Source organism: Priestia sp. AB (assembly GCF_028369225.1).
In the GTDB taxonomy this organism is placed as follows: domain Bacteria; phylum Bacillota; class Bacilli; order Bacillales; family Bacillaceae_H; genus Priestia; species Priestia megaterium.
The window spans coordinates 1-49,377 of record NZ_JAQMYN010000020.1 but is presented as its reverse complement, the minus strand read 5'-3'; the positions used below and the strand labels follow the sequence as shown (position 1 = coordinate 49,377).

The 49,377-nt window shown below is 37.8% G+C and carries 52 protein-coding genes and 2 tRNA genes; 51 read left to right on the top strand and 3 right to left on the bottom strand.

All coding sequences use genetic code 11. From position 1 onward, the window contains the following. Window positions 1–101: 101 nt before the first annotated feature. The 10 genes from POF52_RS28390 (at window position 102) to rsmI (ending at window position 7,087) form a co-directional block, all read left to right on the top strand. Window positions 102–284 carry a sigma factor G inhibitor Gin gene (locus POF52_RS28390; RefSeq protein WP_013081329.1) on the top strand — a complete coding sequence of 61 codons (183 nt, stop codon included), beginning with the start codon at window positions 102–104 and terminating at the stop codon, window positions 282–284. A gap of 153 nt (window positions 285–437) precedes the next feature. Beyond that, the gene (locus POF52_RS28385) at window positions 438–1,862 is read left to right on the top strand and encodes an aminotransferase class I/II-fold pyridoxal phosphate-dependent enzyme (RefSeq protein ID WP_271997122.1); all 1,425 of its coding nucleotides are present in this window, start codon (window positions 438–440) and stop codon (window positions 1,860–1,862) included. Window positions 1,863–1,880: 18 nt separating this feature from the next. Next, the gene (gene tmk, locus POF52_RS28380) at window positions 1,881–2,507 is read left to right on the top strand and encodes a dTMP kinase (protein WP_271997119.1); all 627 of its coding nucleotides are present in this window, start codon (window positions 1,881–1,883) and stop codon (window positions 2,505–2,507) included. A 63-nt stretch (window positions 2,508–2,570) separates the two neighbouring features. Beyond that, window positions 2,571–2,900 carry a cyclic-di-AMP receptor gene (locus POF52_RS28375; protein ID WP_013054845.1) on the top strand — a complete coding sequence of 110 codons (330 nt, stop codon included), beginning with the start codon at window positions 2,571–2,573 and terminating at the stop codon, window positions 2,898–2,900. 33 nt (window positions 2,901–2,933) lie between these two features. Beyond that, window positions 2,934–3,926 (top strand): DNA polymerase III subunit delta', encoded by a 993-nt coding sequence (gene holB / locus POF52_RS28370; protein ID WP_074897815.1) that lies wholly within the window; start codon window positions 2,934–2,936, stop codon window positions 3,924–3,926. 4 nt (window positions 3,927–3,930) lie between these two features. Next, window positions 3,931–4,758: a PSP1 domain-containing protein gene (locus POF52_RS28365; protein WP_013054847.1), complete on the top strand. Its 828-nt coding sequence runs from the start codon at window positions 3,931–3,933 to the stop codon at window positions 4,756–4,758. 14 nt (window positions 4,759–4,772) lie between these two features. After that, on the top strand, window positions 4,773–5,138 hold the full coding sequence (yabA, locus tag POF52_RS28360; protein WP_013054848.1) for a DNA replication initiation control protein YabA: 366 nt from the start codon (window positions 4,773–4,775) through the stop codon (window positions 5,136–5,138). 78 nt (window positions 5,139–5,216) lie between these two features. Continuing rightward, on the top strand, window positions 5,217–5,963 hold the full coding sequence (locus POF52_RS28355) for a tRNA1(Val) (adenine(37)-N6)-methyltransferase (RefSeq protein ID WP_271997115.1): 747 nt from the start codon (window positions 5,217–5,219) through the stop codon (window positions 5,961–5,963). Next, entirely contained in the window at window positions 5,950–6,237 is a 288-nt protein-coding gene (locus POF52_RS28350; protein WP_013054850.1) for a GIY-YIG nuclease family protein, read from the top strand. Before POF52_RS28355 ends, POF52_RS28350 begins: the two co-directional genes overlap by 14 nt. After that, entirely contained in the window at window positions 6,215–7,087 is an 873-nt protein-coding gene (rsmI, locus tag POF52_RS28345; protein ID WP_016762698.1) for a 16S rRNA (cytidine(1402)-2'-O)-methyltransferase, read from the top strand. Before POF52_RS28350 ends, rsmI begins: the two co-directional genes overlap by 23 nt. A gap of 32 nt (window positions 7,088–7,119) precedes the next feature. Here rsmI and POF52_RS28340 read toward each other — a convergent pair whose 3' ends face one another. Continuing rightward, window positions 7,120–7,410: an AbrB/MazE/SpoVT family DNA-binding domain-containing protein gene (locus POF52_RS28340; protein WP_170836841.1), complete on the bottom strand. Its 291-nt coding sequence runs from the start codon at window positions 7,408–7,410 to the stop codon at window positions 7,120–7,122. A gap of 566 nt (window positions 7,411–7,976) precedes the next feature. On the opposite strand from POF52_RS28340, the gene metG reads away from it, so the two are divergent. From metG to POF52_RS28210, 26 genes are all read left to right on the top strand, one after another. Continuing rightward, window positions 7,977–9,959 (top strand): methionine--tRNA ligase, encoded by a 1,983-nt coding sequence (metG, locus tag POF52_RS28335; RefSeq protein WP_271997112.1) that lies wholly within the window; start codon window positions 7,977–7,979, stop codon window positions 9,957–9,959. 71 nt (window positions 9,960–10,030) lie between these two features. After that, the gene (locus tag POF52_RS28330; protein ID WP_013081336.1) at window positions 10,031–10,801 is read left to right on the top strand and encodes a TatD family hydrolase; all 771 of its coding nucleotides are present in this window, start codon (window positions 10,031–10,033) and stop codon (window positions 10,799–10,801) included. A 223-nt stretch (window positions 10,802–11,024) separates the two neighbouring features. Beyond that, window positions 11,025–11,588, top strand: a complete 564-nt coding sequence (gene rnmV, locus POF52_RS28325) for a ribonuclease M5 (protein WP_271997110.1) — start codon at window positions 11,025–11,027, stop codon at window positions 11,586–11,588. Then, window positions 11,582–12,460 (top strand): 16S rRNA (adenine(1518)-N(6)/adenine(1519)-N(6))-dimethyltransferase RsmA, encoded by an 879-nt coding sequence (gene rsmA, locus POF52_RS28320; protein ID WP_176586369.1) that lies wholly within the window; start codon window positions 11,582–11,584, stop codon window positions 12,458–12,460. The genes rnmV and rsmA overlap by 7 nt, the downstream gene beginning before the upstream one ends. Before the next feature lie 77 nt (window positions 12,461–12,537). Next, on the top strand, window positions 12,538–13,410 hold the full coding sequence (gene yabG / locus POF52_RS28315) for a sporulation peptidase YabG (RefSeq protein WP_013081339.1): 873 nt from the start codon (window positions 12,538–12,540) through the stop codon (window positions 13,408–13,410). A gap of 273 nt (window positions 13,411–13,683) precedes the next feature. After that, window positions 13,684–13,917, top strand: coding sequence for a biofilm formation stimulator Veg (gene veg, locus POF52_RS28310; RefSeq protein WP_013054859.1), 234 nt, complete (start codon window positions 13,684–13,686; stop codon window positions 13,915–13,917). A 194-nt stretch (window positions 13,918–14,111) separates the two neighbouring features. Next, window positions 14,112–14,282 (top strand): small, acid-soluble spore protein, alpha/beta type, encoded by a 171-nt coding sequence (locus POF52_RS28305; RefSeq protein ID WP_013054860.1) that lies wholly within the window; start codon window positions 14,112–14,114, stop codon window positions 14,280–14,282. A 198-nt stretch (window positions 14,283–14,480) separates the two neighbouring features. After that, window positions 14,481–15,350, top strand: a complete 870-nt coding sequence (gene ispE, locus POF52_RS28300) for a 4-(cytidine 5'-diphospho)-2-C-methyl-D-erythritol kinase (protein ID WP_013054861.1) — start codon at window positions 14,481–14,483, stop codon at window positions 15,348–15,350. Between the two features lie 56 nt (window positions 15,351–15,406). After that, complete coding sequence (purR, locus tag POF52_RS28295) at window positions 15,407–16,228, top strand: pur operon repressor (RefSeq protein WP_013054862.1); 822 nt, start codon at window positions 15,407–15,409, stop codon at window positions 16,226–16,228. Between the two features lie 21 nt (window positions 16,229–16,249). Continuing rightward, entirely contained in the window at window positions 16,250–16,627 is a 378-nt protein-coding gene (locus tag POF52_RS28290) for a RidA family protein (protein WP_271997104.1), read from the top strand. A 155-nt stretch (window positions 16,628–16,782) separates the two neighbouring features. Then, window positions 16,783–17,073 (top strand): septation regulator SpoVG, encoded by a 291-nt coding sequence (spoVG, locus tag POF52_RS28285; RefSeq protein WP_013054864.1) that lies wholly within the window; start codon window positions 16,783–16,785, stop codon window positions 17,071–17,073. Window positions 17,074–17,267: 194 nt separating this feature from the next. After that, window positions 17,268–18,647, top strand: coding sequence for a bifunctional UDP-N-acetylglucosamine diphosphorylase/glucosamine-1-phosphate N-acetyltransferase GlmU (gene glmU / locus POF52_RS28280; RefSeq protein ID WP_013081340.1), 1,380 nt, complete (start codon window positions 17,268–17,270; stop codon window positions 18,645–18,647). Window positions 18,648–18,665: 18 nt separating this feature from the next. Continuing rightward, window positions 18,666–19,619, top strand: coding sequence for a ribose-phosphate diphosphokinase (locus POF52_RS28275; RefSeq protein ID WP_013054866.1), 954 nt, complete (start codon window positions 18,666–18,668; stop codon window positions 19,617–19,619). Between the two features lie 187 nt (window positions 19,620–19,806). Continuing rightward, on the top strand, window positions 19,807–20,436 hold the full coding sequence (locus tag POF52_RS28270) for a 50S ribosomal protein L25/general stress protein Ctc (protein ID WP_074897828.1): 630 nt from the start codon (window positions 19,807–19,809) through the stop codon (window positions 20,434–20,436). 139 nt (window positions 20,437–20,575) lie between these two features. Beyond that, the gene (gene pth / locus POF52_RS28265) at window positions 20,576–21,133 is read left to right on the top strand and encodes an aminoacyl-tRNA hydrolase (RefSeq protein ID WP_016762703.1); all 558 of its coding nucleotides are present in this window, start codon (window positions 20,576–20,578) and stop codon (window positions 21,131–21,133) included. A 59-nt stretch (window positions 21,134–21,192) separates the two neighbouring features. Continuing rightward, window positions 21,193–21,423 (top strand): anti-sigma-F factor Fin family protein, encoded by a 231-nt coding sequence (locus tag POF52_RS28260; protein WP_013054869.1) that lies wholly within the window; start codon window positions 21,193–21,195, stop codon window positions 21,421–21,423. A 69-nt stretch (window positions 21,424–21,492) separates the two neighbouring features. After that, a complete protein-coding gene (mfd, locus tag POF52_RS28255; protein WP_176586367.1) occupies window positions 21,493–25,023 on the top strand; it encodes a transcription-repair coupling factor in 3,531 nt (1,176 codons plus the stop codon). 136 nt (window positions 25,024–25,159) lie between these two features. After that, window positions 25,160–25,417: a hypothetical protein gene (locus POF52_RS28250; protein WP_176586366.1), complete on the top strand. Its 258-nt coding sequence runs from the start codon at window positions 25,160–25,162 to the stop codon at window positions 25,415–25,417. Between the two features lie 116 nt (window positions 25,418–25,533). Then, window positions 25,534–26,070, top strand: a complete 537-nt coding sequence (gene spoVT / locus POF52_RS28245; protein WP_013054872.1) for a stage V sporulation protein T — start codon at window positions 25,534–25,536, stop codon at window positions 26,068–26,070. A gap of 229 nt (window positions 26,071–26,299) precedes the next feature. After that, the gene (locus tag POF52_RS28240) at window positions 26,300–27,904 is read left to right on the top strand and encodes a putative polysaccharide biosynthesis protein (RefSeq protein WP_016762706.1); all 1,605 of its coding nucleotides are present in this window, start codon (window positions 26,300–26,302) and stop codon (window positions 27,902–27,904) included. Window positions 27,905–27,916: 12 nt separating this feature from the next. Further along, window positions 27,917–29,377: a nucleoside triphosphate pyrophosphohydrolase gene (gene mazG / locus POF52_RS28235; RefSeq protein WP_271997096.1), complete on the top strand. Its 1,461-nt coding sequence runs from the start codon at window positions 27,917–27,919 to the stop codon at window positions 29,375–29,377. Between the two features lie 20 nt (window positions 29,378–29,397). Next, the gene (locus POF52_RS28230; protein ID WP_013054875.1) at window positions 29,398–29,664 is read left to right on the top strand and encodes an RNA-binding S4 domain-containing protein; all 267 of its coding nucleotides are present in this window, start codon (window positions 29,398–29,400) and stop codon (window positions 29,662–29,664) included. A gap of 99 nt (window positions 29,665–29,763) precedes the next feature. Then, window positions 29,764–30,069: a sporulation protein YabP gene (yabP, locus tag POF52_RS28225; protein WP_013054876.1), complete on the top strand. Its 306-nt coding sequence runs from the start codon at window positions 29,764–29,766 to the stop codon at window positions 30,067–30,069. Then, complete coding sequence (yabQ, locus tag POF52_RS28220; RefSeq protein WP_025753169.1) at window positions 30,066–30,689, top strand: spore cortex biosynthesis protein YabQ; 624 nt, start codon at window positions 30,066–30,068, stop codon at window positions 30,687–30,689. Before yabP ends, yabQ begins: the two co-directional genes overlap by 4 nt. Window positions 30,690–30,693: 4 nt before the next feature. Beyond that, entirely contained in the window at window positions 30,694–31,065 is a 372-nt protein-coding gene (locus tag POF52_RS28215; protein ID WP_176586363.1) for an FtsB family cell division protein, read from the top strand. An 88-nt stretch (window positions 31,066–31,153) separates the two neighbouring features. Next, window positions 31,154–31,621: a S1 domain-containing RNA-binding protein gene (locus POF52_RS28210; RefSeq protein WP_013054879.1), complete on the top strand. Its 468-nt coding sequence runs from the start codon at window positions 31,154–31,156 to the stop codon at window positions 31,619–31,621. A gap of 120 nt (window positions 31,622–31,741) precedes the next feature. Here the strand turns inward: POF52_RS28210 and POF52_RS28205 are convergent. Then, window positions 31,742–31,813: transfer RNA gene (locus tag POF52_RS28205), tRNA-Glu, on the bottom strand. Between the two features lie 10 nt (window positions 31,814–31,823). Next, window positions 31,824–31,897, bottom strand: a tRNA-Met gene (locus tag POF52_RS28200). 312 nt (window positions 31,898–32,209) lie between these two features. On the opposite strand from POF52_RS28200, the gene spoIIE reads away from it, so the two are divergent. From spoIIE to lysS, 15 genes are all read left to right on the top strand, one after another. Then, window positions 32,210–34,687, top strand: coding sequence for a stage II sporulation protein E (spoIIE, locus tag POF52_RS28195; RefSeq protein WP_271997088.1), 2,478 nt, complete (start codon window positions 32,210–32,212; stop codon window positions 34,685–34,687). A gap of 69 nt (window positions 34,688–34,756) precedes the next feature. Next, window positions 34,757–35,500, top strand: a complete 744-nt coding sequence (locus POF52_RS28190; protein ID WP_334314421.1) for a VWA domain-containing protein — start codon at window positions 34,757–34,759, stop codon at window positions 35,498–35,500. Then, entirely contained in the window at window positions 35,469–36,434 is a 966-nt protein-coding gene (locus tag POF52_RS28185; RefSeq protein WP_034654932.1) for a protein kinase domain-containing protein, read from the top strand. Before POF52_RS28190 ends, POF52_RS28185 begins: the two co-directional genes overlap by 32 nt. A gap of 96 nt (window positions 36,435–36,530) precedes the next feature. Beyond that, window positions 36,531–37,907 (top strand): tRNA lysidine(34) synthetase TilS, encoded by a 1,377-nt coding sequence (gene tilS / locus POF52_RS28180; protein WP_271997084.1) that lies wholly within the window; start codon window positions 36,531–36,533, stop codon window positions 37,905–37,907. Between the two features lie 27 nt (window positions 37,908–37,934). Then, the gene (gene hpt / locus POF52_RS28175) at window positions 37,935–38,474 is read left to right on the top strand and encodes a hypoxanthine phosphoribosyltransferase (protein ID WP_013054884.1); all 540 of its coding nucleotides are present in this window, start codon (window positions 37,935–37,937) and stop codon (window positions 38,472–38,474) included. A gap of 93 nt (window positions 38,475–38,567) precedes the next feature. Further along, on the top strand, window positions 38,568–40,478 hold the full coding sequence (gene ftsH / locus POF52_RS28170) for an ATP-dependent zinc metalloprotease FtsH (protein WP_013054885.1): 1,911 nt from the start codon (window positions 38,568–38,570) through the stop codon (window positions 40,476–40,478). 217 nt (window positions 40,479–40,695) lie between these two features. Beyond that, a complete protein-coding gene (locus tag POF52_RS28165) occupies window positions 40,696–41,463 on the top strand; it encodes a type III pantothenate kinase (protein WP_013054886.1) in 768 nt (255 codons plus the stop codon). A gap of 12 nt (window positions 41,464–41,475) precedes the next feature. After that, on the top strand, window positions 41,476–42,354 hold the full coding sequence (gene hslO, locus POF52_RS28160) for an Hsp33 family molecular chaperone HslO (RefSeq protein ID WP_013054887.1): 879 nt from the start codon (window positions 41,476–41,478) through the stop codon (window positions 42,352–42,354). Between the two features lie 201 nt (window positions 42,355–42,555). Then, window positions 42,556–43,494: a cysteine synthase A gene (cysK, locus tag POF52_RS28155; protein WP_013054888.1), complete on the top strand. Its 939-nt coding sequence runs from the start codon at window positions 42,556–42,558 to the stop codon at window positions 43,492–43,494. Window positions 43,495–43,591: 97 nt separating this feature from the next. Next, on the top strand, window positions 43,592–45,007 hold the full coding sequence (gene pabB, locus POF52_RS28150; protein WP_271997077.1) for an aminodeoxychorismate synthase component I: 1,416 nt from the start codon (window positions 43,592–43,594) through the stop codon (window positions 45,005–45,007). A 2-nt stretch (window positions 45,008–45,009) separates the two neighbouring features. Then, the gene (pabA, locus tag POF52_RS28145) at window positions 45,010–45,591 is read left to right on the top strand and encodes an aminodeoxychorismate/anthranilate synthase component II (protein ID WP_271997075.1); all 582 of its coding nucleotides are present in this window, start codon (window positions 45,010–45,012) and stop codon (window positions 45,589–45,591) included. 4 nt (window positions 45,592–45,595) lie between these two features. Continuing rightward, window positions 45,596–46,459, top strand: coding sequence for an aminodeoxychorismate lyase (pabC, locus tag POF52_RS28140; RefSeq protein WP_271997072.1), 864 nt, complete (start codon window positions 45,596–45,598; stop codon window positions 46,457–46,459). 21 nt (window positions 46,460–46,480) lie between these two features. Then, window positions 46,481–46,840 carry a dihydroneopterin aldolase gene (gene folB, locus POF52_RS28135; RefSeq protein WP_013054892.1) on the top strand — a complete coding sequence of 120 codons (360 nt, stop codon included), beginning with the start codon at window positions 46,481–46,483 and terminating at the stop codon, window positions 46,838–46,840. Then, window positions 46,841–47,386, top strand: a complete 546-nt coding sequence (gene folK, locus POF52_RS28130; RefSeq protein WP_271997069.1) for a 2-amino-4-hydroxy-6-hydroxymethyldihydropteridine diphosphokinase — start codon at window positions 46,841–46,843, stop codon at window positions 47,384–47,386. Between the two features lie 272 nt (window positions 47,387–47,658). Further along, window positions 47,659–49,143 carry a lysine--tRNA ligase gene (lysS, locus tag POF52_RS28125; RefSeq protein WP_013054894.1) on the top strand — a complete coding sequence of 495 codons (1,485 nt, stop codon included), beginning with the start codon at window positions 47,659–47,661 and terminating at the stop codon, window positions 49,141–49,143. Window positions 49,144–49,377: the final 234 nt, after the last annotated feature.

Here is a 49,377-nt window from a genome sequence, read left to right as displayed (position 1 = left end):
GTATTATTCACAGAGTATAAGCTATCTACATAAAATGGGGTAAATGAAGTGCATAAAGAAGTTACATCTTGTCGATACTTATTTAGTGGAGGTGGAGAGTAATGGAAAAACAAATTAAAACATGTTCCGTTTGTCATGAACAGCATACAAAGGGTATTGAGGTGTTTTCCAGCTTTATATGCCAACACTGCGAGGTAGAGATTGTAGAGGTGGATTCATCTCATTTTCGTTATCAATTGTTAGTAAATCAATTAAAGAGAATATCAGGAGCGTTTTCTTACTAAAAGCCCTTTTTTATAAGGGCTTCTTTATATGGCTCAAAAAAATCATCTAAGTTTGTTATAATGAAAGAAAAATGAATTTTGATAGGAAAAATACTTACATATTCTTTTATCAAGTTAGCAATGTTATATTTACAAAAAGTAAGGAATGGATGTATGGATACATATTTACCTTTATATAACCGTTTGGTAAGGCACAGCGAAAAGAGGTCACTCTCTTATCACGTGCCCGGCCATAAAAATGGTCAAATTCTACCTTCACATATTCAGTCTTCTTACGCAGACTTTTTGCAATACGATCTAACGGAAATTAGCGGATTAGATGATTTACATGAAGCAGAATCTGTTATTAAAGAAGCACAAGAGTTAACGGCAAAGTTGTATGGAGTAGATGAAAGCTTTTTTTTAGTTAATGGTTCTACTGTAGGCAATCTCGCCGCGATTTTATCTCTTTGTCATGAAGGAGATAAAATTGCTGTTCAAAGAGATTCTCATAAATCTATTTTTAATGCTATTGCTTTATCAAAGGCATCACCTATTTTTTTAGCTCCTGAAATAGATTCCAAAACACATCTTAGTACAGGTGTATCCATTAAAACAATTAAAGCAGCTTTAGAGGGTTCTCAGGATATAAAAGCATTTGTATTAACAAATCCTACTTATTACGGGGTGGCGCGAGATCTAAAGGAGATCATTGACTTTATTCATGGCTACAATATTCCTATAATTATTGATGAAGCTCATGGAGCCCACTTTATTTTAGGTAATCCTTTTCCGTCGTCAGCTGTTACGTATGGAGCGGATCTTGTTGTTCAGTCAGCACATAAAACGCTACCAGCTATGACTATGGGTTCTTATTTACATATGCAGGGGACGTTGATAAATAAGCAAAGCGTTCGGCATTACCTACAAGTACTGCAGTCAAGCAGTCCCTCATACCCTATTATGGCTTCTCTCGATTTAGCACGGTATTATCTGCAGCAGTTTACTCAGTATGATATTGATAGAATGACTGAAAATATTCATTCGTTTGTTGAAAAGATTAATGAGATTGATACACTTTCAACTATTGATGTGGAAACAGATCAAACTGCTACCGACCTTTTGAAAATGACGTTGACTTGTTCGGCTGCAACAGGATATCATTTGCAAAAGGAACTGGAAAAGCAAGATATTTATACAGAACTAGCTGACGTTAACTATGTATTGTTTGTGCTACCTTTAAGCAGCAGTTGGGATTTTAATGATACAATTAAGCGGGTTAGACAAGCAGTAGAGAATATACAGCGTAAGTCATATGAAAAACTAATAATCAAACCATTTCGTTTTTCAAGAGCAACGGTTCTCCTGCCTATGGAAGAAAGAAAACTAAGAACAAAGCATATGTGTTCGTTTGAAGAAGCGATTGGGCGTGTAAGCGCACAATCTGTTATTCCATATCCTCCTGGAATTCCCATTTTAATGGAGGGAGAAACGATTACAAGCAATCATATTGACTATATTTTGCATATTCAAAGGTTAAATGGTCATATTCAGGGCGGCTCTTGTATAGAAGAAGGAAAGATAGAAGTATTTAAATAGAGAAAGGAATTTATATACATGTCAGGAACGTTTATTACATTCGAAGGGCCAGAAGGTGCTGGTAAGACGACTATCATCCACATGGTTCAACAAAAATTAATACAAGAGGGCTATAATATTGTATTAACAAGAGAGCCTGGAGGCATACGAATTGCTGAACAAATTCGTGAAATCATCTTAAATCCATCTAACACGGAAATGGATGCCAGAACCGAAGCGCTTCTTTATGCTGCGGCTAGAAGACAACATCTTGTAGAAAAAGTGATTCCTGAGCTAAATAAAGGGAATATAGTATTATGTGATCGTTTTATTGATAGCTCACTTGCTTATCAAGGAAATGCGCGGGGTATAGGCGTAGAAGATATTTTTGCTATCAATCAATTTGCTATTGAGCAAACGATGCCACAGGCCACTTTATATTTTGATATTGTGCCTGAGGTAGGGTTAGAAAGAATTAATAAAGGTCGAAAAGATGAGATTAATCGATTAGATTTAGAATCCTTAGACTTTCATTACAAAGTACGAGATGGATATTTATCTCTTTTGAGTGAATTTCCAGAGCGTATTCGACGAATTGATGCAAATCAATCCGTTGAAAAAGTCTGTGAAGAAGCTTATAAACAAATAAAATTGATTTTAAAATAAATACAGATGATCGTTATTCTTGCTATACTATTCTTAACAAAAAAGTAAAATGAGGTGTTATTCATGAAATTAGTAATGGCCGTTATTCAAGATTCAGATAGCTCAAAGCTTTTAAATGCACTTGTAGAAAGAGGGTTTCGTTCAACCAAATTATCAAGTACGGGCGGATTTTTAAAATCAGGGAATACAACAATTATGATTGGTACAGATGATCATAAAGTAGATGAAGTACTTGATATTATTAAGGGCCAATGTGAAAACCGCAGGCAGATGATTTCTCCTGTGGCACCGATGGGCGGTAATGCAGATTCATACATTCCGTATCCTGTTGAAGTTGAAGTGGGCGGAGCTACAGTATTCGTACTACCAGTAGATCAATTTCATCAATTTTAAGAGAGAAGATTTTAAATAGAAAGTGATGATTGAATGGGAAATACATGGGAACAGCTTGAAGCTCTTCAGCCGAACGTATTAAAGATTTTGCAAAACAGCTTACTTAAAGAGCGAGTTGCTCATGCTTATTTATTTGAAGGAAGCAAAGGAACAGGTAAAAAACAAATTAGTTTTTTGTTTGCTAAAGCGCTGTTTTGCCAAAATCCAGTTAATCATAGGCCATGCCATGAGTGCAGTAACTGCCGGCGAATTGATTCAGGTAATCATCCAGATATTCACTTGATTGAGCCAGCTGGTTTATCGATTAAAAAAGAGCAAATTCAATTTTTGCAATCAGAATTCACAAAAACCGGTGTTGAATCTAATAAAAAGTTATATATTGTGAATCATGTTGATAAAATGACAGTAAGCGCAGCAAATAGTTTACTGAAATTTTTAGAAGAGCCTGGCAACGGAACTTATGCAATTTTATTAACAGAAAATATACAGCGCTTATTAGATACAATTATCTCACGTTGCCAAGTAATATCATTTCGATCTCTTACACCAGAACAGTTAGCTGAAAAAATAGTAGAAAATGGCCTTTCCGGAGTAGATGCGTCCATCTTGTCTAATTTAACAAACAGCATTGATGAAGCAATTGAATTAAGTAAAGATGAATGGTTTGGACTTGCAATAAAGTTAGTGATACAATTATATGAAGTGTTAACAACGAGACCTCAACAAGCTCTTCTTTTTATTCATGAAAAGTGGGTAACACATTTTAAAGAAAAAGAACAAGCACATATGGGTTTAACTTTATTGATGCTTCTTTATCGTGATTTGTTGACGCTGCAAGTTGGACAAGAGTCTAAAATCGTCTATCGTCATAAAATAGAAGAATTAAAACAGCAAGCTCTTCAGACAACGCAGGAAAAAGCGATTTATCGCTTAGAGGTTATCTTGAAGGCCAAAAATAAATTAAATTCAAATATGAATCTACAGTTATTAATGGAACAGCTGGTGTTGGATTTGCAGGAGGGATAAAAGCTTGTATGATGTAGTAGGCGTTCGCTTTAAAAAAGCGGGAAAAATATATTATTTTGACCCTGGAGAACTTACAATTCCAGATGGTGAGTTTGTTATTGTAGAAACAGTTCGTGGTGTTGAATTTGGCAGAGTGGTTATTAATAAAAAGCAAGTAAGTGAACACGATGTCGTGCTTCCTTTGAAAAAAGTAATCCGCATTGCCGAACAAAAAGACAGGCTGATTGTGGATGAAAATAAACAAGCTGCTAGAGAAGCGTATGATGTATGCGTGCAAAAAATTCAATCACACGATTTAGATATGAAGTTAGTAGATGTAGAATATACGTTTGATCGTAATAAAGTCATTTTTTATTTTACAGCAGACGGCCGTATTGATTTTAGGGAGTTAGTTAAAGATTTAGCTGCTATTTTCCGTACGCGAATTGAGCTTCGTCAAATCGGTGTACGAGACGAGGCAAAGCTGTTGGGCGGGATAGGTCCTTGTGGACGTATGCTATGTTGCTCAACGTTTTTAGGTGATTTTGAGCCGGTTTCTATTAAGATGGCCAAAGACCAAAACCTATCGCTTAATCCAACGAAAATTTCTGGTTTATGCGGACGTTTGATGTGTTGTTTAAAATATGAAAATGATGAGTATGAAACGGCAAAAGAACAGCTTCCTGATATAGGCTCAACAATTAAAACTTCAGATGGTTCAGGACGTGTAGTAGGTTTGAATATTTTGGAAAGAATTATTCAAGTGGAACTGTCAGATCACGAACAAATTTTAGAGTATACTCTGGATGAGATCAATAATGAAGGTGCTGTTTCGTTTCAAGCCACAGATTAACGAGGTGGGCAAAGGTGGATAAAAAAGAGATTTTTGATTCGGTGACAAACATGGAGGAACAAATTGGTCATTTATATAAGCAGTTAGGTGAGTTGAAAGAGCATCTTGCTGAGCTAATTGAAGAAAATCATCACCTGCAAATAGAAAATGATCATTTGCGCCGTCGCCTTGACCAGACAAACTTCGAAACGAAGCTGAAAAATAGACATTCAAAAGCAAGCGCTCAAACAAAAGAGCAAAAACAAATTGATATCGGAGAAGGATATGACAATTTGGCTCGCCTTTACCAAGAGGGTTTTCATATTTGTAACATTCATTATGGAAGTGTTCGTAAAGATGGAGACTGTTTGTTTTGCTTGTCATTTTTAAATAAAAAGTAACAACACCTCTCCCTTTTGGAGAGGTTCTTTTTATGAGTAAAAGATATAAATAATAGATGTACAAGGAGAAGAACGACTATGGTTGAGTTATATGGAGATGAACGTTTAGATTATCTATTAGCCGATGAGGAGCTGCGCATTATTCAAAGTCCGTCCGTCTTTTCCTTTTCATTGGATGCTGTGCTTTTATCTCACTTTGCTTATGTCCCAATTCGTAAAGGTAACTTGGTTGATTTATGTTCAGGAAACGGTGTAATCCCCCTGTTTTTATCTAAACGAACGAAAGGAAAAATCATTGGTGTAGAAATTCAAGAGCGGCTACACAGTATGGCGCAAAGAAGTATTGCGTATAATCAGCTGGACGGGCAGATTAAAATGATACATGGTGATTTAAAAAATGCGCCTCAAGAACTGGGTTATGGACAATATGATGTTGTAACATGTAATCCTCCTTATTTCACCACATCCAATAAAGAAGAGATAAATGAAAACGAACACTTTGCAATCGCTCGCCACGAAATTCATTGTTCGTTGGAAGATGTGATTCGAGCCAGCAGTCAACTAGTGAAGCAAGGCGGAAAAGTGGCATTAGTTCACCGTCCAGGAAGACTATTAGATATCGTTACGTTAATGAGGCAGTACCGTTTAGAGCCAAAGAGACTTCAGTTTGTCTATCCTAAAGATGGGAAAGAAGCAAATACACTTTTAATTGAAGGTACGAAGGATGGAAGTCCAGATTTAAAGATTCTTCCTCCCCTGGTGGTCTACCAAGATAATGATGAATACACGGACGAATTAAAAAGGATTTTATATGGAACAAAATAATCATTATTTTTATGTAGTTGAATGCAAGGACTGTACGTATTACGCTGGTTACACGAATAATTTGCAAAAACGTATTTCTGTCCATAATGAAGGAAAAGGGGCAAAATATACGAGAGCAAGAAGGCCTGTTTCATTAATTTGGCATGAGGTGTTTACTTCTAAAACAGAAGCTATGCAAAAAGAGTATTGGTTCAAACAGTTAAGCAGAGTGCAAAAACAGGCTTACATTCGAAGGGAGCAAGAAAAGCAGAATGAAATCACAAAAAAGTTATGATGTATCGAATGAACGAGGCGTTTTATATTTAGTTCCCACTCCTATTGGAAACTTAGAGGATATGACATTTCGTGCGATTCGAATTTTAAAAGAAGTTGATTATATTGCCGCAGAAGATACGAGACAAACGAAAAAACTATGTAACCACTTTGAGATCGATACGCCTATTACAAGTTATCATGAACATAATAAACATACAAAAAGTGAACAGCTGTTAAGCGACTTAGACAGTGAAAAAAATATTGCTTTAGTAAGCGACGCGGGCATGCCTTGTATTTCAGATCCTGGTTATGAGTTAGTGGTAGCTGCCGTTAAAGAAGGATATACGGTTGTTCCGCTGCCGGGGCCTAACGCAGCACTAACAGCTTTAATTGCTTCGGGACTACCTACGGGGCAGTTTTACTTTTATGGATTTTTAAACAGAAATAAAAAACAGCGTAAAGAACAGCTTCAAGAGCTTCAGTATATTAAGGAAAGCATGATATTTTATGAAGCTCCTCATCGATTAAAAGAAACGCTAAAGAGTATAGAAGAAATTTTAGGGAACCGATCTATTGTGTTATGTAGAGAGTTAACAAAACGCTACGAAGAATTTTTAAGAGGAAGTGTATTAGAAGCAATTGAATGGACAAATGCCACAGATATTAGAGGCGAATTCTGCTTAATTCTTGAAGGGACAAATGAAGAAGCGCCAGATGAAAGTAATCTATGGTGGGAACAGCTCACCATTATCGAGCATGTTGATCACTATGTAGAAGAAGGACTTTCAAACAAAGAAGCTATTAAGCAAGTGGCAAAAGACCGAGATGTGTCAAAGCGAGACATTTATAGTGAATATCACGTACATTAAAAAAAGCTGTCTATCATAGACAGCTTTTCGTTTTATTTAGAAGCTTGTAAAGAATCTTGAAGTTCTTTCATGATTTGTTCTGCACCTTCACGGCTTAGAATTAATTTGCCGCTAGCAAGTTGAATGTTATCATCAGATACTTCACCTGTTACTTGGCAAGTCATGTTTGGTTTGTATTTTTTTAAGATGATGCGCTCTTCATCTACATAGATTTCTAGAGCATCTTTCTCTGCAATTCCTAATGTACGACGTAATTCAATTGGAATTACTACGCGTCCTAATTCATCAACTTTACGAACAATACCTGTAGATTTCATGTTAATCGTTCTCCTCTCAGTAATCATTTTTCTATGTTATTACTTTCGTCATTATTCGACAATTTCAACGTACTTTCATAATACCAGCGTTTCCAAAACTAGTCAATCATTTTATATGTAAAAAAATGTAGCTGGTAAAAAATTTTTTTCTCGACTTGTTTACAAGCTAATTGTGACCGTCAGTCAAGGAATGACAAGGGATTTCATTGGAAAAAAGATTAATCGCCTAAATAGCTTGATATTAACTATTTTGAAGATAGAGTAAATATAATTCGACATAAAACGACAAAATTAGACCTATTTGTCTTTTTTATCAAAATGACTTTTTGAATGAGGGTATATTTTATATAAAAATAGGGCGAAGCTGATACAATTAACAGGATTATTTTTTGGGAAAATAACGATTATTTAAAAATGAAGCGAATCCGTCATATTCCCATCTATATAGGAAGAGAATGTTTTGAAATTATCATGTAAAATAGTATGATAGATAGTAGAATAAGAAGACAGGGTTTATATGATTACATACATATAAACCAAAATGTTGAAATGGAATGTTGGAGGTTATGAACATGGCAGATGGAAATAATACATTTTATATTACTACGCCGATTTATTATCCGAGTGGTAAATTACATATAGGACATGCATACACGACGGTAGCGGGAGATGCAATGGCTCGTTATAAACGTTTGAGAGGGTTTGACGTACGTTATTTAACAGGTACAGATGAACATGGTCAAAAAATCCAGCGAAAAGCAGAAGAGAAAAACGTGACACCTCAGCAATACGTAGATGATATTGTATCTGGAATCAAAGAGCTGTGGGATAAGATGGATATTTCGTATGATGATTTTATCCGTACAACAGAACCAAGACATAAAGAAATCGTGGAAAAGATTTTCGCGCGCCTTTTAGAACAAGGTGATATTTATCTTGATGAGTATGAAGGTTGGTATTCAGTTCCCGATGAGACGTACTATACAGAGCATCAACTAGTAGATCCAATCGTTGAAAATGGAAAAGTTGTAGGCGGAAAAAGCCCGGATAGCGGACACCCTGTAGAGCTCGTTCGAGAAGAGTCCTATTTCTTTAAAATGGGGAAATACGTAGATCGTTTACTAGCTTTTTATGAAGAAAACCCTTCATTTATTCAACCAGAGTCCCGTAAGAACGAAATGATCAATAATTTTATTAAGCCTGGCCTTGAAGACTTAGCTGTTTCTCGTACGACGTTTGATTGGGGAGTAAAAGTTCCAGGTAACCCAAAACACGTTATTTACGTATGGATTGATGCGCTTTCTAACTATATCACCTCTCTTGGGTATGGTACAGAGAACGATGAAAACTATCGAAAATATTGGCCGGCTAACGTACATTTAGTAGGAAAAGAAATCGTACGTTTCCATACCATTTATTGGCCAATCATGTTGATGGCCCTTGATTTGCCACTTCCTAAGAAAGTATTTGCTCACGGCTGGTTATTAATGAAAGATGGAAAAATGTCGAAGTCAAAAGGGAATGTAGTAGACCCAGTGACATTGATTGACCGCTATGGATTAGATGCCCTTCGTTACTACTTACTTCGTGAAGTTCCATTCGGTTCAGACGGTGTATTCACACCAGAAGCGTTTGTTGAACGTATTAACTTTGACTTAGCAAATGACCTTGGCAACCTAGTTAATCGTACAGTGGCGATGATTAATAAGTATTTTGATGGTGTTATTCCGACTTATGAAGGCAATGTAACAGAGTTTGATGCACTTATCGTCCAAGCTCAAAAAGATACAGTGAACAAATATGAAGAAGCGATGGAAGATATGGAGTTTTCAGTGGCTCTTGCTTCTATCTGGCAATATGTAAGCCGTACGAATAAATACATTGATGAAACGCAGCCTTGGGCGTTAGCAAAAGATGAGAATAAGCTTGCAGAACTTGCTTCTGTTATGACACATCTAGCTGAATCAATTCGTCACATTGCGGTATTGCTGCAGCCATTCTTAACACGTACACCTGAGAAAATTTTTGCTCAGATTGGTGTAAAAGAAGATGTATTAAAAACGTGGGAAAGCACGACGCGTTTTAATATGCTTAAAGAAGGCACAAAAGTAGAAAAAGGTGAGCCAATGTTCCCTCGTCTAGATCGAGAAGAAGAGGTAGCGTTTATTAAAGAGCAAATGCAAGGAAGTGCTCCAAAGGAAGAAAAACCTGTTGTGAAGGAAGAGCCTTCTGAAGAGATTACAATTGATGATTTCATGAAAGTAGAGCTTCGTGTAGCGCAAGTTACGCAAGTAGAACCAGTTAAAAAGGCAGATAAACTATTGAAGCTTCAGCTTGATCTTGGCTATGAAAAACGCCAGGTTGTATCAGGTATTGCCAAGTTTTATAAGCCTGAAGAATTAGTAGGTCGAAAAGTAATTTGTGTAACCAATTTAAAACCTGTGAAACTGCGCGGTGAACTATCACAAGGAATGATTTTAGCGGGTGAAGATGAGAATGGTCTTTCACTAGCAAGCGTAGATCAAAACTTAGCAAATGGCACGAAGATAAAATAAGTATAGGTAAAAGGGGTGTTTCACGTGTAACATGCGAGGACCCCCTTTTATTCATGGAAAGGATCGATTAGATGTTATTTGATACACATGTTCATTTAAACGCAGAACAGTATGAAGATGATTTGCAAGAAGTAATTAATCGTGCGTTAGAAAAAGGTGTTCAAAACATGGTAGTTGTTGGATTCGATGAACCTACCATTAAAAAGGCTATTCAAATAGCTGAAACGTATGACTTTATCTATGCTAGTGTAGGATGGCATCCAGTAGATGCAGTTGATATGACGGATGAGCACTTAGCTTGGATTGAAAAGTTAGCTCAGCATCCGAAAGTTGTTGCTTTAGGGGAAATGGGATTAGACTACCATTGGGATAAATCACCTAAAGAGGTTCAAAAGGACGTATTTCGCCGTCAAATTCGCTTAGCTCGCAAAGTGAATTTACCTATCATTATTCATAATCGTGATGCAACAGAAGACGTGGTAACCATTTTAAAAGAAGAGCACGTAGAAGAAGTAGGCGGGATTATGCATTGCTTCACGGGCAGTATTGAAGTAGCGAAGCAGTGTATGGACATGAATATGTATATTTCTTTTGGCGGACCTGTTACTTTCAAAAATGCGAAAAAACCAAAAGAAGTTGCTACAGAGCTTCCTTTAGATAAACTATTAATTGAAACAGACTGTCCTTATCTCACTCCTCATCCATTCCGCGGCAAGCGCAATGAACCTGGTTATGTTTCATACGTAGCAGAGCAAATTGCAGAGTTAAAAGGTATAACGTATGAAGAATTAGCTGATATTACAACAGCTAACGCTAAAAAGCTATTTGGCATTAATGATTAAAACTTTTTCTCATATAACAATCATTTTCGTGTTAAAGTAAAGATAGGCGCAGAGGAGAATGTTATCCTCTGCCTTTTTCAGTTAAAATAACAGGTAGATGTTTTTTAATTTAGTTGATAATAAGATAAAACGTTGATTTCATAGAAGAAAAATGATGTGCGCAACTAGCATTTCATTTTTACTGAAAAGCAAATGAACAAAACTGAATGTTTTGGAGGAAGCAATGAAGATTAAAGAAATTATTGTAGTAGAAGGCCGAGATGACACTGTAGCAATTAAACGTGCAGTGGATGCGGATACCATTGAGACAAATGGATCAGCTGTAAATGAAGAAACCATTGAGAAAGTAAAATTAGCTCAAAAAACACGAGGCGTGATTATTTTTACAGATCCAGATTATCCAGGACAGCGAATTCGAAATATTGTTTCAGAACGTGTTCCCGGATGTAAACATGCATTCTTAGATAAAGAAGAGGCTCGCCCTAAAAATGGTAAAGGTATTGGAGTTGAACATGCTTCTATTGCATCTATTCAAAAAGCACTAAAAGATGTGAAGCAAGAGTGGATGGGGGCAGCTATGGAGATTTCTCAAGAGGATTTAATCGTAGCTCGTTTGATAGGAGATAGTAAAGCCAAGTCTCGACGTGAAAGAATAGGCAAGTTATTAAAAATTGGTTATGCCAACGGAAAGCAGCTCCATAAACGATTACAGATGTTCCAAATTTCAAAAGAGGGCTTTATCAGAGCTGTTGAGCAGATAAATAAGGAGGAAAAGGGATCGTGTTAAAAGATATTGCAACGCCTAATCGAACCAAGGAAATTTTAAAGAAATACGGTTTTACATTTAAAAAGAGTTTGGGACAAAATTTTTTAATTGATACGAACATTTTACATCGTATTGTTGATCATGCGGAAATAACAGAAGAAACGGGAGCTATTGAGATTGGACCTGGTATCGGGGCCTTAACTGAACAGCTAGCAAAGCGCGCAAAAAAAGTGCTGGCATTTGAAATCGATCAGCGTTTGCTTCCGATTTTAGCTGATACTCTTTCTCCTTACTCAAATGCAAAAGTTATTCATCAAGATGTGTTAAAAGCGGATTTAAAAGGGACGCTCGAACAAGAATTCGAAAACATAGAAGATTTAATGGTCGTTGCGAATTTACCGTATTACGTGACGACACCCATTTTGATGAAATTATTAGAAGAGCAAATTCCGGTACGTGGAATCGTCGTTATGCTTCAAAAAGAAGTTGCTGAACGTATAGCAGCTAAACCGGGAACAAAAGAGTACGGTTCACTTTCTATTGCTATTCAATACTATACAGAGGCTGAGACGGTTATGATTGTGCCTAAAACAGTGTTTAATCCGCAGCCTAATGTGGACTCAGCTGTTATTCGATTGTTAAGAAGACCGAAGCCAGCAGTAGAAGTCCAAGATGAAGGATTCTTCTTCCAAGTTGTACGGGCAAGTTTCGGACAGCGTCGAAAAACAATTTTAAACAATCTAGTGAACAACTTGCCAAATGGAAAGCAGAAAAAAGCGGACATTGAGCAAGCACTTTCAACTGCTGAAATTGATCCGAAACGAAGAGGCGAAACGTTATCTATTCAAGAATTTGGAAAGCTAAGTGATCAACTTTTAAAATCATTTCGCTAAATTATCACATTTTTATCATGAAGTCATAGGCTATGAAGAGAATTTATTTTTGAAGTAGCAAAGACGGAGTGAAGCATATGAACATCAAAATTGGTGATATAGTTACACGACCTTCTTATCAAAGAGATTTGCTTTTTCGTGTTATAGCTATTAATGACAGCGAAACGGGGAAATATGCGACTTTAATAGGAGAAGACGTTCGGTTGATTGCGGACGCTCCTTGTACAGATCTAGAGGTTGTGGATGCTAAAGAACAGGATCAAAGAAAAAAACAAGAAGAAGAACTTTTAGAAAGATCCTTGGAGCTTATTCAACAGGATTATCGGCTCGTTCGAGAGAAAACTGAATATAGCATGACAAATGGATACAGCCATTCACATCGCTTATTTCAAATTCCAGGAAAGGTCCTGCACGTAGACGGAGACCCTAATTATTTACGTAAATGTTTGTTGGTTTACGAAAAAATTGGTGTTCCTGTTTATGGTGTTCATTGCGTTGAGTCAGAAATGCCTGAGAAGGTTGGAAAGCTAATTGAGGATGTAAGGCCCGATATTCTAGTGCTGACAGGTCATGATGCCTATTCCAAAGGAAAAGGAAATAAAGATGATCTCCTTGCTTATAGACATTCCAAGCACTATATTCAAACAGTCCAAGAAGCAAGAAAAAGAGTTGGTAATTTAGATCAGCTGGTGATTTTTGCAGGTGCCTGTCAATCGCATTTTGAATTATTGATTCAAGCTGGAGCAAACTTTGCTAGTTCACCCTCACGTGTAAATATTCATGCTCTTGACCCTGTGTATGTAGTAGCAAAACTAAGTTTTACTCCTTTCACGGATCGTATTAATGTATGGGACGTCTTACGTAATACATTAACGGGTGCTAAAGGTTTAGGAGGAGTAGAAACAAAAGGGCTGCTTCGCACGGGCATGCCTTATGAAAGCGATGAGTAGAAATAAAAACAACTGGTTACAGCATGTACACGCATGATGTGCAACCAGTTGTTTTTTCGTATGAAGCCAAAGTATACGCTTAATTACACAAAATCATTTTCAATATTTGCTAAAGATATACATATTTCGTTGAAAAACGAGCATACTAACAGCGAAATGTAGATTCATGTTGAAAATTATTTATTGACACAATTAGAGATAGATTGTTATAATTTTATGTTTTTGACTATTTTTCTAACATGTGTTACACTATACATAGTGAGGTGGACCAATATGGCGAAAACTTTGTCTGATATTAAGCAAGCGCTGGATTTGCACCTAGGCCAACGATTAACTTTAAAAGCAAACGGTGGTCGTAGAAAAACAGTAGAACGTTCAGGTGTATTAACAGAAACGTACCCATCTGTTTTTATCGTTGAATTAGATCAAGAGGAAAACTCTTTGGAGCGGGTTTCGTATAGTTACGCAGATGTGTTAACGGAAACAGTGCAACTAAAATTTTTCTAAGAATGACATAGGCAATATAGCAAGTGGTGATGAGCAGTGGACATTGGTTTACTGCTTTTTTATTGGTCTTTTTTTCAAATTATATATGCATTATTTTTTATACATACTATACATATCGTCCTCGCGTTTCTTATGTAAAAGAGCGAGGAGATTCAGGTTGAAATTTCATTTTATACGTAAAGGAGCCATGTGCAATGTCAAGGCGTAGAGGGATTATGTCATCGAAGCTGAAAGAAGAACTGGCTAAAGAACTTGGTTTTTACGATACTGTACAAGCAGAAGGCTGGGGCGCTATTCGGGCAAAAGACGCAGGCAATATGGTGAAGCGAGCTGTAGAGCTTGCACAGCAGCAGCTAAAGCAATAGCATAGTGAAAATCAATGCTTATACGACTATTTAAAGTGAAATGAGGAAAACCGAAGTGTATAACCGCTTCGGTTTTTTTGTCCCAAAATGAAAGATAAAACAGAGGATTAGACAAAGATGTTTAAATGAACAGCTATATCTTGTTCATTTTATGATAAAATAGCGTTAAACTCGATAAGATGAAGTAGGTGAAGTAAGTTGAAATTAATGGTGAAAGCACCGGCTAAAATAAATTTGTCACTTGATGTGTTACATAAACGTCCAGATGGTTACCATGAAGTTAAGATGATTATGACAACAATTGATTTAGCGGACAGAATTGAACTTTCTGACCGTGAAGATGGACGAATTGTTATCTATTCTCATAATCGCTTTGTTCCAGATGACCAGCGAAATCTCGCTTATCAGGCAGCGCAGATTTTGAAGCGACGTTATAACATTTCAAAAGGTGTAAATATATTAATTGATAAACATATTCCAGTAGCTGCTGGATTAGCTGGAGGCAGCAGTGACGCGGCTGCTACATTACGCGGTTTAAATACGTTATGGGAATTAGGGTTATCATTAGACACACTTGCAGAAATAGGGGCTGAGATTGGCTCTGACGTATCTTTTTGCGTGTATGGAGGGACAGCTCTTGCTACAGGGCGCGGAGAGATTGTAGAGCATATTGAGGCACCTCCAAGCTGCTGGGTGATTTTGGCTAAGCCTGAAATAGGTGTTTCTACAGCAGATGTATATCGAAACTTAAAAATTGAAGAGATGGATCATCCTAAAGTAGATGAGATGGTTCACGCCATACAATCAGGAAATTATGATCAAATGTGTAGCCTTGTAGGAAATGTATTGGAAGCAGTAACGCTGAAAATGCATCCGGAAGTAGCTCTCATTAAAGAACAAATAAAGCGTTTTGGCGCCGATGCTGTGCTCATGAGCGGCAGTGGGCCAACTGTATTTGGACTTGTACAGCATGATTCACGTATGCATCGCATTTATAATGGATTACGTGGCTTTTGTGATAAAGTTTATGCAGTTAGGCTACTAGGTGAACGAATAACGCTTGAATAAATCCGTATGTTAATGTTATATTTACATTACAATATTCGGATTTTCAGGAGGATGTTATGAAGTTTCGACGTAGTGGACGATTAATTGATATGACCAACTATTTCATTCAAAACCCTCAGCGCCTTATCCCTCTTACGTATTTTGCAGATAAATATGATTCCGCAAAATCATCGATTAGCGAAGATATGGCGATTATTAAACAAACTTTTGAACAGCAGGGTATCGGAACTTTGGTTACGCTACCAGGGGCTGCCGGCGGAGTTAAATTCATTCCAAAGATGACGAATGAAGAAGCCGGTCAGCTTGTTCAAGAATTATGTGGGTTGATTGAAAAACCTGAGCGTTTACTGCCAGGTGGATATTTATATTTAACTGATATTTTAGGGAACCCCCGCGTTGTGAATAAAATCGGTCGCTTGTATGCATCGCTTTTTGCTAACCGCAAAATCGATGTGGTGATGACTGTAGCAACAAAAGGTATTCCTATTGCGTATGCGGTTGCTCAGTATTTAGACGTGCCCGTTGTTATTGTGCGCAGAGACAGTAAAGTAACTGAAGGATCGACCGTTAGTATTAACTACGTGTCGGGTTCATCTAAGCGCATTCAAACGATGCTGTTAGCTAAAAGAAGTTTAGCGGTGGGGTCAAATGTACTCATCATTGATGATTTCATGAAAGCTGGCGGTACTGTAAATGGAATGGTTAGCTTGCTTGAAGAGTTCGATGCAACCGTTGCTGGTATTGGAGTTTTAGTAGAATCAGAAGATATTGAAGAACGTTTAGTGGATGAGTATGTGTCCCTTGTACAATTAACAGATGTAAATATCAAAGATAAACAAATTCGTGTACAAGAAGGCAATTACTTAAAATATATTTGATCAAGTAAGGGAGAGGAACATATGTTACAGGTTCAAACAAAAAATGCACCGCAAGCTATTGGTCCATATTCACAGGGAATTGTTGTGAATAACTTGTTTTACAGTTCAGGTCAAATTCCACTTCGTCCAGATGGTATGTTGGTCGAAGGAGATGTTCAAGTACAAGCTACTCAAGTATTTGAAAATCTAAAAGCAGTTCTTGAAGAAGCTGGAGCTTCTCTAAATACAGTTGTAAAGGCAACCGTGTTCATTAAAGATATGAACGACTTCGCAGCGTTAAATGAAGTCTATGGCGACTACTTCGGGGACCATAAGCCGGCACGTTCATGCGTAGAAGTTGCGAGACTACCTAAAGATGTACTTGTTGAAATTGAAGTTATTGCGCTTGTTAAAGGGTAATTAAATTAACAAATTTCTAACAAAAAGCAAGTAACTTCCAATTGTTCACTTTTTTTGCGAAAATTTTCTAAAAATTTTTTCTGAATAGCAGGAAAACACAAAATTCTGTGGAATTAAGTATGTAAAGCTTCGCATAGAAAAAGGTGGTGAACAAGATGGAAGTAACTGACGTAAGATTACGCCGCGTGAACACTGAAGGACGTATGAGAGCGATTGCTTCAATCACATTAGATGGTGAATTTGTTGTTCATGATATTCGTGTGATTGATGGTAATAATGGCTTATTTGTAGCCATGCCAAGTAAACGTACACCGGATGGTGAGTTCCGTGATATTGCACATCCAATCAATTCAAATACTCGCGGAAAGATTCAAGATGCTGTTTTAGCAGAATATCATCGTTTAGGTGAGGTAGAAGTTGAATTCGAAGAAGCGGGTGCTTCGTAAACATATGATACATTAAGAGTCTACTGAAAAGTAGGCTCTTTTCTTTTTGATTACCACTTATATAATTTCACACCTTTGTAAAACTTTAGCATTACCAAAAAATAAAATTCATGACTTATAAATGATTCCTTGAAATGCTGTCATTTTTGATATAATATTCTTAATGGATAAAAAGGTAAAATTGGAGGCCTGTTATGTCAAAAAGATATGCAGTCATATTGGCAGCTGGTCAGGGTACACGTATGAAGTCATCTTTATATAAAGTGTTACACCCTGTGTGTGGCAAACCGATGGTGCAACACGTAATTGATCAGTTATCACGTTTAGATTTAACAAGTTTAATTACAGTTGTAGGTCACGGTGCCGAAAAAGTGAAATCACATGTTGGAGATAAAAGCTTATTTGCTTTACAAGAAGAGCAGTTAGGAACAGCTCATGCAGTAATGCAAGCAGAATCTTTACTTGCACATGAAAAAGGTACGACAATTGTTGTATGTGGAGATACTCCGCTTATTACAGCTGAAACAATTGAATCTTTATTAAAGCATCATGAAGCAACAAATGCAATGGCAACTATTTTAACAGCTCATGCAGAAGATCCAACAGGATATGGACGCATCATTCGAAATGAACAAGGGTCTGTTGAAAAGATTGTGGAGCATAAAGATGCCACAGAACAAGAGCGTCTTGTACAGGAAATTAATACTGGTACGTATTGTTTTGATAATGAGAAATTATTTGAGACACTTTCAAAAGTTTCAAATGATAATGTACAGGGAGAGTATTATTTACCTGATGTTATCGAAATTCTAAAAAATGAAGGTCAAATTATTTCTGCATATCAAACATCCGATTTTGCTGAAACATTGGGCGTTAATGATCGATTTGCTCTGTCTCAAGCAGAAGAAACAATGAAAAAGCGCATCAACAAGCAGCATATGTTAAATGGAGTGACGATTGTGGATCCTTCTAACACGTACATTTCAGCAGATGCTGTCATTGGCAGAGATACGGTTATTTATCCTGGTACGGTTATTCAAGGAACAGTTGTAATTGGAGAGAATTGTGAAGTAGGACCTAACAGTGAAATTAAAGACTGCAAAATAGGTAATAATACTTCTATTCGCCATTCTGTTGCTCACGATAGTGAAATTGGTCACGAAGTCACAATTGGCCCATTTGCACATATTCGTCCTCAATCATTAATTGGAGATGAAGTGCGCGTAGGAAACTTTGTAGAAATTAAAAAAGCATCTTTTGGCAAAGGTAGCAAAGCTTCTCATTTAAGTTATATTGGAGACGCAGAGGTCGGAAAAGGTGTAAACTTAGGGTGCGGATCTATTACAGTTAACTACGATGGGAAAAATAAATTTTTAACAAAGATTGAAGATGGGGCATTCGTAGGATGTAACTCAAACTTAATTGCACCTGTAACGATTGGTGAAGGCGCCTATGTTGCAGCTGGTTCAACCGTAACGGATGATGTGCCAGGAAAAGCATTATCAATTGCTCGTGCGAAACAAGTAAATAAAGAAAACTATGCTGAAAAGCTTGATATTAATAAAAAATCCTGACGGAGGTTTCACAATAAAATGTCAAATGTATATGCTGATGAAAATTTAAAGTTATTTACGCTAAATTCAAACAAGGCTTTAGCTGAAGAGATCGCAAAAGTAATTGGTGTGGAATTAGGTAAATGTTCGGTTGATCGTTTCAGTGACGGTGAAATTCAAATTAACATTGAAGAAAGTATCCGTGGTTGTGATGTATTTATCATTCAATCAACAAGTGCTCCAGTTAACGAACACTTAATGGAATTATTAATTATGATTGATGCATTAAAACGTGCATCAGCTAAAACAATTAACATCGTTATGCCTTACTATGGCTATGCTCGTCAGGATCGTAAAGCTCGTGCACGTGAACCAATCACTGCCAAATTAGCAGCAAATATCATTGAAAAAGCGGGAGCTACTCGTATTATCACATTAGATTTACATGCTCCTCAAATTCAAGGTTTCTTCGATATTCCAATTGACCATTTAGTAGGTGTTCCAATTTTAGGTGAATACTTCAAGAGTAAAAACCTTGATGACGTTGTTGTTGTATCTCCGGACCACGGTGGCGTAACGCGTGCTCGCCGTTTAGCGGAACGTCTAAAAGCGCCGATCGCTATCATTGACAAACGTCGCCCACGTCCAAACGTAGCAGAAGTTATGAACATTGTTGGACAAGTGGAAGGAAAAACAGCAATCTTGATTGATGACATGATTGATACAGCTGGTACAATTACAATTGGTGCAAGTGCATTAATTGAAGCAGGTGCAAAAGAAGTATATGCTTGTTGTACACACCCAGTGCTTTCAGGCCCTGCGATTGAGCGTATTCAAAACTCTACAATCAAAGAGCTGGCTGTAACAAACTCTATTGCTTTAACAGAAGATAAGAAAATTGATAAAGTAACAGAACTTTCAGTAGCTCCGTTAATCGGTGAAGCAATTATTCGTGTTCACGAAGAGCAATCAGTTAGTACATTATTTGATTGATAAACAGAACCTCTTTCCATTTGGAAAGAGGTTTTTTTGAAAAAAATTTAAATGTGCCAACCCTTGATTTTAAAGCGCTTTGGATGGAATGCACAAAGATATATTACTGTTCAAACTGGGTTTCATGTTTAGCAACCTTCTAAAAAGGGTACATTTTAAGTAGAAAACATACTGGAAGGTGAATAAAATGAGTATTTCAATTCAAGCAAATAAAAGAACGGATTTCAAAAATTCTACAAATAGAAAGATTCGCGACGAAGGAAACTTCCCAGCGGTTGTTTACGGAAATAAAACAGAATCCACACCTATTTACTTAAACAGTGCTGATTTTATTAAGACTATTCGTGAAGCAGGACGCAATGGAGTGTTAACGTTACAAGTGGATAAGCAAAAATATTCCGTAATGTTACATGATATTCAAACTGATCCATTAAAAAACGAAATTGTCCACGCCGATTTCCAAGTGGTCGACATGAAGAAAGAAATTGATACTGAAGTTTCTTTATCTCTAGTAGGAGAAGCAAAAGGAACAAAAGAAGGCGGCGTATTACAGCAGTCTCTATATGAAATTTCATTAAAAGGCTTGCCGCAGGATATCCCATCGTCTATTGATGTAGATGTATCAGAGTTAGGAATTAATGATACAATCACAGTAGCGGATATTAAGGTAGATAAAAAGCTAGAAATTACGCATAATGCAGAAGATACAGTTGCTTCTGTGCTACCTCCTCAACAGGAAGAAGAGCCGGACAGCGGCGAAGTTCAGGATGCTGAAGGTGATGTTGAAGCAACAAAAGAAAAAAATAACGAAGAATAATATAAAAAGACGTAACCAAAAGGTTACGTCTTTTTGTGTGAATTGATTATAATAAAAGTGATACTATATAGTAATGTAAAACATTAAAGACATTTACCTATTATGTACAACTTACATAGAGTGGAAAGGAGTATCTATTTTGAAATTAATCGTTGGTTTAGGGAATCCTGGAAAAGAATATGACCGTACCCGTCATAACATAGGATTTATGGCAATTGATAAAATTGCTGAACAGTTTATGATTTCATTAGATAAAACAAAGTTTAACGGAATATATGGAACAGGTATAATAAAAGGAGAAAAAGTCATATTATTAAAGCCTCTAACATATATGAATTTATCAGGAGAAAGTATTCGCCCGTTAATGGACTATTTTGATATAGACGTCGAAGACTTGCTTGTTATTTACGATGACTTAGATTTACCGTGCGGAAAAGTAAGATTGCGTACAAAAGGAAGTCCGGGCGGCCATAACGGAATAAAATCAATTATTCAGCATTTAAAAACCCAAGAGTTTAACCGAATTCGTATTGGAATCGATCGTCCGAAAAACGGTATGAAAGTAGTTGATTACGTACTAGGGCGCTTTACAGAAGATGAAATGGTTCATATGGAAGAAGCGATGAAAACGTCTATACACGCGAGTGAAGATTTTTTAGGTAAACCGTTCTTAGAAGTAATGAATCGCTATAATTAAGTAGAATAAAATTTCTCTCAATCGTCCATACTAACACTAAAAGATTTGGGAGGATTTGTATGTCTATTCATTATTTCTGTAGACATTGTGGCGCAAAAGTCGGTATGATAGAAAAGACAGCTCACAATACAGAAGCACTCGGTTTTAATCACCTAACCGCAGATGAACGAAAAGACTTTATTCACTACCATAATAGTGGAGATATCGTGGTTAAAATTATTTGTGAAGACTGTCAAGAAGCGCTAGAACGAAATCCAGACTATCATCAGTACGAAACATTTATACAATAAAAAGCTTTGGTCTCAAACCAAAGCGTTTTTCTGTTTAGTTTAGACATATCATGGGAGGAGGGAATTCCTTTGCGAGGGATTAGACAGCAATTTGAAGAAAATAAAGAAATTGGAGCTGTTGTCAGCAGCTTAGAAGAAGGTTTGAAAGAACAGTTAGTAACGGGAATTTCCGGTTCAGCTCGATCTGTATTAATGGCACTCTTAAATGAGGATAAAAAATACCCTTTATTAGTAGTGACTCATAATTTATATCAAGCTCAAAAAGTGTATGAAGACCTTTTGCATCTTTTACCGGAAAAAGACGTTTTCTTATACCCTGTTAACGATTTAGTTGCTACAGAAGTGGGGATTGCAAGTCCAGAATTAAAGGCTCAGCGAATTGAAGTACTCAATTATTGGAGTCAACATACAGGTGGAGTAGTTGTAACACCGCTTGCAGGAATTCGAAAGCTGCTGCCTCCTAAAGCAAGATGGGAGCAAACACAGCTGCCGTTTCAAATGGGAATTGACATCGACGTTGATCATTATTTAAAAAGGTTAGTTGAGTTGGGCTATGAGCGGGCATCTATGGTTTCAGCTCCAGGTGAGTTTAGTGTGCGCGGAGGAATCATTGACATTTATCCGTTAACAGAAGAGCTACCTGTCCGAATTGAACTATTTGATACGGAGATTGATTCCATTCGTACTTTTACAATCGAGGATCAACGCTCTCAAGAGCAGTTAAAAGAAATTTCAATCGGTCCTGCTACGGAAATCATTGTGAACCAAAATGAAGTGGCCCAAGGAATTGAAGAACTAGAAGCACAGCTGGCTTCGACGCTGCAACAAGTAAAAAACGCAGCGCTAAAAGCTACCTTAACAGAAAATATTAAAGGTGAAATCGAACAGCTGCGTCAAGGTCAGCTTCTTGAAAATATGTTCAAGTATTTATCATTCTTCTACGAATTGCCTGCTAGTTTACTAGATTATTTACCAGAAGGCGGCCTTGTCATCTTTGATGAAACCACTCGAATTCAAGAAACGTCTGATCAGCTTGAAACAGAGGAAGCTGAATGGATAACCGAATTATTAGGACAGGGGCAAATTGTTCGAGACGTTCAATTATCTCATAAGCTCCCATCTCTTATTCAGCGAGCAAAACATCAGTTTTTATACTTATCGTTATTTTTGAAGCACGTATCGTATACGAGTCCGCAAAATATTATTAATATTTCATGTAAGCAGATGCAGCAGTTTTACGGCCAAATGAACTTATTAAAAAGTGAAATTGAACGTTGGAAAAATGCTAATTATACGGTAGTCCTCTTAGGAGCAGATAAAGAGCGCGTGAAAAAACTTGAAGGTGTGCTAGCAGATTATGATATTGATTCATCTATTTTAGATGGAAATGGTCAGCTTGTGCCAGGTCTTGTTCAAATTATTGAAGGCGATTTACAAATGGGCTTTGAACTGCCGATGCAAAAATTAGCTGTTTTAACCGAGGAAGAATTGTTTAAAAAACGGGTAAAGAAATCAAAGCGTCGTCAAAAGCTTTCCAATGCAGAACGTATTAAAAGCTATTCAGAGTTAAACGTAGGTGACTATGTCGTTCACGTGAACCACGGTATTGGCCGTTATTTAGGAATGGAAACGTTAGAGATTAACGGTAATCATAAAGATTATATCCATATCAAATATGAAGGCTCTGACAAGCTGTACGTTCCTGTTGAACAGATTGATCAAGTACAAAAATATGTAGGCTCTGAAGGGAAAGAGCCAAAAGTATATAAACTTGGCGGAAATGACTGGAAGAAAGTGAAACGAAAAGTTGAGTCTTCTGTTCAAGATATCGCTGATGACTTAATTAAACTATATGCAGAGCGTGAAGCAAGTAAAGGTTATGCATTTTCCCCGGATGGCGATTTACAAAGAGAATTTGAAACAGCTTTCCCTTATCAAGAAACCGAAGATCAGCTTCGTTCTGTACAAGAAATTAAAAAGGATATGGAACATGAAAGACCAATGGATCGTTTGCTTTGTGGAGACGTTGGATATGGAAAAACAGAAGTAGCCATTCGTGCTGCATTTAAAGCTGTGACAGATGGAAAACAAGTGGCTATTTTAGTGCCAACCACTATCTTAGCTCAGCAGCACTATGAAACCATCCGTGAGCGTTTTCAAGACTATCCAATCAACATTGGGCTATTGAGCCGCTTTCGCAGTCGTAAACAGCAGCAAGAAACAATTAAAGGGCTAAAAAACGGGACCGTAGATGTGGTGATTGGTACACATCGTTTACTATCTAAAGACGTGATTTATAAAGATTTAGGATTGTTAGTTATCGATGAAGAGCAGCGTTTTGGTGTAACGCACAAGGAAAAAATCAAGCAAATGAAAGCAAACGTTGATGTCCTTACACTTACAGCAACACCTATTCCACGAACATTACATATGTCTATGTTGGGCGTAAGGGATTTGTCTGTTATTGAAACGCCGCCTGAAAATCGTTTTCCGGTTCAAACATATGTAGTGGAGTATAATCCGGTTTTAGTTCGTGAAGCCATTGAGCGTGAGTTAGCGCGTGATGGCCAAGTTTACTTTTTATATAATCGCGTAGAAGATATTGAACGAAAAGCAGAAGAAATTTCGATGCTCGTGCCTGATGCTAGGGTAACGTATGCCCACGGAAAAATGAATGAAACCGAACTCGAAGCGGTTATCTTAAGCTTTTTAGAAGGCGAATATGACGTGATTGTGAGTACAACCATTATCGAAACGGGAGTAGATATTCCCAATGTAAATACGCTTATTGTCAATAATGCTGATAAGATGGGATTATCACAACTGTATCAATTAAGAGGGCGTGTAGGTCGTTCAAATCGTGTGGCATATGCGTACTTTACGTATCACAAAGACAAAGTACTGACAGAAGTAGCTGAAAAGCGTCTGCAAGCTATTAAAGAATTCACCGAATTAGGTTCTGGGTTTAAAATTGCTATGCGTGATCTTTCAATACGTGGTGCCGGAAACTTACTGGGTGCTCAGCAGCATGGATTTATCGATTCTGTCGGTTTCGATCTCTACTCGCAAATGCTTAAAGAAGCGATAGAGGAAAGACGCGGGTCTGACGGAGAAAGTGTGAAATTTAATGTGGAAATGAATCTGGACTTAGACGCATATATTCCTGATCAGTACATTACAGACGGCCGCTTGAAAATTGAGATGTATAAGCGCTTTAGAGGAATTGAAGCACTAGAAGATATTCAAGAATTGCAGGATGAAATGATTGATCGTTTTGGAGAGTATCCGGCTGAGGTTGAGTATTTGTTTAAAGTAGCTGAAACAAAAGTATATGCAACGCAGAACTTAGTAGAATCTATTCTTCAGTCAAAACAAGAAATTTCTATTCTGTTGTCTGAAGAAGCGAGCTCAACGGTAGACGGCCAAAAATTATTCATGCTAGGTGATCAATTCGGCAGAATGGTCAGCTTAGGTATGGAAGGCAAAAAAGTAAAATTAGTGGTTAATGTAAAAGGACTTGCTCAAAAAGAATGGCTCAATATTGTGTATCAGTTAGTAAAAGGAGTAGCCACTGTTAAAAAAGAACAAGTTACGAATTAAAAGAGGCAAGGACAAAAGTATTTTAGTTAAAGGAAAATCCGAACGATAAATTGAGGTTCTTGATAAAGAATCCAACTCGTTCGGATTTTTTTATTGATATGGTGAACGCAGGTTTCATGTATGTGGCTGCTTTTAGATGGTGATTGAAGGACAAGACAAAGACTCCCGCGGGAAAAGCGGAAAGCGAAGTCTTGCACGGAAATCAGCAGCGGTGTCTCAAGCGGTTTACCTCATGTCTCCTAGTTGTTCGTCTTTAGGCGAGATAGGTTTAGTTATGTCTCAGCCTCTCTTGTATAGTCAAAATAAAAACATCCAAATCCCCATGTTTTGGCGGTTTTTTGGACATTTTTTTAATAAAAGCACACTTTTTAACAAAAAAAGAGATGGTTGGTGAATAGAAGTTGTAGAGTGAAGAATACTAACCTCAACAAAGGTGAACCTTTTATCATATAGCCATCAGTGATATTCACCAACTATTTTAATCATCATATGAAAGAGAGGCTTCAATGAATGAAAGCAACAGGTATTGTTCGTCGTATTGATGATTTGGGTCGCGTTGTGATTCCAAAAGAAATTAGAAGAACGCTTCGCATCCGAGAGGGAGATCCGCTAGAGATTTTCGTCGATCGCGATGGAGAAGTTATTTTAAAGAAATATTCGCCAATTAGTGAATTGGGAGACTTTGCAAAAGAGTATGGCGAAGCGCTATACGATAGCTTAGGTCATCCTGTACTTATTTGTGACCGCGATGTATTTATTGCGGTAGCAGGAAGTTCTAAAAAAGAATACTTAAATAAAAACATTAGTTCTTTAGTGGAGTCTGTTATGGAAAGCCGCAGTTCTTCTTTAGTAACTGACGGGAAAAACCTTGAATTTGTCGATGGATACGAAGAAAATATTTCTTCTTACACAATCGGTCCGATTATTGCAAATGGAGATCCGATTGGAGCTGTTGTCATTTTCTCAAAAGATAAGTCCCTTGGTGAAGTAGAGCATAAAGCGGCCGAAACAGCAGCTAGCTTCTTATCCCGTCAAATGGAGCAGTAAGCGTAATTATCTTTATTTTACATTATCTACTGAAAAGGTAGCAGTTTCTGCTGCCTTTTTTCATGCTGTCTTACCTTAGAAATAAAGAGAACATGATATAATGGTACGGTATTTTATTTATTGGAAAGTGCAGGATGTTTTATAAGAACAAAGCTCTATTCTATTGCGGTTAGCGGCTAATAAAAAGAGTTGTTCACATCATTACAAGCTGCAGGTGAAAGGTGTAGGAATGCAGAAACAATCAAAGCTCTATTCTATTTTTAACGGCGCCATTATTTTAACGCTCGCAGGTTTATTTACGAAAATCTTAAGTGCCACTTATCGTATTCCATATCACCATATTGCGGGAGATATAGGGTTTTATATCTATCAGCAAGTTTATCCGCTATATGGAATTGCGCTACAGCTAGGTACATATGGTTTCCCTGTAATTATTTCAAAGTTAGTAGCTGATTATGGGGCAACAAACCGGAGAAAGGAAATACGGGGAATACTTCAAGTTTCATTTGCTTTTTTGTTTGTAGTAGGCTGCACGATATTTGCGCTCGAATATATCTTTGCAGAAACAATCGCCGAGTGGATGGGAGATCGGGAGTTAACGATTCTCATTCAAATTATTTCATTTTCCTTTTTACTTATTCCGTTTATTGCTGTTATTCGTGGTTATTATCAAGGATTATATAATATGTTTCCTACAGCGCTGTCTCAAATCGCAGAACAAGTTGTGCGAGTAGGGACTATTTTGTATCTATCTATTTTCTTTGTGCACCATGGATATGGTCCTTATACTACGGGGGCGGGAGCAATTTTTGGCTCCATAACAGGCGGTCTAACATCTCTTATTGTTTTGTTTTTATTTGTTTTTAGAACAAAGACAAATTCTAAGGGGATGTTTCAACGCATAAAGAAAGCAGACGTCAAAAAAATAGTAAAAGTCCTGGTTATTCAAGGTTTATTAATTTGTATTAGCGGTATGGGTCTGCTGTTTATCCAGCTTATTGACTCCTTTACTTTATATTCTAGTCTAACGGCGCACGGCATGGCTGAAGAAGCAGCACAAATTTTAAAAGGTATTTACGACCGCGGTCTTCCGTTGATTCAATTAGGTACAGTAGTAGGTACAGCTTTTTCGCTTTCGCTTGTACCTGTTATTTCTTCAGCCATTGCGAAAAAGAACTTGTCATTTGTGGTTGAAAAAGTTCAGCTGTCTCTCCGTCTATCGCTTGTAGTCGGAGTTGGAGCAGCTTTTGGCTTGATTGCGCTGATGAAACCCATTAATATGCTTTTATACGGTGACTCCCACGGAACGGACGTTTTACAAATTTTGAGCTTGTTAGTTATATTTACAACAGTAGCAGCAACTGCTGGAGCTGTGCTGCAGGGGATGGGAGCTGTTTTCGCACCTGTAATAGCCGTCATCGCTGGCATGGCAGTCAAACTGATATTGAATCTTTGGCTAATACCAGATTTTCAAACCATAGGAGCAGCCATTGCTTCCTCAGCTGGATTCGCTATCGTTGCAGCAATCAATCTATTTTGTCTGTATAAAAAGTTAGCTGTACCTCTTGTTCCGAAAAAGGTGAGTGGAGGTATTTTTATAACGGGCATAGCAATGGTCGTTCTTTTGCAAAGCTATTTATTTTGTTTACATCACTTTGTATGGTCTAATGGTTTAGATACAAGCAAACAAGTGGTTGAAACAGGAGCTGGTGTTTTAATAGGCGGTTTGTTTTATTTGTTTATCATTATGAAACAACACATTTTTACCGAAGAGGAATTACGTTTACTTCCAATGGGAAGTGTTTTAGCTAAATACGTATTAAAAAATAAATAAGAAGGTGAAGCAATGGCAGGTAAAGTAACAGTTATTGGTTTAGGAGCAGGCGATTTAGAACAGCTACCTGTAGGCATTTATCGCTTGCTACAGCAGGAAAAGCATATTTATATGCGCACAAAAGAACATCCTGTAATCAAAGAATTAGAAAGTGAAGGCTTGACGTATGTATCCTATGATGACGTATACGAATCTTATGATGCATTTGAAGAGGTATATGAACATATATCAAATGATTTAATCGATAAAGCTTCAATAGAAGAAGTGGTGTATGCCGTTCCTGGGCACCCTTTAGTGGCAGAACGTACGGTTCAATTACTTTTACAAAAAGGAAAAGAACGAGGCATTCCTGTTGAAATTAAAGGAGGACAAAGCTTCTTAGACCCAATTTTTGGTGCGCTAAAGATCGATCCTATCGAAGGGTTTCAGCTGCTAGACGGAACAGATTTAAAGCGAAGCGAAATAGAGTTAACCGGTCATGTTCTAATTGCTCAAGTGTACGATCAATTCGTTGCTTCAGAGGTAAAGCTAACGCTGATGGAACACGTTCCTGATGATTACCTCGTTTATATTGTAACAGCAGCGGGAAGCAGTGAAGAAAAAATCCAGCCGGTCAAGCTGTATGAATTGGATAGAGAAATGTCGCTCAATAACTTAACGACTATTTATGTGCCTCCAGTAGCAGACGAAACAATTTTATATCATCAATTTGACTCGTTCAGAAGGATTATTGCCACGCTCAGAGGGCCAAACGGATGTCCTTGGGATCAAAAACAAACGCATGAATCGCTCAAGCGCTATTTGCTAGAAGAGTCATATGAGTTATTAGATGCAATTGACCGTCAAGATGACGATAATATGATTGAAGAGCTCGGTGATGTATTGCTGCAAGTATTGCTTCATGCCCAAATCGGTGAAGATGAAGGAATGTTTTCAATTGATGATGTCATTCGCAGTGTTTCAGAGAAAATGGTAAGACGCCATCCGCATGTATTTGGGGAAGTGAGCGTGAATGATGCAGATGAGGTCTTAAAAAATTGGGATGAAATCAAAAAAGAAGAAAAAGGAGAGGAACCTTCTTCTCTGTTAGCTTCTGTACCTGGGGCTATGCCTTCTTTAATGAAAGCGCATGGATACCAAAAACAAGCTGCAAAAGTTGGTTTCGATTGGTCAGAAGTTGAACCAATGTGGGAAAAAGTACAGGAAGAACTTGCTGAATTCCAAGAGGAAGTACAGCATGCTGATAAAGAAAAAATGAGCGATGAATTTGGAGATATTTTATTTGCTTTAGTGAATATTGCAAGGTTTTATAAAATTGACTCTGAAGCTGCATTAGCTAAAACGAATACAAAATTTTTAAATCGATTTCAATATATTGAAGAAAAAGTGAGAGCTTCTGAAAAACCATTTGAATCTTTTTCGTTAGAAGAGTTAGATGAATTTTGGGAAGACGCCAAAAAAACAGGTTTGTAAAACAGAAAGGTGAGGGAATTATGAGGTTAGATAAATTTTTAAAAGTATCACGTTTAATTAAGCGCCGTACATTAGCAAAAGAAGTATCAGACAAGGGCCGTATTACCATTAATGGTATCGTTGCAAAAGCAAGCACAAATGTGAAAGTAGGAGATGAGTTAGCGATCACATTTGGCACGAAGAAAATTACCGTTAAAATAGAGGCTCTTCAAGAAGCAGCTAAAAAAGAAGAAGCAGCTAATTTATACTCAATTGTCAAAGAAGAGCGTATTTCATCTGAAGTATAACTGATGAAGGCTTGTTCTAAATCACCTTTCTCATTCATATGTTTTAAACAACAGATAACAAGGGCGAATGCTCTTAATGAATGAGGTGGGGATGAAGATATGAGCCAATTTTACGAAACAAGCAATTCAAACAAAGACCATACTCCAAATCATGATTTAGTGATGAAGGGTCGGCGTCTCTTAGATATCACGGGTGTGAAGCAGGTAGAGAGCTTTGACAATGAGGAATTTTTACTTGAAACAGTGATGGGTTTCTTGTCAGTTAGAGGGCAAAACCTGCAAATGAAAAATTTAGACGTTGATCAAGGAATTGTATCGATAAAAGGAAAAATCTTTGATATAGTTTACTTAGATGAGAACCAATCGGAGAAGGCTAAAGGATTCTTTAGTAAGTTGTTTCGATGAGTTTAAACATTCAGCTCTATACAATGCTTGCGATGGTATCGATGGGAAGCGGTTTAGGTGCTTCTCTCGATACTTATCGTTACTTTGTTAATCGCTCTAAATCACGCCCATGGTTTGTATTTGTGAATGACGTGTTGTTTTGGATGGTGCAAGCTCTTCTCATTTTTTATGTGTTGTTTTTAGTGAATGAAGGAGAACTGCGTTTGTATGCGTTTCTTGCTTTGTTTTGCGGCTTTGCCGCGTATCAAAGCTTATTTCAATCACTGTATTTAAAAGTATTAACATTTACTGTCTCGAGCGTATTAAGTTTATATCGAGGTGTTTTAACGCTTAGTAATATTTTTTTGGTCAAGCCTATCCGCTTCTTTATTCATATTTTAGTTGTAGTCGCTTTAGGGATCTACCGAGCTGTTCATAAGCTGCTCGTATTCTGTCTAAAGCTTATTTACGTACCGACCAGGTGGCTTCTTTTCGTATTTTGGAGAATGATGCCTAAACCTGTAAAACGATTTTTACATATGGGTTTTCGGTATATAGAAGGAATTTACAATCGTGCAAAGAATATGATAATGAGAATTGTTGCATGGGTGAACACTTTAAAAAACAAGGGGGACGACTAATTCAATGAGTGCGGTACGAAAAAAAAAGGTCGCGAAGTTAAATACTGATTATAGCCATAAACAAGAGCAAATTAAACAAAATACAGATCGAAAGCGTATCGGTTTAATTAGGCGTTTGACTGTTTTCGGAGTGTTGGCCTTAATCATTGGTGGATTGATGGTATCAGCTTTAATTACGCAAACCTCAGCTATTGAGAACAAAAAATCTGAGAAGGTGAAATTAGAACAGCAGCTGACAAAATTACAAAGCAAGCAAAAACAGTTAAAAGGTGAAATCGTCAAGTTAAATGACGATGATTATATTAAAAAGATTGCCCGCAGAGATTATTTTTTATCAGAAGACGGGGAAATTATCTTTAATGTAAAAAAAGACTAAACGTATGGTTCGTTGACAGTGTATTTTTGCTTTTTGTATAATATAATAAATTGATTTCTTTTATCATTTAAGGAGGAGCATTTTTTTTATGTCAATCGAAGTAGGCAGCAAGTTACAGGGAAAGGTAACAGGTATTACGAACTTTGGAGCTTTTGTTGAGTTACCAGGAGGTTCAACAGGCTTGGTTCATATCAGTGAAGTAGCTGATAATTACGTAAAGGACATTAACGACCATTTAAAAGTGGGCGACGAAGTTGAAGTCAAAGTAATTAACGTTGAGAAAGATGGTAAAATTGGTCTTTCAATTAAGAAAGCGGTAGACAAACCAGAACGTCCAGAAAGACCAGAGCGTCCTGCAAGAGCGCCACGCTCAGACCGTCCACGTGATTCACGCCCACAACGTAATAACAATCGTGGTGGCGGTAATGATTTCCGTACAAAAGAAACATTCGAACAAAAAATGAATCGTTTCTTAAAAGACAGTGAAGAACGTTTATCTTCCCTAAAACGCCATACCGAATCAAAACGCGGTGGACGCGGTGCAAAACGCGGTTAACTTGCTGCTTATATCAAATAGATAGCGAGTTTTTGGAAAGTGCCTTTTATCTAAAAGGTGCTTTTTTTATATGTAAAAAAGAGTAGAAAAAAAGCATGTACTGTTGTACATGCTTTTTGATGACCCGTACGGGATTCGAACCCGTGTTACCGCCGTGAAAGGGCGGTGTCTTAACCGCTTGACCAACGGGCCTTTATTCGAGTAGCGGCGGAGGGGATCGAACCCCCGACCTCACGGGTATGAACCGTACGCTCTAGCCAGCTGAGCTACACCGCCATTATACGTTCTCTAAAAGACATTTATAATAATATAAAAAAGAAGGGTTATTGTCAATAACTTTTTTGTTATTTTTATAGACTATTATTTGCTTTTAAAAAAGAATGATGATCATAGGCTTTCTCTGAGGCAAACAGTATCTCTGATATTTTTTAAATTGCCATGTAAGATTGTACATCTTTTTGTATAGTTTTCAATATAATACTAGAAAATAGTCGAACGATTATAGGTATTTTGCTAGTCCGTTTGACAAAATTTCACCTTTCGTCGCGATATAATAATGAATAAGTATAATTAGCGGGTGGTGGGAGAATGCAAAAGACGGAAAGAGATTTTGCAAGTCCAACAACAGAGGCGGTATTTAACCGAACTAGATTAGAAATGTCCCGTGTGTTTACAAAGGCGGGTATGAAAACGGAAAAGGTGTTATTTCAATGGGGATTGTTGCTGCTAGTCGTAGGTTTTTTATTAGGACGAGCGTTAATTTTAATGAAAATCATGCCATTTGCTTTGCCATTCTTTGCAGCTGTAATGGCTATAAAGAAAGAAAAAGCACCATTAGCAAGTTTAGCCGTATTGGCAGGGGCATTTAGTGTTTCCATTCAAAATGGAGGTACCGTATTTGCTACACTATTTGTTTTCTTACTAATTCATCGATTTAGCGGCATATTGACAATGGATCCGTTAAAAAAGCTGCCGTTCACTGTATTTAGCGCGATGTTACTTACAAAACTAACTATTTTTTATGTGTTTACCAAGGAATTCACCATGTATGATTTTACATTTGTGGCAGTAGAAGCAGGGTTGAGCTTTATCTTAACCATGATTTTCTTACAAAGCGTGCCTTTAATTTCATACCGAAAGCGAAAACAATCATTAAAAACAGAAGAAGTGATTTCTCTAATTATTTTGTTGGCATCTGTTATGACGGGGACAATAGGGTGGATGATTTACGGGCTTTCGGCTGAACATATATTATCTCGTTACTTAGTATTAGTTTTTGCGTTTGTATCTGGCCCCACGATAGGAGCTACGGTAGGGGTCGTAACCGGTTTAATTTTAAGCTTCGCGAATGTTTCTAGTTTGTACGAAATGAGTTTACTCGCCTTTTCCGGCTTACTTGGAGGACTTTTAAAAGACGGTAAAAAGCTAGGGGCAGCTCTTGGGCTGGTTGTTGGTTCATTGTTAATTGGCCTATATGCTCAGGCTGATCAAGGATTGACGACTAATTTGTATGAATCACTGACGGCTGTTGTCCTATTTTTATTAACCCCATCTTTTGTTTTGAAAAACTTGAGTAAACTAGTACCAGGGACATCTGAAAACATGCTTGAACAACAGCAGTACGTGCGTAAGATCCGAGATGTAACAGCGAATCGCGTAGAACAGTTCTCAAATGTTTTTCAAGCACTTTCCAAAAGCTTTACGCAAAATGGGTTTTATGATGAAAAGCCAAGCGCCGATAAAGAAGTTGATTATTTCTTAAGCAGCGTTACCGAAAGGACATGCCAATTTTGTTTTAAAAAAGAACAATGTTGGGCACAGCAGTTTGATACAACCTATGAATATATGAAGGAAATTATGCTTGAAGTTGATAATGGCACTCTTGAACAAAATCCAAGACTAATTCGAGAAATGGACAAACATTGTGTGAAATCGAAAAAAGTCATCGATGTGATTGAGCATGAACTTACGTATTTTAAAGCGAATCAGCACTTAAAAGCCCAAATTCAAGAAAGTAGAAGGATTGTAGCAGAACAGCTTCACGGTGTTTCTGAAGTCATGGGGAATTTTGCAAAAGAAATTAAGCGAGAGCGCGAAAATTTAAATGTACAAGAAGAACAGATTTTAGAAGCTCTTCGTAACTTTGGGATGGAAATCAATCAAATTGAAATTTATAGCTTAGAACCTGGAAATGTAGATATTGAAATGTGGGTGCCATATTGTCACGGAAGAGGAGAATGCGAGAAGATTATTGCGCCAATGCTTACAGATATTTTAGGTGAAAGTATTGTAGTAAAGAACGAAGAATGTGCTAAATATCCTCAAGGCTATTGCCACGTTTCGTTTGGCTGTACAAAAGCGTACGTTGTTGATACAGGCGTAGCACATGCTGCTAAAGGCGGAGGGTTTGTATCCGGTGACAGCTACTCCATGATTGAGCTAAACGCTGGTAAGTATGCACTAGCTATTAGCGATGGTATGGGGAATGGAGAGCGTGCCCACTATGAAAGCAGCGAAACGCTTCAGCTGTTAAAACAAATTTTACAAACAGGAATAGAAGAGACAATTGCAATTAAATCGATTAACTCTATTTTATCGCTGCGTACAAACGATGAGATCTTTTCTACGTTAGATTTAGCGATGATCGACTTACAAGATGCCAATGTAAACTTCTTGAAAATCGGTTCTACGCCAAGCTTCATCAAACGTGGAGATAAGGTGATTAAAATACAGGCAAGCAATTTGCCAATGGGCATTATTGAAGAATTTGAAGTCGATGTTGTGAATGAACAAATGAAGGCCGAAGACTTATTAATTATGATGAGTGATGGCGTATTTGAAGGACCAAAACACGTTGAGAACTACGAAATGTGGATGAAGCGAAAAATTGGCGAGCTTCAAACAAACGATCCACAAGAAATTGCAGACTTAATTATGGAAGAAGTTATTCGAACAAAATCAGGTTTAATTGAAGATGATATGACGGTAATTGTGGCAAAGCTTCAGCACAATACCCCGAAATGGTCATCGATTCCTTCTTACGCTTATCGTAAAAAAGCACAATAGTTAGATAGAAGTATATTTTATCTCCTCCTCGTCTATCATGTTAATACTGATAATGAGGAGGGGATTTTTATTATGAAAAAAGGTACATTGAAACAGATGTTGGTCATTACGGACGGTGGTTCGAATACAGGTGAAGATCCGGTAGCAATGGCAGCACTAGCTAAAGAACAAGGGATTAGTGTAAACGTTATTGGTGTGATGGAAGAGGACACAATTGATGAGCAAAGTACGAATGAAATAGAAGGCATTGCCATGTCAGGCGGTGGCGTGAGTCAAATTGTTTACGTAAAACAGCTGTCTCAAACTGTTCAAATGGTTACAAGGCAGGCAATGACGCAAACACTTCAAGGCGTTGTAAATAAAGAACTTCAGCAAATTCTAGGTTCCTCTAATTCAAGATTAGAAGAGTTATCTCCTGAGAAGCGAGGAGAAATCATGGAAGTTGTTGATGAACTTGGGGAAACGGTTGACTTAGAGATTCTTATTTTAGTTGACATGAGCGGAAGTATGAAAAATAAGCTTCCTACTGTAAAGGAGTCGCTGTTAGATTTATCGTTAAGCTTGAATGCTCGCATGGGGCATAATCAATTTTCAATCTTTTTATTTCCTGGGAAAAAGAAAGACGTAGAGAAGCTAATGGACTGGAATCCAAGGTTAGAGTCGCTTTCAACGATTTTTCCGAAACTAACAGCAGGAGGTATTACGCCTACTGGGCCGGCTATCAAAGAGGCTACTCATTATTTCACCAAAAAGCGCTCATTGAGAGGGTTGTTAAAAAATAATGAACAATACATTGAAGAATCAGGTATGTAACCTATCTCCGGGAACAGAAATTCAAGGAAAATGGCATCACGTCCATTATAAAATTCTTGAGAAATTAGGCGTGGGGGCAACTGGAGTTGTCTATTTAGTTCAATTAGTAAACGGAACGCTAGCAGCGTTAAAAATAAGCTTTTCCAACATGTCCGTTACAGCAGAAGTGAATGTGTTAAAAAAGCTCTCTCAAGTCAAAGACAAAGTGCTAGGACCGCGCTTACTTGATGTAGATGATTGGAGCTACGGTTCTCATGCTCTTTCTTTCTATGTAATGGAGTATGTGAAAGGGCAGCCTCTCCTTTCCTTTATCTCAACAAGAGGGACAGAATGGCTGCAAGTATTTGCAAGTCAGCTCTTAACAGACTTAGAAAACCTTCATGAAGAAGGATGGGTATTTGGTGATTTAAAACCAGAAAACCTGGTCGTAACATCTAACCCCGTAAAAGTTCGATGGATTGACGTAGGAGGAACAACTCTGCAAGGGCGGTCAATAAAAGAATTCACCGACTTTTATGATCGAGCTCACTGGGGGCTTGGCTCCCGAAAAGCAGAACCAACCTATGATTTGTTTGCTGTATCTATGGTTTTGATTCACGCAGCTTATGGCAAGCGAATTAATAAAACGGACAAACCGGCTGAACAATTAAAACAATTTATATTAACAACAAAGCAGTTGGAACCTTTCGGGGACGTTTTGTATCAAGCGGTTACGGGAAAGTATAAGTCAGCTAAAGAAATGAAAACAGAGGTGTTATCGGTCGAAAAAAGAAGAGGGGCAAAAAGTAAAGGAACAAAGCCTCAAAACGTTCGTCAACCGTCTGCCCCTCGTGTTAAAGTAAAGAAGAAGCGTTCTCACGTGTTAGAGACGCTACTACTTTGTACGTCTGTAATGTTGATTTATATTTTGTATCTATTTATTCAAGTGCTATAAAGTTTGGAGAAATTGTGAAACTTTCCTTATAGTCATTCGTATAAAGTAAATTAATGATACATTATTGCGTGTACATTATAAGGATGAGTCATTCCTATGGAAAAGCAAGTGAACAATTTTATGGCAAAACATCAGTTATTATCCGCAGGCTCTACAGTGGTTGTAGGTATTTCTGGTGGTCCTGATTCTTTAGCACTGCTGCATTTCTTATGGAGTCTGAAAGAGCAAAAATCTCTCACGATTATTGCTGCTCATGTTGATCATATGTTCCGGGGCGAAGAGTCACAGCAAGATATGGAATATGTGCAGAACTACTGCAAACAATTGAATATTAAATGTGAGGCGAAGCAGATTGATGTTACTGCCTATCAGAAGGAAAGAAAGTTATCTTCTCAAGTAGCAGCCAGAGAATGCCGCTATACATTTTTTACTCATGTTATGAAGAAGCACAAAGCAAATTTTCTTGCATTAGGACATCACGGAGATGATCAGATTGAAACGATATTAATGCGAATGGTCCGAGGCAGTACGATGAATGGATACGCAGGGATGCAGCCCAAGCGGCCATATGCGGATGGATTTATTATTAGGCCGTTCCTAGCCGTAACGAAAGAAGAAATCAATCGCTACTGTAAGCTACATGGGCTTACCCCTCGGATTGATCCGAGTAATGAGAAAGACTCGTACACGAGAAATCGGTTTCGTCATTACGTTTTGCCATTTTTAAAGCAAGAAAACGCAGCTGTACATGAAAAATTTCAACAATTTAGCGAGAACTTGCATGAAGATCAAGCATACTTAGAGGAATTAACGACCGATGTGATGAATAAAGTAATGAGAAAGAAATTGCAAAATGAAATTCTCATCGATAGAGATTGTTTTCTAAGGATACGCAAGCCTTTACAAAGGCGTGGTATTCAACTAATATTAAACTATCTCTATAAAGAAATTCCTCCAACCCTTTCCTCAGCGCATGTTGACATGTTAGTAGGATTTTGCGAAAGTGAAAAACCGTCTGGGACGCTTGACTTTCCAAATGGTTTACGTATTATCCGATCTTACAACGACTGTCTTTTCACCTTTAATGAGGGGAACATCGAGCCATATGAATTTATTGTTCCGATTCCAGGGGTCGTCGAGCTTCCAAATGGTCACCAGCTTATTTGTGAAATACATAATAAAGTCGAAGATATAAAAGGAAACGATGTTTTTCTTTTAGATGAAGCTCACGATTTACAATCATTAAAGGTAAGGACACGAAAAAATGGCGATAAAATGCGAGTAAAGGGCATGAAGGGACATAAAAAAGTAAAGGATATTTTTATCGATGAAAAAATCCCTTTACACTTCAGAGATCATTGGCCGGTAGTGGAAGATAGCCAAGGAACTATTTTGTGGCTACCTGGTTTGAAAAAATCTGCTTATGAACTGCATACACATAAGTCCAGATATGTTATTTTATACTATAAGTAGCGAAAACTTCTAGGAGGCAAGTAAGGAATGAAGCAGGATATTCAAGAAATTTTGATTTCAGAAGAAGAAATACAACAGAAAGTAAAAGAATTGGGTAAACTATTATCTGAGGAATACGCTGACCGTTTTCCTTTGGTAATCGGTGTATTAAAAGGCGCTATGCCTTTTATGTCTGATCTAATTAAGCGTGTTGATACATATTTAGAAATGGATTTTATGGATGTATCAAGTTATGGCAATGCGATGGTTTCTTCTGGTGAAGTAAAAATCCTAAAAGATTTAGATACATCAGTTGAAGGTCGAGATATTCTTATCTTAGAGGATATTATCGACAGCGGCTTAACGCTTAGCTATCTTGTAGAGTTATTCAAGTACCGTAAAGCTAAGTCAATTAAGATTGTCACACTCTTAGACAAACCAACAGGTCGTAAAGCATCTATTAAAGCAGATTACGTTGGATTTGAAGTACCTGATGCATTCGTAGTAGGGTATGGATTAGATTATCAAGAAAAATATCGTAACCTGCCGTATATTGGGGTTCTTAAACCGCAAGTATACAGCAATTAATAAGCACATATCCAAGTGCAATTTATTGGATAGGATAAATGTTCTATGTTAGTATTGAATACAGTATTTGTTTATCGTGGGAGGAGGTAAGAAATGAATCGGATCTTCCGTAATACCATCTTTTATTTACTTATATTTTTAGTCATTATTGGCGTGGTAAGCTTCTTTAGTGGCTCTAATCAAAAAGCAGAACCAATGAGATACGATACATTTGTTCAACACTTAGACAAAGGTGATGTGAAATCACTCTCTATGAAGCCTGAAAGAGGCGTGTATGTTGTGCAAGGGAAGTTAGATTCTTATAAAAAGGATCAAACGTTCCAAACTTACATCGTAGATGGTGACAAAGCACTTGATCGTATTGACGCTGCTTCAGAAAATAATCAAGTAGAAGTTGATTTTAAACCTGCTGATGAAACAAGCGGCTGGGTAACGTTCTTTACGTCAATCATTCCGTTTGTTATTATTTTCATCCTATTTTTCTTCTTACTGAACCAAGCTCAAGGTGGCGGAAGCCGCGTTATGAACTTCGGTAAAAGTAAGGCTAAGCTTTACAGCGAAGAAAAGAAGAAGGTTAAATTTAAAGACGTAGCTGGTGCAGACGAAGAAAAACAAGAACTTGTGGAAGTTGTTGAGTTCTTAAAAGATCCTCGTAAATTCGCAGAGCTAGGTGCAAGAATTCCGAAGGGTGTCTTACTTGTGGGGCCTCCTGGTACTGGTAAAACATTATTAGCAAGAGCTGTTGCTGGCGAAGCAGGCGTTCCTTTCTTCTCTATCAGTGGTTCAGACTTTGTTGAAATGTTTGTTGGGGTCGGTGCTTCTCGTGTTCGTGATTTATTCGAAAATGCGAAGAAGAATGCTCCATGTATTATCTTTATTGATGAAATCGATGCTGTAGGTCGTCAACGTGGCGCAGGTCTTGGTGGCGGACACGATGAGCGTGAACAAACATTGAACCAATTGCTTGTTGAGATGGATGGTTTTGGTGCTAACGAAGGTATCATTATCATTGCAGCAACAAACCGCCCGGATATCTTAGATCCAGCGTTATTACGTCCAGGCCGCTTCGACCGTCAAATTACGGTAGATCGTCCAGATGTAAATGGCCGTGAAGCAGTGCTTAAAGTACATGCTCGCAATAAGCCTTTAGATGAATCAGTAAACTTAAAAGCAATTGCTATGCGTACGCCAGGTTTCTCAGGTGCAGATCTCGAAAACTTGTTAAACGAAGCTGCCTTAGTAGCTGCTAGACAGGACAAAAAGAAAATTGAAATGGTTGACATTGACGAAGCAACAGACCGCGTAATTGCAGGTCCAGCTAAGAAAAGTCGAGTTATTTCTAAAAAAGAACGCAATATTGTTGCTTATCATGAAGCAGGACATACAATTATCGGTGTCGTATTAGACGAAGCTGATATGGTACATAAAGTAACCATTGTTCCACGTGGGCAAGCTGGTGGATATGCTGTTATGTTACCAAAAGAAGATCGCTACTTTATGACGAAGCCAGAGCTGCTGGATAAGATTGTTGGATTGCTTGGTGGTCGCGTAGCTGAGGAAATTATTTTCGGCGAAGTGAGTACAGGTGCTCATAATGACTTCCAGCGTGCAACAAGCATCGCTCGTAAAATGGTAACAGAATACGGTATGAGTGAAAAGTTAGGACCAATGCAATTCGGTCAATCACAACAAGGCCAAGTATTCTTAGGTCGTGATTTACACAGTGAACAAAACTACAGTGATGCGATTGCTCATGAAATTGATAATGAAATCCAACGTTTCATTAAAGAAAGCTATGAGCGTGCGAAGCAGATCTTAACGGAAAACCGTGACAAGTTAGAGCTTGTAGCTCAAACATTGTTAGAAGTAGAAACGTTAGACGCTGAGCAAATCAACCACTTAGTAGATCATGGAACTCTTCCAGACCGTTCTAGTCACGTAACAGATGAAGATGTTAAAGTAAACATCCAAACAAAGACAGACGATGAAGAGCCAAAAGCATAAGACAATAAAGATCAGTGGAGATATTCTCCACTGATTTTTTAATGGGCAAAAGTTAGGTTTGGTAAAAGATTTTCGTATATATGGTGGATAAGTAGGATATCCTCTAGAGAATCGTGTCATTATATTCCTATTTTATCTAGAATATACACGTCTATTTACCAGTTATGGTATGATGGTTTCAGTGTGAATACTGAATTTATATAAAGTGGTGATTGAAATGATTTTTGTATTAGATGTTGGAAATACGAATACGGTATTAGGTGTATACGATGGAGATGAATTGAAGTATCACTGGCGTGTAGAAACAAGCCGTAATAAAACAGAAGACGAGTATGGCATGACAATCAAAGCCTTGCTTGAGCACGTTAGTTTATCTTTTAAAGATATTCATGGTATTATTATTTCCTCTGTTGTTCCTCCTATTATGTTTGCATTGGAGAGAATGTGTCAAAAGTATTTTCATTTAAAGCCGCTTGTTGTTGGTCCTGGAATTAAGACGGGTTTAAATATTAAATATGAAAATCCGCGTGAAGTGGGAGCAGACCGTATTGTAAATGCTGTTGCTGGAATTCAGCTATACGGAAGCCCTTTAATTATCGTTGATTTTGGTACCGCAACCACATATTGCTATATTGATGAAAATAAGCAATATATGGGTGGCGCGATTGCCCCTGGTATTAATATTTCGACAGAAGCTCTTTATTCAAGAGCATCTAAGCTTCCGCGAATTGAAATTGCGCGACCAAATAGCATTGTGGGAAAAAATACAGTATCTGCGATGCAAGCAGGTATTTTATATGGATACGTTGGACAAGTAGAAGGAATTGTAGCAAGAATGAAAGAGCAAGCAACAGTAAATCCTAAAGTTATTGCTACTGGAGGACTCGCAACATTGATTGCTAAAGAGTCGGATATTATTGATATTGTGGATCCATTTTTGACTTTAAAAGGATTGCAAATAATTTATACAAAAAATATGGAGTAAGAGGTGTATATTATGGGTGACTATTTAGTAAAAGCATTAGCTTACAATAGTCAAGTTCGCGCTTATGCAGTAAAAACAACGGATACAGTTGGAGAAGCGCAGCGCCGTCACTATACATGGCCTACAGCCTCTGCAGCATTGGGGCGTTCAATGACTGCGGGAGTCATGATGGGGGCTATGCTAAAGGGTGAGCAAAAGCTAACAATTAAAATTGAAGGCCGCGGCCCAATTGGCGTTATTTTAGTAGACAGCAATGCTAAAGGGGAAGTGCGTGGATATGTAACGAATCCACAAACGCACTTCGATTTAAATCAGCATGGGAAATTAGATGTAGCACGTGCTGTAGGTACAGATGGCACGCTAAGTGTCGTAAAAGATATCGGAATGCGTGATCAATTTAACGGACAAGTACCTATTGTATCGGGAGAATTAGGAGAGGATTTCACGTATTATTTTGTGACATCTGAACAAGTCCCATCTTCAGTAGGTGTAGGTGTACTTGTTAACCCTGATAACACGATCTTGGCTGCGGGCGGATTTATCATTCAGCTTCTGCCGGGAACAGATGATAAAACGATTACAGCTATTGAACAACGATTACAGACGATTGAACCAATTTCAAAACTGATTCAAAAAGGTCTTTCTCCTGAGGAAATCTTAGAAGAAGTTCTTGGAAAAGAAAATGTGAAGTTTCTGGAGACAATGCCTGTAGAGTTCAAATGTCAGTGCTCAGAAGAAAGAATTGCCAATGCTATTATCAGCTTAGGACAAGAAGAGATTCAATCGATGATTGAGGAAGACGGCCAAGCTGAAGCCCAGTGTCATTTCTGTAATGAGACCTATCGTTTTGATAAAAAGCAGCTTGAAGAAATGAAAGAACAAGCAATTTAAATGAAATAAAAGATTCTTAAAAGGCGTCATTTTATAAATGAGCGCCTTTTTTTATAGATATTAAGTTCTATTTCTGTATATATTGATCTAAAAATATAACAAAATTAGGTAAATGGAAAGACAAAATGATTGACAATTTAGAAAACATCTGATAAATTGTATACAAAATCAATAAAATTAGTTGGTATTAGGAGTGGTCATATGGCACGTATTGCAAATTCAATTACAGAGTTAATTGGTCAAACACCAATCGTAAAACTAAACCGTCTAGTTGAAGAAGATATGGCGGATGTATATTTAAAATTAGAATTTATGAACCCGGGAAGCAGCGTAAAAGATCGTATCGCATTAGCGATGATTGAAGATGCGGAAGCAAAAGGTGTGTTAAAACCTGGCGACACAATCATTGAACCAACAAGTGGTAACACAGGAATTGGCTTAGCAATGGTAGCTGCAGCAAAAGGATACCGTGCTATTTTAACAATGCCTGAAACGATGAGTATTGAGCGTCGTAATCTGCTTCGTGCATACGGTGCAGAGTTAGTGTTAACACCAGGTCCAGAAGGAATGAAAGGGGCGGTTAATAAAGCAACTGAGCTTGCAAAAGAGCACGGCTACTTTATTCCTCAGCAGTTCCAAAACGAGGCGAACCCAGAAGTGCACCGTCAAACAACGGCTAAAGAAATTATCGAGCAGTTTGGCGATCAGCTAGATGGATTTGTGGCAGGTATCGGTACTGGCGGTACTATTACAGGTGCTGGTGAAGTGTTAAAAGAAAAGTATCCAAATATCAAAATTTATGCGGTAGAGCCAGCTGATTCTCCGATTTTAAGCGGTGGTCAACCAGGACCTCATAAAATTCAAGGAATTGGTGCAAACTTTGTTCCCGATACGCTTAACACGGAAGTATATGACGAAGTTGTCGCTGTTCAAAACGATCAAGCTTTTGAATATGCCCGTAAAGTAGCAAAAACAGAAGGTGTACTAGTAGGTATCTCTTCTGGGGCTGCGATTTATGCTGCGTTAAAAGCTGCAAAACAGCTTGGAAAAGGTAAAAAAGTGTTAGCGATTATTCCAAGTAACGGTGAGCGTTACCTAAGTACTCCATTGTTCCAATTCGAGGAACAAACACAAGCATAAAAACGATAAAAAAACAGCTTCTATATGAAGCTGTTTTTTTTCATCTAAGAATCATGTAAAATGAAAGCAGGTGATTTATTTTTAGGAGAGTGAACAAATGCAGCAAAGAATGACTTGGGGCGAATCTATTTCTATCTCTAAAAACCAATGGTTCAAAAAATATCAAGAGTTGTCAAAAGAGGAACCGAATCATATCCTGCTTGAAAGCGGTCGAGGCGGAAAGTTTCAAATGATGGGATTAAAACCTGTAGCCATTTTGCGAGGCGAACAAAACGAGCTTCATATCAAAACGGATGACCAAACTACTGTTCAAAAAGGTAATCCGCTTCATCTTATGCGAGACTGGATGAAGAAGTTTGAAGCAGAGGTGAATCCAGATCTTCCTCCTTTTCAAAGTGGAGCAATTGGCTTTATTAGCTATGATTATATCCGCTATGTAGAAACCATACCTGACCTTGCTGAAGATTCATTGAAAACGCCGGACATTTATTTCCTTATTTTCGATGACGTATTTGTATACGACCAAGAAAAGGAAAAGCTCTGGATTATCGTTAATGACGAAGCAGATTGTAAAGAGCAGGCACATAAGCGTATTGATCAATACAAAAAGGACTGGATGGAGGCAAGTGATGAAGGGCTCTTATATGAGCGGATTCATCGTGTTGCCGAAAAGAGTGAGGTTTCGATGTCTGAAGCTGCTTTTTCAGATGCCACAACTCGCGTACATGAGTATATCGGGCAAGGCGATGTGTTTCAAGTGAACTTATCTGTTCGACAGTCTCAACAGCTTCAAACTCATCCTATGCATATCTACGAACAGGTACGAAAAATTAACCCGTCTCCTTACATGTCTTATATGCAGACAGAAGAATTTCACATTGTGAGCTGTTCACCAGAACTATTAGTGAAAAAAGCCGGTGATGAAATCAGTACGAGACCGATTGCGGGAACACGCTCCCGCGGTAAGGGTGATCAAGAAGACCAACAGTTAGCGGATGAGCTTATTCATAACGAAAAAGAGCGTGCAGAGCATGTGATGCTTGTTGACTTGGAGCGTAATGATCTTGGTAGAGTAAGCGAATATGGTACTGTGCATGTTGACGAGTTTATGGTTATTGAAAAATATTCACATGTCATGCATATTGTGTCTAATGTAAAAGGCAAGCTCGCGCGCAACAAAGATTTTGTAGATATCGTAGATGCGGTTTTTCCTGGAGGAACGATTACTGGAGCACCTAAAGTTCGTACAATGGAAATCATTGAAGAACTTGAACCAGTTCGACGAGGAATTTATACAGGATCGATTGGTTGGATTGGGTTTAATGGAGATATGGAATTAAATATTGCGATTCGCACTATGATTATTCAAGACGGCCAAGCTTATGTGCAGGCTGGTGCGGGTGTTGTGATTGATTCAAATCCGAAACACGAATACAAAGAATCACTGAAAAAAGCAATTGCACTATGGAAAGCAAAAGAGCAGAGCGAAAATGAGCTGAGTGAGGGTGAGTAAAGATGATATTAATGATTGATAATTATGATTCTTTTACGTTTAATTTAGTACAGTATTTAGGTGAGCTAGGGCATGAGCTTCTTGTAAAAAGAAATGATGAAATTACACTTTCTGAAATTGAAGTGCTAAATCCAGATTTCTTGATGATCTCCCCGGGACCATGCAGTCCTAACGAAGCGGGAATCAGTCTAGAAGCCATCGAGTATTTTGCAGGTAAGATTCCAATATTCGGCGTATGCTTAGGGCATCAGTCGATTGGGCAAGCTTTTGGAGGGAATGTGATTCGTGCGGATAAATTAATGCACGGTAAAACATCTGAAATGCATCATGATGGCCATACTATCTTTAAAGGTCTTGATAATCCATTCACGGCAACGCGATATCATTCTTTGATTGTAGAAAAAAGTTCACTGCCGGATTGCTTTGAAATTTCAGCGTGGACAGCAGAAGATGAAATTATGGCGATTCGCCATAAATCATTACCTATTGAAGGAGTACAGTTCCATCCTGAATCTATCATGACTTCTTACGGTAAAGAAATGCTGAAGAATTTTATTGAAACTTACGAAAAAAAGCGAGTGTAATGATATGTATATATACGTAAATGGCGAAGTAAAGCCTGCGTCTGAAGCCACTATTTCTCCGTTTGATCACGGATATATGTATGGCCTAGGGCTGTTTGAAACGTTACGAGTTTATGAAGGTCATCCATTTTTAGTGGAAGACCATCTGGATCGACTGCATAGCAGCTTACGTGAATTAAATATTGTATGGGACTACTCTACACAGGACGTGTTGGGAATCATTAATAGTCTGTTAATGAAAAACAATGAGAGAAATGCGTATGTTCGATTAAATGTCTCAGCAGGAAATGGCGGAATTGGCTTGCAGGTGGAAGAATACGACAAGCCATCTACAATCGTATATATGAAATCAATGCCTCATCCATCGAGCCCCCTTGTAAAAGAGGGGCTTATTCTTGAGACGAAACGAAATACGCCTGAAGGAACCATGAGGTTAAAGTCTCATCATTATTTAAATAATGTACTAGCTAAGCGAGAAGTTGGTTCAGACTTAAATAAAGAGGGTATCTTTTTAACAAAAGAAGGGTTCTTAGCCGAAGGCATTGTGTCCAATTTATTTTTTGTAAAAGGTGATTGCGTATATACGCCGTCTCTTGAAACAGGTATCTTAAATGGAATTACGAGACAGTTTATTTTTACGCTTTTAAAAAAGAAAAACATAGAAGTTGTAGAAGGCTTATTTACGGTGGAACAGCTCTTGGAGGGGGATGAAGCTTTCGTTACAAATTCTATTCAAGAAATCGTACCTCTTCGAAGTATAAAGGATAAGCAGTTTTCAGTAGGAGACCATACGCTGACAGCTCAGTTGCAAAAAGAGTATCGCTCTTACACGATGTCGCTAATGAGTCGACACGAGCTACATGTATAAAAGCGAAAGGAGAGACTAAAGATGGATAAAATTTATGTGAATGATATGCGTTTCTATGGCTATCATGGCGTATTTCCAGAAGAAAATAAATTAGGGCAGCGTTTTCACGTGGATTTAGCTGTGGAACTGGATTTAAAGCAAGCTGGTACTACGGACAATTTAGAATACTCGGTGAGCTATGCAGATTTATACCAAACATGCCAGGAAGTTGTAGAGAAGCGCACGTTCAAGTTAGTTGAAACGGTGGCTGAAACGATTGCATCTGAATTGCTTGCTAATTACGAACTCGTGCAGGCTTGTACAGTAAAGGTATATAAGCCGGATCCGCCAATTCCCGGTTATTATCAATCGGTAGCTATTGAAATTAAAAGGAGCCGTTGAATGACAACAGAAGTATATATTGCATTAGGATCAAATATTGAAAATCGAATGGAACATTTGAAGTCAGGAGTTACTGGCTTGATGAAACACTCTGAGATTAAGGTAGTGGCTGTTTCATCTGTTTATGAAACGGCCCCGGTCGGGTATACGAATCAAGCAAGCTTTTTAAACATGGTAGTAAAAATACAAACAACGTATTCGTCAGAGCACCTTTTAGATTGTTTGCAAGCCATTGAACAAACGGCAGGCCGAAAAAGAGAGATTGTATGGGGACCTAGAACCCTTGATTTAGATATCTTACTTTATAGTAATGAAATCATTCATACGGATAGACTGAGCGTCCCTCATCCCCGAATGTTTGAACGAGCGTTTGTGATGGTTCCTCTAAACGAACTAGGTCCATCTCTTATTCTCCCTGTAGCAGAAGAAAAAGTTGAAACCATCACAACACGTTTATCAGATTTAAAAGATGTAAAATTATTTCGAGAGCAAACAACGGGTATACTAGATATGTTCGAAAATAATCGTAATGATTTACATAAGTGAAAATGAATCTTATTAGTTGATTCATTTTTATATTGGCGTAAAGTAGAGTTCATAGTGAAAACTTTGAGGTTTGGGTTCGCAGGTTGTTGGTTTATTCAGTAGCTTGTTAGAGAAATCGAAGAAAAAGAGAAGCGAAGCAAGAATAAAGCGATTTGACATAGAGAAACGACTGAACCTATAATAATTTTAAAGAAACGTAGTAGTTGCCAGTAAACATGCTGGCCTTTTTTCTGTTTCGGAAAACTTAATTATACGATGGAGATGAGTAAACGATGAGTCATGAAGAATTAAATGATCAATTTCTCGTTCGTCGCGAAAAAATGAGCAACCTACGAGATCAAGGTATTGATCCGTTTGGTCAACGTTTTGAACGTACACATACATCACAGCAATTAATTAGTGAGTATGACGAGTTAACAAAAGAACAGTTAGAAGAAAATGAAGTACCTGTGTCACTAGCTGGTCGTATTATGACAAAGCGTGGAAAAGGAAAAGCAGGTTTCGCTCACGTTCAAGATTTAACAGGACAAATTCAGCTTTATGTACGTAAAGATGCAATTGGCGAAGAACAGTACGAAATCTTCAGCAGCGTAGATATCGGTGACTTGGTAGGGGTTGAAGGTGTTTTATTCAAAACAAAAGTTGGCGAACTTTCTATTAAAGTAAAAGATTTTACGTTACTAACAAAAGCGCTTCGTCCACTTCCAGATAAATATCATGGTTTAAAAGATATTGAACAGCGCTACCGTCAACGTTACTTAGATTTAATTACAAATCCAGAAAGTAAACAAACATTCATCTCAAGAAGCCGTATTATTCAATCGATGCGCCGTTACTTAGATAATCATGGATATTTAGAAGTTGAAACACCGATGATGCATTCAATCGCCGGTGGAGCAGCAGCTCGTCCGTTTGTGACACACCACAACGCGCTTGATATGGAACTTTATATGCGTATTGCGATTGAACTTCATTTAAAACGTTTAATCGTAGGTGGATTAGAAAAAGTATATGAAATTGGCCGTGTATTCCGTAATGAAGGTGTATCTACACGTCACAATCCTGAATTTACAATGATCGAATTGTACGAAGCGTATGCGGACTACAAAGATATCATGGCTTTAACAGAGAACTTAATTGCACACATTGCGCAAGAAGTACTTGGCACAACAAAGATTCAGTATGGCGATCAAGAGGTGGATTTAACTCCAGAGTGGACAAGACTTCATATGGTCGATGCTATTAAACAATATACGGGCGTAGACTTCTGGGGAGAAACATCTGTTGAAGAAGCTCGTGCTTTAGCAAAAGAACACGGGGTAGAAATCACTGAACATATGCAATATGGACATATTGTAAATGAATTCTTTGAACAAAAAGTAGAAGAGCAGTTAATTCAACCAACGTTCATTTACGGACATCCTGTAGAAATCTCTCCATTGGCTAAGAAAAATGCGGAAGATCCGCGTTTTACTGACCGTTTTGAGCTGTTTATCGTTGCGCGTGAACACGCGAACGCATTTACAGAGCTAAATGATCCAATTGACCAACGTGAGCGCTTTGAAGCTCAGTTGAAAGAGAAAGAACAAGGAAACGATGAAGCACATGAGATGGATGATGACTTCATTGAGGCATTAGAATATGGTATGCCACCTACAGGTGGTCTAGGAATCGGTATTGACCGCCTTGTTATGTTACTAACAAATGCACCGTCAATCCGTGATGTACTATTATTCCCACATATGCGTCAACGCTAAAAAAGAGATGGCTACGGCCATCTTTTTTTAGTTAATAATATTAGAAAATTTAAACTTTTAATTCACCTCTTGTTTTTATGAAATTGATTTGGTATATTTATATCTGTTGCTAACGCAGACAAGCGAAAACAACAAAAAGAAATAAAAAAGTTGTTGACATTACGTTAATAACTTGATAAGATAGTAAAGTCGCTTAAGAGCGGCGGTTGAACTTTGAAAACTGAACAAAGCGAC

What these genes read in the sequence shown, in the direction of transcription:
- folB (WP_013054892.1), top strand. Translation starts at nt 46,481, where the DNA reads ATGGATAAAATTTATGTGAATGATATGCGTTTCTATGGCTATCATGGC.
- rsmI (WP_016762698.1), top strand. Translation starts at nt 6,215, where the DNA reads ATGAAATCACAAAAAAGTTATGATGTATCGAATGAACGAGGCGTTTTA.
- tilS (WP_271997084.1), top strand. Translation starts at nt 36,531, where the DNA reads ATGGAAAAGCAAGTGAACAATTTTATGGCAAAACATCAGTTATTATCC.
- spoVT (WP_013054872.1), top strand. Translation starts at nt 25,534, where the DNA reads ATGAAAGCAACAGGTATTGTTCGTCGTATTGATGATTTGGGTCGCGTT.
- POF52_RS28270 (WP_074897828.1), top strand. Translation starts at nt 19,807, where the DNA reads ATGAGTATTTCAATTCAAGCAAATAAAAGAACGGATTTCAAAAATTCT.
- POF52_RS28215 (WP_176586363.1), top strand. Translation starts at nt 30,694, where the DNA reads ATGAGTGCGGTACGAAAAAAAAAGGTCGCGAAGTTAAATACTGATTAT.
- POF52_RS28275 (WP_013054866.1), top strand. Translation starts at nt 18,666, where the DNA reads ATGTCAAATGTATATGCTGATGAAAATTTAAAGTTATTTACGCTAAAT.
- POF52_RS28185 (WP_034654932.1), top strand. Translation starts at nt 35,469, where the DNA reads ATGAACAATACATTGAAGAATCAGGTATGTAACCTATCTCCGGGAACA.
- ftsH (WP_013054885.1), top strand. Translation starts at nt 38,568, where the DNA reads ATGAATCGGATCTTCCGTAATACCATCTTTTATTTACTTATATTTTTA.
- POF52_RS28305 (WP_013054860.1), top strand. Translation starts at nt 14,112, where the DNA reads ATGTCAAGGCGTAGAGGGATTATGTCATCGAAGCTGAAAGAAGAACTG.
- spoVG (WP_013054864.1), top strand. Translation starts at nt 16,783, where the DNA reads ATGGAAGTAACTGACGTAAGATTACGCCGCGTGAACACTGAAGGACGT.
- pabB (WP_271997077.1), top strand. Translation starts at nt 43,592, where the DNA reads ATGCAGCAAAGAATGACTTGGGGCGAATCTATTTCTATCTCTAAAAAC.
- veg (WP_013054859.1), top strand. Translation starts at nt 13,684, where the DNA reads ATGGCGAAAACTTTGTCTGATATTAAGCAAGCGCTGGATTTGCACCTA.
- POF52_RS28390 (WP_013081329.1), top strand. Translation starts at nt 102, where the DNA reads ATGGAAAAACAAATTAAAACATGTTCCGTTTGTCATGAACAGCATACA.
- mazG (WP_271997096.1), top strand. Translation starts at nt 27,917, where the DNA reads ATGGCAGGTAAAGTAACAGTTATTGGTTTAGGAGCAGGCGATTTAGAA.
- holB (WP_074897815.1), top strand. Translation starts at nt 2,934, where the DNA reads ATGGGAAATACATGGGAACAGCTTGAAGCTCTTCAGCCGAACGTATTA.
- spoIIE (WP_271997088.1), top strand. Translation starts at nt 32,210, where the DNA reads ATGCAAAAGACGGAAAGAGATTTTGCAAGTCCAACAACAGAGGCGGTA.
- POF52_RS28385 (WP_271997122.1), top strand. Translation starts at nt 438, where the DNA reads ATGGATACATATTTACCTTTATATAACCGTTTGGTAAGGCACAGCGAA.
- pabA (WP_271997075.1), top strand. Translation starts at nt 45,010, where the DNA reads ATGATATTAATGATTGATAATTATGATTCTTTTACGTTTAATTTAGTA.
- rnmV (WP_271997110.1), top strand. Translation starts at nt 11,025, where the DNA reads ATGAAGATTAAAGAAATTATTGTAGTAGAAGGCCGAGATGACACTGTA.
- pabC (WP_271997072.1), top strand. Translation starts at nt 45,596, where the DNA reads ATGTATATATACGTAAATGGCGAAGTAAAGCCTGCGTCTGAAGCCACT.
- metG (WP_271997112.1), top strand. Translation starts at nt 7,977, where the DNA reads ATGGCAGATGGAAATAATACATTTTATATTACTACGCCGATTTATTAT.
- yabG (WP_013081339.1), top strand. Translation starts at nt 12,538, where the DNA reads ATGAACATCAAAATTGGTGATATAGTTACACGACCTTCTTATCAAAGA.
- purR (WP_013054862.1), top strand. Translation starts at nt 15,407, where the DNA reads ATGAAGTTTCGACGTAGTGGACGATTAATTGATATGACCAACTATTTC.
- POF52_RS28330 (WP_013081336.1), top strand. Translation starts at nt 10,031, where the DNA reads ATGTTATTTGATACACATGTTCATTTAAACGCAGAACAGTATGAAGAT.
- POF52_RS28375 (WP_013054845.1), top strand. Translation starts at nt 2,571, where the DNA reads ATGAAATTAGTAATGGCCGTTATTCAAGATTCAGATAGCTCAAAGCTT.
- POF52_RS28260 (WP_013054869.1), top strand. Translation starts at nt 21,193, where the DNA reads ATGTCTATTCATTATTTCTGTAGACATTGTGGCGCAAAAGTCGGTATG.
- POF52_RS28165 (WP_013054886.1), top strand. Translation starts at nt 40,696, where the DNA reads ATGATTTTTGTATTAGATGTTGGAAATACGAATACGGTATTAGGTGTA.
- POF52_RS28230 (WP_013054875.1), top strand. Translation starts at nt 29,398, where the DNA reads ATGAGGTTAGATAAATTTTTAAAAGTATCACGTTTAATTAAGCGCCGT.
- POF52_RS28240 (WP_016762706.1), top strand. Translation starts at nt 26,300, where the DNA reads ATGCAGAAACAATCAAAGCTCTATTCTATTTTTAACGGCGCCATTATT.
- folK (WP_271997069.1), top strand. Translation starts at nt 46,841, where the DNA reads ATGACAACAGAAGTATATATTGCATTAGGATCAAATATTGAAAATCGA.
- POF52_RS28350 (WP_013054850.1), top strand. Translation starts at nt 5,950, where the DNA reads ATGGAACAAAATAATCATTATTTTTATGTAGTTGAATGCAAGGACTGT.
- yabP (WP_013054876.1), top strand. Translation starts at nt 29,764, where the DNA reads ATGAGCCAATTTTACGAAACAAGCAATTCAAACAAAGACCATACTCCA.
- POF52_RS28355 (WP_271997115.1), top strand. Translation starts at nt 5,217, where the DNA reads ATGGTTGAGTTATATGGAGATGAACGTTTAGATTATCTATTAGCCGAT.
- POF52_RS28210 (WP_013054879.1), top strand. Translation starts at nt 31,154, where the DNA reads ATGTCAATCGAAGTAGGCAGCAAGTTACAGGGAAAGGTAACAGGTATT.
- lysS (WP_013054894.1), top strand. Translation starts at nt 47,659, where the DNA reads ATGAGTCATGAAGAATTAAATGATCAATTTCTCGTTCGTCGCGAAAAA.
- tmk (WP_271997119.1), top strand. Translation starts at nt 1,881, where the DNA reads ATGTCAGGAACGTTTATTACATTCGAAGGGCCAGAAGGTGCTGGTAAG.
- yabQ (WP_025753169.1), top strand. Translation starts at nt 30,066, where the DNA reads ATGAGTTTAAACATTCAGCTCTATACAATGCTTGCGATGGTATCGATG.
- glmU (WP_013081340.1), top strand. Translation starts at nt 17,268, where the DNA reads ATGTCAAAAAGATATGCAGTCATATTGGCAGCTGGTCAGGGTACACGT.
- hslO (WP_013054887.1), top strand. Translation starts at nt 41,476, where the DNA reads ATGGGTGACTATTTAGTAAAAGCATTAGCTTACAATAGTCAAGTTCGC.
- hpt (WP_013054884.1), top strand. Translation starts at nt 37,935, where the DNA reads ATGAAGCAGGATATTCAAGAAATTTTGATTTCAGAAGAAGAAATACAA.
- POF52_RS28250 (WP_176586366.1), top strand. Translation starts at nt 25,160, where the DNA reads ATGGTGATTGAAGGACAAGACAAAGACTCCCGCGGGAAAAGCGGAAAG.
- cysK (WP_013054888.1), top strand. Translation starts at nt 42,556, where the DNA reads ATGGCACGTATTGCAAATTCAATTACAGAGTTAATTGGTCAAACACCA.
- POF52_RS28290 (WP_271997104.1), top strand. Translation starts at nt 16,250, where the DNA reads ATGTTACAGGTTCAAACAAAAAATGCACCGCAAGCTATTGGTCCATAT.